Annotated in this window: 50 protein-coding genes and 2 tRNA genes (2 of these 52 running past the window's edge); 32 read left to right on the top strand and 20 right to left on the bottom strand. The window is 46.5% G+C overall.

Annotated elements, in window-relative coordinates; all coding sequences use genetic code 11:
- A protein-coding gene (locus ACZ5PW_RS08505) for an AsmA family protein (protein WP_464559856.1) crosses the window boundary here: on the bottom strand, nt 1–895 show its 5' end (the start). It extends 1,310 nt beyond the left edge of the window; only the first 895 of its 2,205 coding nucleotides appear in the window; it begins with the start codon at nt 893–895; its stop codon lies off the left edge, out of view.
- 200 nt (nt 896–1,095) lie between these two features.
- Here ACZ5PW_RS08505 and ACZ5PW_RS08500 point away from each other — a divergent pair, with 200 nt between their 5' ends.
- Nucleotides 1,096–1,884, top strand: a complete 789-nt coding sequence (locus tag ACZ5PW_RS08500) for a hypothetical protein (protein WP_464559854.1) — start codon at nt 1,096–1,098, stop codon at nt 1,882–1,884.
- Nucleotides 1,885–1,956: 72 nt separating this feature from the next.
- On the opposite strand, the gene ACZ5PW_RS08495 is transcribed toward ACZ5PW_RS08500, so the two are convergent.
- Nucleotides 1,957–2,358 (bottom strand): MerR family transcriptional regulator, encoded by a 402-nt coding sequence (locus tag ACZ5PW_RS08495; protein ID WP_464559852.1) that lies wholly within the window; start codon nt 2,356–2,358, stop codon nt 1,957–1,959.
- A gap of 243 nt (nt 2,359–2,601) precedes the next feature.
- Here ACZ5PW_RS08495 and ACZ5PW_RS08490 point away from each other — a divergent pair.
- Nucleotides 2,602–2,676, top strand: a tRNA-Val gene (locus ACZ5PW_RS08490).
- A gap of 147 nt (nt 2,677–2,823) precedes the next feature.
- Here the strand turns inward: ACZ5PW_RS08490 and ACZ5PW_RS08485 are convergent.
- Nucleotides 2,824–3,999 carry an ISL3 family transposase gene (locus ACZ5PW_RS08485; RefSeq protein ID WP_464559850.1) on the bottom strand — a complete coding sequence of 392 codons (1,176 nt, stop codon included), beginning with the start codon at nt 3,997–3,999 and terminating at the stop codon, nt 2,824–2,826.
- A 153-nt stretch (nt 4,000–4,152) separates the two neighbouring features.
- Between ACZ5PW_RS08485 and ACZ5PW_RS08480 the strand changes: the two genes are divergently transcribed.
- Both ACZ5PW_RS08480 and ACZ5PW_RS08475 read left to right on the top strand, forming a co-directional pair.
- Nucleotides 4,153–5,154 carry an RHS repeat domain-containing protein gene (locus tag ACZ5PW_RS08480; protein ID WP_464559848.1) on the top strand — a complete coding sequence of 334 codons (1,002 nt, stop codon included), beginning with the start codon at nt 4,153–4,155 and terminating at the stop codon, nt 5,152–5,154.
- Complete coding sequence (locus tag ACZ5PW_RS08475; RefSeq protein ID WP_464559846.1) at nt 5,155–5,601, top strand: hypothetical protein; 447 nt, start codon at nt 5,155–5,157, stop codon at nt 5,599–5,601.
- 271 nt (nt 5,602–5,872) lie between these two features.
- On the opposite strand, the gene ACZ5PW_RS08470 is transcribed toward ACZ5PW_RS08475, so the two are convergent.
- The 7 genes from ACZ5PW_RS08470 to ACZ5PW_RS08440 all read right to left on the bottom strand — a co-directional run bounded on the left by ACZ5PW_RS08470 (nt 5,873) and on the right by ACZ5PW_RS08440 (nt 13,629).
- Entirely contained in the window at nt 5,873–6,703 is an 831-nt protein-coding gene (locus ACZ5PW_RS08470; RefSeq protein WP_464559844.1) for a hypothetical protein, read from the bottom strand.
- A gap of 616 nt (nt 6,704–7,319) precedes the next feature.
- Entirely contained in the window at nt 7,320–7,967 is a 648-nt protein-coding gene (locus ACZ5PW_RS08465; protein ID WP_464559842.1) for a hypothetical protein, read from the bottom strand.
- Entirely contained in the window at nt 7,954–8,754 is an 801-nt protein-coding gene (locus ACZ5PW_RS08460; RefSeq protein ID WP_464559840.1) for an RHS repeat domain-containing protein, read from the bottom strand. Before ACZ5PW_RS08460 ends, ACZ5PW_RS08465 begins: the two co-directional genes overlap by 14 nt.
- Entirely contained in the window at nt 8,744–8,923 is a 180-nt protein-coding gene (locus ACZ5PW_RS08455; protein WP_464559838.1) for a hypothetical protein, read from the bottom strand. The genes ACZ5PW_RS08460 and ACZ5PW_RS08455 overlap by 11 nt, the downstream gene beginning before the upstream one ends.
- A 508-nt stretch (nt 8,924–9,431) precedes the next feature.
- Nucleotides 9,432–9,950: a hypothetical protein gene (locus ACZ5PW_RS08450; RefSeq protein WP_464559836.1), complete on the bottom strand. Its 519-nt coding sequence runs from the start codon at nt 9,948–9,950 to the stop codon at nt 9,432–9,434.
- A 103-nt stretch (nt 9,951–10,053) separates the two neighbouring features.
- The gene (locus tag ACZ5PW_RS08445; RefSeq protein WP_464559834.1) at nt 10,054–11,907 is read right to left on the bottom strand and encodes an RHS repeat-associated core domain-containing protein; all 1,854 of its coding nucleotides are present in this window, start codon (nt 11,905–11,907) and stop codon (nt 10,054–10,056) included.
- Between the two features lie 804 nt (nt 11,908–12,711).
- Nucleotides 12,712–13,629, bottom strand: coding sequence for an NAD(P)-dependent oxidoreductase (locus tag ACZ5PW_RS08440; protein ID WP_464559832.1), 918 nt, complete (start codon nt 13,627–13,629; stop codon nt 12,712–12,714).
- 222 nt (nt 13,630–13,851) lie between these two features.
- Here ACZ5PW_RS08440 and ACZ5PW_RS08435 point away from each other — a divergent pair, with 222 nt between their 5' ends.
- Complete coding sequence (locus ACZ5PW_RS08435) at nt 13,852–14,577, top strand: FadR/GntR family transcriptional regulator (RefSeq protein WP_464559830.1); 726 nt, start codon at nt 13,852–13,854, stop codon at nt 14,575–14,577.
- Nucleotides 14,578–14,689: 112 nt separating this feature from the next.
- Here ACZ5PW_RS08435 and ACZ5PW_RS08430 read toward each other — a convergent pair whose 3' ends face one another.
- Nucleotides 14,690–15,109: a PPC domain-containing DNA-binding protein gene (locus tag ACZ5PW_RS08430; protein ID WP_464559828.1), complete on the bottom strand. Its 420-nt coding sequence runs from the start codon at nt 15,107–15,109 to the stop codon at nt 14,690–14,692.
- Nucleotides 15,110–16,607: 1,498 nt separating this feature from the next.
- On the opposite strand from ACZ5PW_RS08430, the gene ACZ5PW_RS08425 reads away from it, so the two are divergent.
- Nucleotides 16,608–18,983, top strand: coding sequence for a response regulator (locus tag ACZ5PW_RS08425; RefSeq protein ID WP_464559826.1), 2,376 nt, complete (start codon nt 16,608–16,610; stop codon nt 18,981–18,983).
- 49 nt (nt 18,984–19,032) lie between these two features.
- Here the strand turns inward: ACZ5PW_RS08425 and ACZ5PW_RS08420 are convergent, their stop codons facing one another.
- Entirely contained in the window at nt 19,033–19,413 is a 381-nt protein-coding gene (locus tag ACZ5PW_RS08420) for a hypothetical protein (protein ID WP_464559824.1), read from the bottom strand.
- Between the two features lie 162 nt (nt 19,414–19,575).
- Here ACZ5PW_RS08420 and ACZ5PW_RS08415 point away from each other — a divergent pair, with 162 nt between their 5' ends.
- The 16 genes from ACZ5PW_RS08415 (at nt 19,576) to ACZ5PW_RS08340 (ending at nt 38,334) form a co-directional block, all read left to right on the top strand.
- Nucleotides 19,576–21,018 carry a DegQ family serine endoprotease gene (locus tag ACZ5PW_RS08415; protein ID WP_464559822.1) on the top strand — a complete coding sequence of 481 codons (1,443 nt, stop codon included), beginning with the start codon at nt 19,576–19,578 and terminating at the stop codon, nt 21,016–21,018.
- A gap of 146 nt (nt 21,019–21,164) precedes the next feature.
- Nucleotides 21,165–22,043, top strand: coding sequence for a 4-(cytidine 5'-diphospho)-2-C-methyl-D-erythritol kinase (ispE, locus tag ACZ5PW_RS08410; protein ID WP_464559820.1), 879 nt, complete (start codon nt 21,165–21,167; stop codon nt 22,041–22,043).
- A 31-nt stretch (nt 22,044–22,074) separates the two neighbouring features.
- Nucleotides 22,075–22,150: transfer RNA gene (locus ACZ5PW_RS08405), tRNA-Gln, on the top strand.
- Nucleotides 22,151–22,192: 42 nt separating this feature from the next.
- Nucleotides 22,193–23,134, top strand: a complete 942-nt coding sequence (locus ACZ5PW_RS08400) for a ribose-phosphate diphosphokinase (RefSeq protein ID WP_464559818.1) — start codon at nt 22,193–22,195, stop codon at nt 23,132–23,134.
- Between the two features lie 67 nt (nt 23,135–23,201).
- Entirely contained in the window at nt 23,202–23,798 is a 597-nt protein-coding gene (locus tag ACZ5PW_RS08395) for a 50S ribosomal protein L25 (protein WP_464559816.1), read from the top strand.
- A gap of 104 nt (nt 23,799–23,902) precedes the next feature.
- On the top strand, nt 23,903–24,520 hold the full coding sequence (gene pth / locus ACZ5PW_RS08390; protein ID WP_464559813.1) for an aminoacyl-tRNA hydrolase: 618 nt from the start codon (nt 23,903–23,905) through the stop codon (nt 24,518–24,520).
- A gap of 207 nt (nt 24,521–24,727) precedes the next feature.
- Nucleotides 24,728–25,243, top strand: coding sequence for a CarD family transcriptional regulator (locus tag ACZ5PW_RS08385; protein ID WP_464559811.1), 516 nt, complete (start codon nt 24,728–24,730; stop codon nt 25,241–25,243).
- Nucleotides 25,244–25,581: 338 nt separating this feature from the next.
- On the top strand, nt 25,582–26,856 hold the full coding sequence (gene rho / locus ACZ5PW_RS08380) for a transcription termination factor Rho (protein ID WP_464559809.1): 1,275 nt from the start codon (nt 25,582–25,584) through the stop codon (nt 26,854–26,856).
- Between the two features lie 320 nt (nt 26,857–27,176).
- Nucleotides 27,177–28,628 carry a M48 family metalloprotease gene (locus ACZ5PW_RS08375; RefSeq protein ID WP_464559807.1) on the top strand — a complete coding sequence of 484 codons (1,452 nt, stop codon included), beginning with the start codon at nt 27,177–27,179 and terminating at the stop codon, nt 28,626–28,628.
- 226 nt (nt 28,629–28,854) lie between these two features.
- Nucleotides 28,855–30,258 (top strand): anion permease, encoded by a 1,404-nt coding sequence (locus ACZ5PW_RS08370; RefSeq protein WP_464559805.1) that lies wholly within the window; start codon nt 28,855–28,857, stop codon nt 30,256–30,258.
- A gap of 326 nt (nt 30,259–30,584) precedes the next feature.
- Nucleotides 30,585–31,568: a bifunctional riboflavin kinase/FAD synthetase gene (locus ACZ5PW_RS08365; protein WP_464559803.1), complete on the top strand. Its 984-nt coding sequence runs from the start codon at nt 30,585–30,587 to the stop codon at nt 31,566–31,568.
- Nucleotides 31,568–33,382, top strand: coding sequence for a chloride channel protein (locus ACZ5PW_RS08360; RefSeq protein ID WP_464559800.1), 1,815 nt, complete (start codon nt 31,568–31,570; stop codon nt 33,380–33,382). Before ACZ5PW_RS08365 ends, ACZ5PW_RS08360 begins: the two co-directional genes overlap by 1 nt.
- Before the next feature lie 255 nt (nt 33,383–33,637).
- Entirely contained in the window at nt 33,638–34,186 is a 549-nt protein-coding gene (gene hslV, locus ACZ5PW_RS08355) for an ATP-dependent protease subunit HslV (protein WP_464559798.1), read from the top strand.
- 18 nt (nt 34,187–34,204) lie between these two features.
- Complete coding sequence (hslU, locus tag ACZ5PW_RS08350; RefSeq protein WP_464559796.1) at nt 34,205–35,572, top strand: ATP-dependent protease ATPase subunit HslU; 1,368 nt, start codon at nt 34,205–34,207, stop codon at nt 35,570–35,572.
- Between the two features lie 184 nt (nt 35,573–35,756).
- Nucleotides 35,757–36,503, top strand: a complete 747-nt coding sequence (locus tag ACZ5PW_RS08345) for a tetratricopeptide repeat protein (protein WP_464559794.1) — start codon at nt 35,757–35,759, stop codon at nt 36,501–36,503.
- 241 nt (nt 36,504–36,744) lie between these two features.
- Nucleotides 36,745–38,334 carry a flagellar hook protein FlgE gene (locus ACZ5PW_RS08340; protein ID WP_464559792.1) on the top strand — a complete coding sequence of 530 codons (1,590 nt, stop codon included), beginning with the start codon at nt 36,745–36,747 and terminating at the stop codon, nt 38,332–38,334.
- 97 nt (nt 38,335–38,431) lie between these two features.
- On the opposite strand, the gene ACZ5PW_RS08335 is transcribed toward ACZ5PW_RS08340, so the two are convergent.
- Nucleotides 38,432–38,908, bottom strand: a complete 477-nt coding sequence (locus tag ACZ5PW_RS08335; protein WP_464559790.1) for a ferritin-like domain-containing protein — start codon at nt 38,906–38,908, stop codon at nt 38,432–38,434.
- Nucleotides 38,909–39,254: 346 nt separating this feature from the next.
- On the opposite strand from ACZ5PW_RS08335, the gene ACZ5PW_RS08330 reads away from it, so the two are divergent.
- From ACZ5PW_RS08330 to ACZ5PW_RS08295, 8 genes are all read left to right on the top strand, one after another.
- On the top strand, nt 39,255–40,916 hold the full coding sequence (locus tag ACZ5PW_RS08330; RefSeq protein WP_464559788.1) for a pyridoxal phosphate-dependent aminotransferase: 1,662 nt from the start codon (nt 39,255–39,257) through the stop codon (nt 40,914–40,916).
- A gap of 18 nt (nt 40,917–40,934) precedes the next feature.
- Nucleotides 40,935–41,249, top strand: coding sequence for a lipoprotein (locus tag ACZ5PW_RS08325; protein ID WP_464559786.1), 315 nt, complete (start codon nt 40,935–40,937; stop codon nt 41,247–41,249).
- Between the two features lie 139 nt (nt 41,250–41,388).
- Entirely contained in the window at nt 41,389–43,455 is a 2,067-nt protein-coding gene (locus ACZ5PW_RS08320; protein ID WP_464559784.1) for a HAMP domain-containing methyl-accepting chemotaxis protein, read from the top strand.
- A gap of 709 nt (nt 43,456–44,164) precedes the next feature.
- Entirely contained in the window at nt 44,165–45,346 is a 1,182-nt protein-coding gene (locus ACZ5PW_RS08315) for an ABC transporter substrate-binding protein (RefSeq protein WP_464559782.1), read from the top strand.
- A 150-nt stretch (nt 45,347–45,496) separates the two neighbouring features.
- Nucleotides 45,497–46,405 (top strand): branched-chain amino acid ABC transporter permease, encoded by a 909-nt coding sequence (locus tag ACZ5PW_RS08310; protein ID WP_464559780.1) that lies wholly within the window; start codon nt 45,497–45,499, stop codon nt 46,403–46,405.
- 15 nt (nt 46,406–46,420) lie between these two features.
- Entirely contained in the window at nt 46,421–47,497 is a 1,077-nt protein-coding gene (locus ACZ5PW_RS08305; RefSeq protein ID WP_464559778.1) for a branched-chain amino acid ABC transporter permease, read from the top strand.
- 26 nt (nt 47,498–47,523) lie between these two features.
- Nucleotides 47,524–48,291 carry an ABC transporter ATP-binding protein gene (locus ACZ5PW_RS08300; protein ID WP_464559776.1) on the top strand — a complete coding sequence of 256 codons (768 nt, stop codon included), beginning with the start codon at nt 47,524–47,526 and terminating at the stop codon, nt 48,289–48,291.
- On the top strand, nt 48,291–49,025 hold the full coding sequence (locus tag ACZ5PW_RS08295) for an ABC transporter ATP-binding protein (RefSeq protein WP_464559774.1): 735 nt from the start codon (nt 48,291–48,293) through the stop codon (nt 49,023–49,025). Before ACZ5PW_RS08300 ends, ACZ5PW_RS08295 begins: the two co-directional genes overlap by 1 nt.
- Nucleotides 49,026–49,318: 293 nt before the next feature.
- On the opposite strand, the gene ACZ5PW_RS08290 is transcribed toward ACZ5PW_RS08295, so the two are convergent.
- The 5 genes from ACZ5PW_RS08290 to ACZ5PW_RS08270 all read right to left on the bottom strand — a co-directional run bounded on the left by ACZ5PW_RS08290 (nt 49,319) and on the right by ACZ5PW_RS08270 (nt 54,681).
- Nucleotides 49,319–50,134, bottom strand: a complete 816-nt coding sequence (locus ACZ5PW_RS08290; RefSeq protein WP_464559772.1) for an ATP-binding protein — start codon at nt 50,132–50,134, stop codon at nt 49,319–49,321.
- Nucleotides 50,135–50,520: 386 nt separating this feature from the next.
- On the bottom strand, nt 50,521–52,122 hold the full coding sequence (gene hcp, locus ACZ5PW_RS08285) for a hydroxylamine reductase (RefSeq protein ID WP_464560381.1): 1,602 nt from the start codon (nt 52,120–52,122) through the stop codon (nt 50,521–50,523).
- Between the two features lie 256 nt (nt 52,123–52,378).
- Nucleotides 52,379–52,570 carry a ferredoxin gene (locus ACZ5PW_RS08280; protein WP_464559770.1) on the bottom strand — a complete coding sequence of 64 codons (192 nt, stop codon included), beginning with the start codon at nt 52,568–52,570 and terminating at the stop codon, nt 52,379–52,381.
- 170 nt (nt 52,571–52,740) lie between these two features.
- Entirely contained in the window at nt 52,741–54,045 is a 1,305-nt protein-coding gene (locus tag ACZ5PW_RS08275; protein WP_464559768.1) for a 4Fe-4S binding protein, read from the bottom strand.
- A gap of 12 nt (nt 54,046–54,057) precedes the next feature.
- Entirely contained in the window at nt 54,058–54,681 is a 624-nt protein-coding gene (locus ACZ5PW_RS08270) for a 4Fe-4S dicluster domain-containing protein (RefSeq protein ID WP_464559766.1), read from the bottom strand.
- Nucleotides 54,682–54,800: 119 nt separating this feature from the next.
- On the opposite strand from ACZ5PW_RS08270, the gene ACZ5PW_RS08265 reads away from it, so the two are divergent.
- The gene (locus tag ACZ5PW_RS08265; RefSeq protein ID WP_464559764.1) at nt 54,801–55,481 is read left to right on the top strand and encodes a Crp/Fnr family transcriptional regulator; all 681 of its coding nucleotides are present in this window, start codon (nt 54,801–54,803) and stop codon (nt 55,479–55,481) included.
- Here the strand turns inward: ACZ5PW_RS08265 and ACZ5PW_RS08260 are convergent.
- Nucleotides 55,476–56,066: a methyltransferase domain-containing protein gene (locus tag ACZ5PW_RS08260; protein ID WP_464559762.1), complete on the bottom strand. Its 591-nt coding sequence runs from the start codon at nt 56,064–56,066 to the stop codon at nt 55,476–55,478. The genes ACZ5PW_RS08265 and ACZ5PW_RS08260 overlap by 6 nt on opposite strands.
- A gap of 96 nt (nt 56,067–56,162) precedes the next feature.
- Between ACZ5PW_RS08260 and ACZ5PW_RS08255 the strand changes: the two genes are divergently transcribed.
- Entirely contained in the window at nt 56,163–57,014 is an 852-nt protein-coding gene (locus ACZ5PW_RS08255) for a DUF3859 domain-containing protein (protein ID WP_464559760.1), read from the top strand.
- A 25-nt stretch (nt 57,015–57,039) separates the two neighbouring features.
- Here the strand turns inward: ACZ5PW_RS08255 and ACZ5PW_RS08250 are convergent, their stop codons facing one another.
- Nucleotides 57,040–57,671: the 3' portion of a chemotaxis protein gene (locus ACZ5PW_RS08250; protein WP_464559758.1), read on the bottom strand. 358 nt of this gene lie beyond the right edge of the window; only the last 632 of its 990 coding nucleotides appear in the window; its start codon lies off the right edge, out of view — the gene reads right to left on this strand; its stop codon occupies nt 57,040–57,042.

The raw sequence follows: 57,671 nt of genomic DNA, 5'->3' as shown, positions 1-57,671 counted from the left end.
CGGTAAGCCCCTCGGCCTTCAGTCCGCCCTCGGCTTTGAGGCCATAAGTCTCCAGAACAATATTATCCAGCATGGCTGAACCATTGAGCATGTCCACAGCAGCAACACCGGACAATTTAACCTGTGCCTGACCGCCGGGGACAGCCTTACCCTTGGCATCAACGATCAGTCCGAGATCTTTCACCCCTACATTTTTAAAATCGGCGGAGATCATGGCTTCTCCGGAAACATTTATGTCAGCCATGACTTCAGGCTTAGTAGAAGAGGCTGCAACATGAACAGAAAAATTAAACGGGCTGCCCGGTGCAAAACCTTCAATGCTGATATCGCAATCATCTACGGCCTGCCGGACATTCTCCATCCGGTCGTCCCAGACTATCTTGGCGTTCTCAATATTAACCCCTGCAACGGAAAGATTGAAATCCGGGCTTCCCGACCCGGAGGACTTCTCTTTCTGCTGAACGCTGCCGGACTTGTCTACTCCATTTTTCCCGGCGCTGAGATCGCTCCAGTTGGTGATCCCCTTGCTGTTACGCATCAGGTAGAGCTCAAGATCGGAAACATCAACATTGTTCAGTTCCACTTTACCGGAAATAAGCGGAAGAACCTTCAGGCTGACATCCGCAGACTTCAGACTCAGCATATTCTGCCCCTCAAATCCAGGGGCGTTGGAAAAGGTAACTCCACCGGTACTAACCCCGATCCACGGAAAAACGGAAAGTTTCAAATCACCCTGAAAAGAAAGCTCTCGTCCAGTCTTATCCCGTACAGCTTTCGTTATTTCATCTTTATAATCATTGGGATCAATCAGAACAGTAGCCAGAACCATTGCCGCCACCACGAGAACCAGCAGTCCCGCCACAACCGATAGAATAATTTTAGGCGCCTTACCCATATACAACTCCAATTATAACCGGTCAGATCCGGATAGATATTAAAAAATCATAAACAGCTCATCTACTACAATATACTCTCAGTAAAGATAAAATCAAACTATAATTCCATAATTTAATACGACTCCACTTCGGGCAGGCAAGTTCATGACCAATCCCATTTACTATTGCCTTCAGCACCAGAATCGGGCAATAAGTCAGCATGAAAAATAAGTGGTATTTACTTCTGGCGAGTTTCGCCGCATACGCGCTGTACCTCATAACCATGGTCAAACTTCCAGCCTTTCTGGACCAGCAGCTTGGTTTCTGGCCGGAAAAGCTCGGTTTCAGGTACTCAACTAAATTCAGTGACACCATTCTGCTTTATTTCTGCTTAGGACACATGGCTATTTTCGGTGCTGTTATCCCCCTCACGATTGCACGCAAATTCAATCTCAAGCCTCATCGAAAAGTACCGGGGGCTATCCTCTGGCCCAGCATAGCTGTTCTGGCGGGATCTTTCCTGTTTTACGCCCATTATCAGGGATTTTTGCCCAACATGCTCAATCCTGATCCCAACCCGCCATACATGACGGAAGCATTTTTCTATATTTTTCCCTTTTCACTGGGACTCTGCGTATATTCCTGCTTCCTGCTGCCCCGATCAATAATGTATATGCTTGAGCAGAACAGGTTTTCACCTGTCCTTGAAGCACTTATCGCAGCCGGAACCATGCTGCTTTCATGGCAGGTGTATATAACCGAACCGCACATATTACCTGAAAAGATATTCTGGACAGGTATGGCCATAGCAGCGGCCGGAGCTTTATCCCGCTCATTCTACATGTCTTTTCTGGCCTGCTTCGGAGCTCTGTACGGAGCTTCCATGGTCAATCCTGTATTTTATAAAATACCATGGGAACCAATGCTTCCCGGATTCATTGCGACATTTGTCGCCTTCTGTCTCTATCTTAGCTCCAGGGACACACGAAGTTTCCCACCAAGTAGCTAGCTTACAAAAAAATGGCGGGAAACCCCGGATAATCCGAAGTTGCCCGCCATTCATATTTTATATAACTATAAATTAATCCAGTATTTTCTTTATTTGTAACAATTCGTAATGAATATCTTCCAGAATTCCCCTATCTACACTGACGCCATAAGTTTCTGAATGGCTGAAAAGAGGAAGGCCGGAAATAGCATCATCCCCACCTTTTACGGTTTCAGGAGCAGGTTCAACCTCATCGGGGGAATCAAGACGTTTACGGGCTCCTTCTATAGTAAGCCCTTCATCATGTAGCAGAGTCTTTATCCGTCTGATCAATGAAATATGACCATCATCGTACAACCGCTGCCCCGAGGGAGTACGGATCGGCTCCAATTGCTCGAACTCCCCTTCCCAGAAACGCAGTACATAGGACTTCAAACCGACAAGTTTGGCGGCCTGACCTATCTTATATATTTTATCTTTGCTCTGCCCAGACATATGAACCTTAGTACCAGAGAGGCAAATCTTAGAAAAGCTTAAAACGACTGGCAGGTCCCTGAAAAATAAAAAATTAATTCTTCCAATATTTCTAAAAGCCTGTTCAGCCCAATGAAACAAAGCCTTTAAGGCTCTGTTTATTTTGAAAAATAAATAGAATCACATAAAAAACAAAAAACATGCTTGACAGTGACAGCCCTCTCACGTAGAACCTGCCTCGTTGACACGGAGTTGTCACCATAAAGGCGCGTAGCTCAGGGGGAGAGCACTTGCTTGACACGCAAGGGGTCAGCAGTTCAAATCTGCTCGTGCCTACCAGATAATTAGAAAGGACTTACGATAAAAATCGTGAGTCCTTTTTTGCGTTTAGGGTCAACATGTTGACCCCCGGCTACTTGGGTCTACACCGAAGAAAGGGGCGCAAGCCCGAATGATCAAATTTCCAACCGTTGATTCTCTTTTCGACTACCCACACAAAACGCGCACACGCAGCCGATAGTTTTCAAAATTTCTAAACCCGTATGCCCGCCTCTGGATAAGTTTCATCTTTCGATGAAATCCTTCAGTTGTTCCGTTGTTTTTACTGTAGCGAAACATCCGGGCCACCTCCTCTTTCCAGTTGCTCAAAGTTTTACCCAACGTCCGAAGTGGAGCAAAAGGACTTTGCTGAAGTTGCTTTATTTTATCAAGCAATTCGAAAATGTATTTTTTACAGCTACGACCATTTTGCGCCCTGATCCGCAGAAGATCGTTTAGTTCATGGCAGAAATGGTAAAGGCTTTCTATTGCCGGTTGAGCCTTAAAATATTGAGACAAAAGATCTTTCCTTTTATCGGACAAACGGTCCTGCCGACACAGCATGGCCCGCATAATTCCACCACGCCCATAAGAAATATTTTCTTCATCAATCAGCTTGCAGGTCTTGGTAAAATGATGATTTACCAACCGGATTACGTGAAAGCGATCCGAAACAATCCGCGCATTCGGAAACCAGTTTTTAACCATATGCCGATAAGCAGAATTCATATCGATGCAAACTACTTTTACCTTACTACGTCCTTTAAGAGTCCTGAGAAAAGGGAGTAATTCAGCTGCACTGCGACCTCTGGCTATGTCAAAAATTTTGTTATTTGTAAGATCGCAAAACGTGGTTGAAAAACCGACTTTGCGAGTGAAGCGGTGCTCGTCAATTCCGAGATAACTCGGGCATTTCCAGTTGCTGCGCTGTCGAGCTTTCAGATCAATGACTTGATGGTAAAATCGCTCCACACTTGAAACGCCGATCCCGTTTTCGTTGGCGATGGTCTTGTTACACGAACCGTTGTTGTACTGCCGAAAAACTTCTCGTTTCAGGACTTCAGTTGATCGACTCCATTTTTTTACACCTTCCATACGGGTGTTGAAATATCGACCGCAATCCTTACAGTGATGCTTATGACATTTCACCCGAAGAATCGATGCTCGTCCATTGTGCGGGATGCTCTTGATGAACCGCGTAAACGTATCCTTGATGCGAAAAGAAGAACTTCGACATCGTGGACAAACGGGCTTGCCTGTCCACTCCACTCCAAGAATTATCGGAAAATATGACACTACATTTTTGATTGCAAAATCGGAAAGACCGATTAAAATCCGATCCATAAATTGACCTCTTTTCTTTGGTAGGAAATTTGATCAATTTATAGGGCATATCGAGTCGGTTCGGTATGCCTTTCTTTTATCGGATTATTCTATCGCCCCTGTCTTTGAGGTAGAGCCAGTTATCGCTATCTGGAAAACGGACAGCTTTGCGGAGTGCAGCCTTCTGACGGCAGAGAGGTTGAATACCGCTTTGATGAAAACGGATTCCGTGCCGAGAAGCTCATCGATGCCAAGCTTGTTCAGCGCTTTCAATGGAATGGTCTGATAACCTTATCTGCGGTTGAGGATAAATCCGGGGTAACCCGTTTTAGTTATAATGAGGGTGGTGACGTTGTCGCTATGGTCCGCAACGGTCAGAAGCTGCTGGCAACCGACCAGTTGGGCAGCATCTTTACTGTTGCCGATTTGGCGGGAAACAGTGTACAAGACATTCTATATGATTCTTTCGTAATGATGATACAGAACAGCCATTCCGAACTCGCGCTCCCGCTCGGTTTTGCCGGAGGACTGTATGATTCCGATACCGGGCTGATCCATTTCGGCTACCGTGAATATGATCCGGCCATTGGTAAATTCATTTCTCCTGATCCCTTGGGTTATGCTGGCGGTGATGTGGATCTGTATGGTTACTGCGGAGATGATCCGATTAACTTTGTGGATCGGTTGGGGCTGAGTGACACCAGTGAGACAAGTGGTGAGGACAAGGACGAAGGAACTGATCCTGAAAAAGAAGACAAAAATTTCTTTTGGACGGTAACTCCCAAAAAAAATGCCTGCGAAAAATGTCAGGCACTCAAAGGAAAGACTTTTAAGAAGAAACCTAAAAGACCGCACCCTAACTGTAAGTGCGAGATCAAGAGACACCTTAAAGGCGTCAACATTATGGGTATTCTTCAAGGCCAAGGCAGCAGCGATAATCATAAATTCTTTGCCGGACAGAAGATTGTTGTTGAGGTGAGGAACCTCGGTCCCTTTGCCGCTGGAGCTTGGATACAGGTTGACGGCGATGGATCGAAAAACACCGGGCATTTGGCACCAGGAATGTCGGAATCCTTTGAATTTACAAACTTCTGCGAGATACCGGTACCATGGGGAGTGTCGATAACGTGCGATGGAGCCGATAACTGCAGTATTGTTTATTACATAAGAGGTTAAATGAAATTCGCAACATTCTTTCTACTCATCGCATTGTTCATACCAACGAATAGCTGGGCACAATCGATATTGCCGCTCTCTTGCGATGATGTAATCAAAATCCAAGTATGGCGCTTTCGTGGAAAACTTTCGAACTATCCGAGCAAAGAGGGTTATCACTTTTTAATCATAACCTGGCTGACGAAGGAGGCTCAGACACGCACGGCTCAAGTATATGAGACGACTGAAGCGACTCTCACTAAGGTCGATAGTCGCATGTGTGACATTAGACATGTGCAAATCAAGGCACAGGGAAAACTCATACAAAGTGATGCTCCCGGCTGGGATAACTTCCGTGGTGACGTAGCGGTCATTATAAACAAGAAAACCAAGGAAGAGGCCTTTGAAGCTGCTCGGCTGATCTGCCCAAGCAAAGCACCAACGGTCATGCTTACAGGTGGAAATTGACTCCCGGTTGAAAGAAATCAAGAAGCCCCGGCAGTACTTGCTGTGGGGCTTCCACCCCACGAGCCCCAGAATCACCCTCAAAAAACAGGGTCAACCGGGACGGTCAACCGGATGGTCAACATTTTTCAAAGATCTTATAGTGAACTTGTGTGGTTTTACAGTGATCTGTAAATACTTTGCTGACTGCTTGCCTTGCTGGCAATCTATACCACACATATTTTGAGTAAATTAGTTCAAAATATCCAAACTCCCGGGAGACTGGCGTTGAATTTTATTCTTCAACCAAAGTAGACGTAAGTTTGTTTGAACCTGGCGCTAAGCTCTCCGTATAAATTATACCTAGCCCCGAAGCCACTACATATAACTCCTCATAATGCAAATCTTTAAGATCAAACGAATATTTCACATGTACAAGTTTGCGTAACTTGCCCAGAACTACTTTTTCCTCTTCTTTCACAATAGCATAGTCAGCTTTGACATCTCCTTCCGTTGTCCAAATATACTGACTCCATTCCCTATTGTTTAAGTTAAGGATAATGTTTTCGTTGCTTTTACCTTTGTTAAAAATCAATTTTCCATTCTCAGCAGTGAGGCTGTAGCGATACATCGTCTCTTCCGGGGCATCATCCCAGTAGTAAGCTCCTTCTGGAAGCTTCGTCTTGCTTCTTTCTTCAGCTGATGATTTTTTTTTGGGCTTTGGAAGCTTTGTCCACTCTTCGATAACATAGCTTCCGTCATCATTGATCTTTGTACATATCCGCCTTGTTATTGTTCCAAAATCACTTGCTTTAATTTTTATATTTTCTCCCGGAGAAGGTCCTAAAAACATGTCTGCTTCAGAATATGCACAAACAGACTGCCCCCCAAAAACAATAAATATAATTGAAATAAAAAAACTACTTAACAGGAATTTCAATTTTTCCTCCCGTTCTTGGATGAAAGGTCCATGCCCTATCTCCCATTTCATAATTTGTATTTCCAGTTCCTCACCTGTTCTGCGGTCAACGATCTTCCAAAGATTTTCAATCTGCAACTGTGCAGGTTCGTTTTCACCGTACAATACCAGCCCGGTTGTGAGTTCACTGCGGGGTCTAAGTTCCATCCGGTAGTTGGCGAAATATTTAATTCTTTCCTCCAGTCTTTATAGTTGTGGGGGAACGCTCTGAATCACTATGACTCAAAACAATTCTATCCCTTCAACTTCTAAATTAACTGGCAAAGCGGACATAGTTTAGGTAACTCAGGTCCGCCTTTAAGAAAATAATAAACTTTTTTAAAATTGACTCACGACCACTCCACGAGCCCCAGAATCATCTCCAAAAAACAGGGGCAACCGGGACGGTCAACCGATGGTCAACCAATGAGTATAACACCCCAATAACATCACTGTAAATTTTGCCCCCCAAGAAATAAAGAGCAATTAGTCTTAACTTTTAAAAGCGTTACCTTGTGCTTGACACGCAAGGGGTCAGCAGTTCAAATCTGCTCGTGCCTACCAGAGAATTAGAAAGGACTTACGATGAAAATCGTGAGTCCTTTTTGGCATTTAGGGTCAACACAAGGTCAACATTTTTCAAAGATCTTATAGTGAACTTGTGTGGTTTTACAGTGATCTGTAAATACTTTGCTGACTGCTTGCCTTGTTGGCAATCTATACCACACATATTTTGAGTAAATTAGTTCAAAATATCCAAACTCCGGGGAGACTGGCTTTAAATTTACTCTTCGACCAGTGTGGATGAAATCTCATTTGGACCGGGTGTCAAATTCCTCCTTTGAATGATCCCTATCCCTGAAGCCATCACGTACAACTCCTTGCAATTCATTCCATCAATTTCATAGGCTAATTCTACATGAACAAGTTCACGCCTTTTTCCACGTACAACCTTCTGCTCTCTGTCAACAATTCTGTATTCAAGTAAAATTTTACCCTTGGATGATTTCCCATACTCAACCCAAGGCTTCCCACTCAAATCCAAAAAAACAGCACTTTCATTGTTAAAAGTCAGGCTTTTAAGCACTAGTTTATTGCCTTCAGCTCGAAGAGTATAATCATTCTCCAATTCTTTTGCACCTCTTATGATATTAACAGCCTCTTCTGGAATATTGTTCTTTTCAATTTCTTCCTGTGTCAATTCATGCGGTACCATTCGTGTCCTTTCATGAATGGTATATACCCCATCTTCTGAAATGGATGCACAGGTTCGTTTGATGATACTTCCATCACCATAATTTTTAAGAACTACAGTCTCACCTAAAGATGGACCGAGAAACATTTCAGGTTTGAGATCAGAACAATCAGGCCCGACTTGGCATGCTGGGAAAAGACACACTCCAGCCAGCAGTAGACTTTTAATTAATCTCAAACCAACGGGTTTCACCTGTCCATGGATTATGCGTCCAACCACGATCACCTGTTTCAATTCCATACCCCGTATTAATTACGTACGCTTTCGAATACCTATATACATCTTTCCTCTTCACACGAGATTCTATAGCTTCGGAATCTCCTTTTCTATATTTTCCGCACGATACAAAATGTCGTTTTATCCTTTGCTCTTCTGCTCTATAATATTTTCTCCACTTAACATCTGGAACAGGCATCCCCTTTATAATTATTGGAGAAAACATAGTTATGTTAATAGTTTCTAATTCTCTTGCATCTTCCCATTCCGTAAATTCATCCCACTCAGTACACTCAACCAGCTGACACTTGCAATTCGGATGCGGGCGTTCCATCGTTGGGGTTTCCGACACCTTACCATCCAATCTTTTGCACGCCTCACAGGCCCCTTCATTAGCCTTCCAGATGTACCATTTCTGAACATTATACCTACGGGGAGGAAATGGAATAGGCCCCACCCCTCCAGCCTCCAACCCCATTGCATCCTTAAAATTAATCGGATCATCCAGACAATACCCGTAAACATCCACATCACCGCCACCATATCCAAGCGGGTCTTGGGCAGTAAAACGCCCAATCTCAGGATCATATTCCCGGAAACCGAAATGAACCAACCCGGTATCTGTATCAGTAAGCCCGGATGCAAAACCCAGCGGCATATAAAAATGTTTATTTGTATCTACTAGTATATTCCCAAACGAATCATAGATAATTCGCTTTATCTCATTTCCTTGATCATCAGCAACCATAAAAACCGACTTTCGGCTCTTTCAGTTCCTCACCTGTTCTGCGGTCAACGATCTTCCAAAGATTTTCAATCTGCATCTGTGCAGGTTCGTTTTCACCGTACAGTACGAGTCCGGTTGTCAGTTCACTGCGGGGTCTAAGTTCCATCCGGTAGTTGTCGAAATATTTCATTCTTTCCTCCAGTCTTTAAAGTTGTGGGGAAACGCTCTGAATCACTATGACTCAAAACAATTCTATCCCTTCAACTTCTAAATTAACTGGCAAAGCGGACATAGTTTGGGTAAATCAAGTCCGCCTTTAAGAAAAAAATAAACTTTTTTAAAATTGACTCACGACCACTCCACGAGCCCCAGAATCATCCCCAAAAGATAGGGGCAACCGGGACGGTCAACCGATGGTCAACCAATGCCTATCCCCCCTATAACATCACTGAAAAATGTTGACCCTCAAGAAAAAATAGACCAAGAACTCCAAACTATTAAGACTGTTACCCTGTGCTTTTTCGGAGGGTCAACACAAGGGTCAACATTTTTCGGAGATCTTATGTGATTATATGTGGTTTTACAGTGATCCGTAAAAGCTTCCCTGACCGCTTGCCTTACTGGCAAGCGGTAGCCCACATATTTTAGTCAAAATTACGATCAAAAAAAGCCAGCCTCCGGGGAGACTGGCTTTAAATTTACTCTTCGATCAGTGTGGACGTAAGCTTGTTTGAACCGGGAGCTAAACTCTCCGTATAAATGATACCCAGACCAGAAGCCACTACGTACAACTCCTCACAGTGCATCCCTGCAAGATCAAAAGAGTATTTAACGTGTACAAGTTTGCGTAACTTGCCCAGAATTACTTTTTCCTTTTCCTTAACAATAGCAAAGTCAGCCTTTACCTTCCCTGATGAAGACCAAATATACTGGCTCCACTTCTTGTTTATTAAATCAAGGTAGATGATTTCATCGTTCTTGCCCTTGTTGAAAATAATTTTTCCGTTTTCAGCAGTGAGGGTATAACGGTACATAGTTTCTTCAGGAGGATCTTCCCAGTAGTGAACACCTTCAAGCAATTCTGTTTTCACTCTTTCTTCTGCTGTATTTTCATTTACCTTGGGGAGTTTGGTCCACTCCTCTATTTCATAACTCCCATCAGCATTTATTTTTGTACAAATTCGTCTTGTTACAATCCCAAAAGAATTTGTTTTCATTTTTATTATTTCTCCTTGTGCGGGACCTAAAAAAAGTTCCGCAGCAGTAGAGGCGTAAACACTATTGCAAATCATCACAAGGAGAAACGTCAATGTTGAAAGACTAATATATCGGAACCGTTTTCCCTGTCCCTGGATGGTGTGTCCATGCCCTATCCCCTTCTTTGTAGTTACCACCTTGGTGGATATTGAGTATTGGCGTCCTAACGGTATCATATTTGATAATTTCACGCGTTTCAGTCCTTGTAAGTAAAGTTTCTTCTAAAAAATCACACTCCCTAACTCTTTTAATCTCGCGTTTCTCCTCGACTAAATATTTTCTTCTCCACACTGCACATCCAACACCTCCGACAATAACAGCAGTCACCTGTTTATAGCCGAGCGTCTTAATCTCTCTTACAAATTCCCATTTCCGTAAATTCTCCCATACAATACACTCGATCAGCTGACACCTACAGTTGGGATGAGGGCGTTCAACCGCAGGAGAATCAAAATATTCCCCGTTCAATTTTTTACATTTATCACATGCACCATCACTCGCTTGCCATCTATAAAATTTACCCAAAACATTTCGCCTAGGTGGAATTGGCCCCACCCCGCCAGCCTCCAACCCCATTGCATCCTTAAAATTAATCGGATCATCCAGACAATACCCGTAAACATCCACATCACCGCCACCATATCCAAGCGGATCTTGGGCAGTAAAACGACCAATCTCAGGATCATATTCCCGGAAACCGAAATGAACCAACCCGGTATCTGTATCAGTAAGCCCGGATGCAAAACCCAGCGGCAGATAAAACTGCTCGTTTGTATCCACTAGCATATTTCCAAACGAATCATATATAATTCGCTTTATCTCATTTCCCTGAGCATCAGCAACCATAAAAACCGATCCGACCTGATCAACTGCCAGATAGAACTTCTTACCATCGGATGTTATAACTATCTGGCCGGTCTCTTCATCACGGATAAAGGTTATTTTATTCTTACCCGTTCCGTCAGTGATAGCTTCAAGAGTGCTGAAATCCTTCCACTTATATTTTTCAACAATCTTACCGTTTACTTTCTTAGCAGTACGCACTCCGTGCTTATCGCAAACGTATTCTATAATCCGACCATCGGGCAGTACAACCTTATGCAGCTGACCGTTGGCAAGGTATTCATATTTAGTAATACAGTTTTTCTCTTTCTTTTCAGACAGACTTCCATAAGCATTGTATGTGTATATGGTATCACCAGCCCGTAGAAGACGAAGCTTATCGTCATACTCATAATATCTGCGCTCAGAATGCAGTGTTTCAGAAACTAACCGTTCACCCTGCTCCCCGTACTGATACAGCTCAACAACACGATCACCCTGCCAGACCCTATTCAGCCTACCACCAGCATCGTATCCATATTGGAGGTGGAGATCATTCGGCTCAACCGCGAGCAACCTCTCAACTATGCGCCACTTTTCATCTCGTGCAGTAGCCAGAATGGTGAAGGGGCTATCCGCTCCGGAGACAGTAAAAGCGATGGAACCAACCTTTTCATCAGGATCAATTTCAATACCATCTTTGGCTAGTTCGTCCTGAATACTTTCTCCGGTTCCAGCTTGTACATATGGATGACGCGGATGTTGATAATGCTGATGATTGGAGCTTGTTGTGGCTGCGCTAAATTCTTCTACAGCTTTCCTTCCGTAGTCCGTTTCAGCCAGTCCGCGAACAACGGGCAGGTTTGGATTCTGTTCCATAAACTGAGCATGGATCATTCGCTTCAGTTTGGCAAAAATCGCTTTGGATTGCTCCTGCTCGTATAACTTCTGATCCCATCTACGTTTGGTCTCTGGCTTCATCATAAAAGGATAAAGTTTGTCTCCCATTGAAAATTCTGAAAAATCGACTTTCGGCTCTTTCATTTCCTCACCTGTTCTGCGGTCAACGATCTTCCAAAGATTTTCAATCTGCATCTGTGCAGGCTCTGTTTCACCGTACAATACCAGCCCGGTTGTCAGTTCACTGCGGGGTCTAAGTTCCATCCGGTAGTTGGCGAAATATTTAATTCTTTCCTCCAGTCTTTATAGTTGTGGGGGAACGCTCTGAATCACTATGACTCAAAACAATTCTATCCCTTCAACTTCTAAATTAACTGGCAAAGCGGACATAGTTTAGGTAACTCAGGTCCGCCTTTAAGAAAATAATAAACTTTTTTAAAATTGACTCACGACCACTCCACGAGCCCCAGAATCATCTCCAAAAAACAGGAGCAACCGGGACGGTCAACCGATGGTCAACCAATGCCTATAACACCCCAATAACATCACTGAAAATTTTGAACCCAAGAAAAATAGACCAATAAATTCAAATTATTAAGAGCATTACCCTGTACTTGCAACGCAAGGAGTCAGCAGTTCAAATCTGCTCGTGCCTACCAGATTATTAGAAAGGACTTACGATGAAAATCGTGAGTCCTTTTTTGCGTTTAGGGTCAACCGAACGGTCAACCATTGTTGACCCTATGTTGAAGAAAAATGATTGAGAAAATGTATGAATGGGTTTGTATGATCCGCTGATTCAGGGAAGTGATTACCAAAGTGTTAAAGCTTGTTTGAGCGAACAGTTTTTATCCCCTAATTACCCTGCTGCTTTGCACATTCTCCATCTGATTCCTCGAATTATCCCCGTCTCCCGCTACGGCAGCAAGTCCGATTTGATGTTTTATTTTCAATTGCTAAAAAGAAAGGGAGTATCATTTTCTGACGCCCCCTTCTACACTAGACTATGGGTAATCTTTTAATCTTACTTGCCAAGGGGGGGCTCGTATCACATTGTTCAAAAACTTTAAACAGTCCCTGAATTCCAAGATCTTCATACCCCAAATCCATTGCCAAAGTATAAACCCGATTGGCGAGAGCTAGTCCCGGCAGAGAAATATTCATCCGCTTTGCCTCATCCAAAGCAATTCCCATATCTTTGACAAAATGCTTAATATAAAATCCGGGATCAAAATCCTTGTCTGCTATACGCCTCCCCAATCCATTTATGCAGACAGAAGCAGCAGCACCTGTGCCGATAACATCAATTACTTCATTTAGATCCATGCCGGACTTATATGCATAGAACAAAGATTCAACCGACCCGACTATTGTGCCTGCGACCAGAATCTGATTACACATTTTAGTATGTTGCCCAGTCCCGGAAGCTCCTCGATATTGGACGTTCTCACCCATTATTTCAAAAAAGCTCTTTACCTTATCGAAAGTTTCTTCCGCGCCTCCAACCATAATAGCCAAAGTAGCATCACGGGCTCCGACATCACCTCCGGACACAGGAGCGTCAAGTGCTTCCACTCCTTTCGCTGCCGCTTCCCTGGCAATCCGCTCAGCAAGAGAAGGATCTGAAGTTGTCATATCTACGATAATTTTACCTTCAACCGCATGATCAAGAACACCATTTTGTCCCAAAATGGTCTCTTCCACATCAGAAGGATAACCGACTATGCTAAAAATGATGTCCGCGTTTTTCGCAACTTCTGCCGGAGATTCACACCACACAGCCCCTTCAGCTACGAGTCCATCAGCTTTCGACTCAGTTCGATTGTAAACAAATGTCTCGTTCCCGGCTTTGAGGAGATGCATACACATAGAAGCCCCCATGACCCCTGTTCCGATCCAGCCAACCTTATTGCTCATGTCCGTTACTCCTTTTGACAATCACCACTACAGGATGAATTCCGTCACAAAATTATCTGCCCTTCAAAACTTGCACTGCTCCACCAACATCATAACATCAGATGTTATGATGAATAAATATTGCCTCATTGAGGAATTGTCAATATGGTAAGCAAAAGAGATATGAGATGTTAACAATTCAATATTGCCCAGCTACTCAACTTTAACATAAAAGCAGAAACAATGAGACGTAACCAGCCACAACTTCAACGCAAAAGACTTTCAGACCAGATAATAGAAGAACTAATAGAACGTATTTCCAGCGGGGAGCTTCGCCCCGGAGATAAGCTACCACCAGAACCCCAGCTGATGAAACGTTTCGGTGTAGGCAGAAGCTCCATACGTGAAGCCATCGGTGCGCTTGAACTGTTGGGGATTCTGTCAGTTCGCCCGGGACAGGGAACAAAAATAACTGAAGCCACGGAGACCTCAAAGTCAATTGGCTTGTCCCTGATTACCATGGGACGGGAAAAAATCAGTGAATTAGTTGAGGCAAGGTCCGAAATAGAGCAAACCATTGCCCGACTGGCTGCCGAGCGGGCCACAGCTGCAGATCTTGCTGAGATAAAAAAACAACACAATAAGATCATCCATGCCAAAAAAAATGATCACGATCTTATTGAAGCTGATCTTGAATTTCACAGGGCTGTGGCAAACTCCTGTCACAACACAATATTTATAAGATTTTTTTCGGAATTAAATCGTCCCATGCGCCACTGGATGGAACAAAAGGCAAAACATGACTGGGGCTTCGCGAATGTTGTAGCTGAACACGAAGCAATAATTAATGCGATTGAATCTCAGGACTCCAAGGCTGCTCAATTGGCAATGGGAAAACACATTGAAGTAGCGGGAAAGAACCTAATATCCGCTATGCAGGAAATCGACATTAAAGCTCACAAAGAATAGATCATACCCTATGGTCTGGAAGCATTGCTTCCAGACCCTTAGTTTCCAACACTCTTACATATAAATTGTAAACCGAAGACTGAAATCAGATCTAATCACCCCACAAAGAATCTTAGAATTTAAGCAAATTCAATCCGACCTTCTCGCTTAATTGACGATCGGCTGAACCTTCCACGAGATCAATCCATATTTCCGCTGTAGCACTGACTGTAGCAGCATTCAGATGTCCTCCGAAAGCTTTATGCTCTATGTCGGCAAGCGTCGCGTGTAAATGTAGATAAACTTCGCCATTCATTTGTGAAATATTACCTGTCAGACACGTAATTTCGAAATATTTTTCCAAAGTCGCGGAAAAGTATTTTTTGGTTGCCGGGTTGAATAACCCGACAGTAGCTTTGTCGACTGCTCCAATCCCGGAAACAATACCAAGCCGGATATCTTCCTTTTCGCAGATAGAGGTCATACAGGCGATTATTTCTTCACCCGGATCAAGTCTGATCAATACTTTTGAACCATAGCGAAAAGACTCCATTTAAATACTCCTGAGTGTAAATGCTGTTAATTTTTGGGTTACTTTTCCATAAAATCAAACATCAGAACATCTGATGTTTGATTTTGAAAAAACAACATTTCGGAACAAAAGTCAAGCATGCTAAAAATTATTTTATAGCGAAGAATAAGCCACAACACTTTCTGAACAGCTACACTTTAAGCCAATTATGAAGAAATATTTTTTTTATATGGTTTGCTACTGGGTTAACGTCCGAGTTGGCGATATTTTTTTATACCCTTTCAGAACGAGCTTTTCCAAAGGAACTTTGGTCTAACTCCGCATATTTCTTCAATCCATATTATCTTCACCTACATGGGATACGAAACGTATTCCAAAAATTAGTGGATTTCATTTTCCGTAATGCATTTTGCCAGATTTGCTTGGCTGATGTTGGCCTGGATTTTTGAGTATTGATCTCAAAAGTATAAGCCCGCTAAATATGTCGCATGGGGAATGCTCGTGTTATTCTTTGTTCCGTATTTGATAGCCTTAAATAGTATGTAGTTATGCACTTCAAAGATTATCATGATTAATTTCATCGTATGTTTTATCTTTGGAAATATTGCTAAGTCTATTCTTTATTTAGTAACAGATTCCTATTGTGTATTAATAATCATGCCTGTAGTCCTGTCTTGTCTGATTATGAGACTATTATACAAAAAAGATTTGGGCATATTTGGGTTTTGTTCTGGGCTATTCTTTATATGAATATATTTTCCCATCTTTGGGCGTTCAAGGGAAGATATACTTACAGAATTTGGGTGGCATTTAGCTTGGGACTCTTTCGGATATTACCTTATATTCCAAGTCGCAATATTTTATCTGTTTGCAGTCGCTCCAAAGGTCTATTCTGGAGTGCGCAGTACAAGATAGAAGGTAAAACTATTTAAGATCGTCTTCCCCCACGAGCCCTGGAATCATCCCCAGAAACAGGGTCAACCGGGACGGTCAACCGATGGTCAACCAATGAGTATAACACCCCAATAACATCACTGAAAATTTTGAACCCAAGAATAATAGACCAATAAATTCAAATTATTAAGAGCATCACCCTGTACTTGAAACGCAAGGGGTCAGCAGTTCAAATCTGCTCGTGCCTACCAGATTATTAGAAAGGACTTACGATGAAAATCGTGAGTCCTTTTTTAATTTAAACACGCATAAACTGGAAAATCATAACCTTATAAATATTCAATAAATGGCAATTTATTACACTGAATAATTCAAGATCGAAGCCGCGAGTTAAATAACAGTTCACCGTTATCCCGCACAAAACTCTCCAACCGATTGAAAGTCAGCATCAAGCTCAGCCACAACATTCCCATAAATTTAAATCCAAGTAACAATTTCAAATTCAGCTTTCCCGTGTTATTCAATTTTAAAGTAGAAATCACACTTTTAAATACTTTTGAAAGATCTTCGGGGAAAACCTTGGACCTAGCAGTTAATCATTATTTCCGAATACAAAGGTAACTAAATGACAAAGACCAGCGATACTCAAAAAACACCCCCCAATGCCCGAGATAATGATTCAAGAGTCCTTACTCCCGATTTGGCTTTTCAGTTACTCAAAAGTCTCTGCGACCCCTTGCTGGTAACGGATGCCGAGACTGGAATTATCGTTGACTGCAACAAAGAAGCAGAAATCTTTTTTGATTACCCTCGAAAAAAACTTCTGGGTATGCTTCATAGTGATCTTTATTTTCATAAAGTCCCTGGAAGCATTCTACCCGTTGGTTTTCAAGCCGGCCTTGAGTCTCTTCAAGAATCTTCCAAAGTCAGGCTTTTAACATCTACCGGGCAGGTTCGTGAGGCTTCAGCAAGGTTTTTTAAAGTTAAAGACGCAGACCGTCTTGTATTCGTAGGAATATACTGCGAAATAACAGGACTTTCACACATGACTGAAGCTTTGCGGCAAACACAGCAGAGATACGAAGCCATGTTTTCCCATATATTGAGTGGTGTAGCGGTATACAAAGCCATCGATGACGGGGATGATTTCATATTTGTTGACTTCAATCCTGCGGCTGAAAAAATAACCGCCATGAAACGGGATCAGGTTTTGGGAAAACGGCTGCTGGATCTCTTTCCCAACATGGATAAATCCGGACTACCTGACGTACTTAAAAGAGTATGGACAACAGGGCAGGCAGAAGACATCCCTCCATTCTACTACAAAGACCAAATCCGAGAAGGCTGGAGAAAAAACCACATATACAAACTTCCATCAGGGGAAGTTGTCGCCCTCTTTCAGGACGTAACAGAAAGCATGGAAGCCCTAAAAGCCCTTGAAGAAAGTGAAGAACGCTTCCGGTTCATTCTAAGCGACGTGGATATGGTAGCAGTACAAGGATATGACAGCGAGCGCCGGGTTACATACTGGAACAAAGCCAGTGAGACCTTGTACGGGTACAAAGCCGAAGAAGCATTCGGACGAAAACTCGAAGATCTTATTATACCCGATGGGATGCGTGATGATGTCATTGCCGGAGTAACGGACTGGGTCAATGGAGGCAATCCCATTCCGCCCGGGGAACTGGACCTTTTGCGTAAGGACGGAACTCTGGTTCCCGTATACTCACACCATGTAATGCAGATTGCCAGCGATGGAAGAAAAACCATGTACTGCATCGATGTGGACCTCACGGAAATTCGCAAGACCTCAAACGAATTGCGTGAAGCCAAAAATCTGGCCGAAAGCGCCAATCAGGCTAAATCAGAATTTCTGGCCAACATGAGCCATGAAATCCGTACCCCCCTAAACGGAATACTGGGCATGCTTCAACTGCTCATGACAACCTCATTGGATAAAGAGCAGTCAGAATGCGTATCCAACGCAGTCAACGCCTCCAGACGTCTCACCACCCTTCTTTCAGACATTCTCGACCTGTCCCGGATCGAAGCGGGACGTATGCATATTGCTTCCGCGCCGTTGGACCTAAGAGAGCTAATGAGCCAAGTATACGACCTGTTTTATGCTACAGCCAGAAAGTCCGGCGTGGAATTTACCTGCACAGTTCACGACTCAATTCCACCACTAATGACCGGAGACGGAGTAAGGATACAACAGGTCTTAAACAACCTGGTCGGCAATGCATTCAAATTCACAAACGAAGGCAGCATCCATCTTGAAGCTTACCCCCTGCCTTCCGTAGACAGTGACAAGCAAAAAATACTGTTCTCCGTCTCGGATACCGGCATTGGTATTTCAGATGACAAACTGAACTACCTTTTCACTCCCTTCACTCAGGCTAATGCCGGATACACCAGAACACAACAGGGGGCCGGACTCGGACTATCCATCACTAAAGAACTTATCCGGCTCATGGGAGGCACTCTGGCAGTGGAAAGCGAGGCAGGAAATGGTACAGACATATACTTTTGCCTTACCTTTCCGGTTTCTGAGGTGGACAGCCCCGGCGCAAGACAGGAAATCCCCGGAGCAATGACTCTAAACGGGCTTGAAGGTCTTCGGATTCTTCTTGTGGAAGATGAGCGAATAAACCTGATAGCTGCAACTTCACTGCTAAGGAAAGCCGGAGCATCTGTCATCGGGGCAGAAAATGGAGAAAAGGCTCTGGAAATGCTGCGGGAGCACTCTGTAGATCTGATTCTCATGGACATACAAATGCCTGTTATGAATGGGATAGAAGCCTCAAAGGCCATACGCAGCGGCAAGGCCGGGCAAAAAAACATTTCAATTCCCATAATAGCTCTGACCGCCTATGCCATGACAAATGACCGGGAGACATTTATGGCGGCTGGTATGGACAGCTATGTTTCTAAACCAGTGGACATACAAGCCCTCAAGGAAGCTATTCAGAAGGTAGTAAACAACTACAATCATTTATAGTTTAAGAGAACATCCCCCCCTATTATTAGCAACACCTAGCAGCCCGGATTCACTCACTTCCAGATGGGAAGTGTTCTTCCATCACAGCAAGCAGCCCCTCTGTTTTTTCTATTTCCTCAACAAGTCCCATTGCCTTGAATCCCTCAAGAGATTCCCTTACCACACGCATCCCGTCCTCCGGATTACCGGATACGAACAGCAACTGTCCCAGAAGCTCCCCGGCAAAGGAATGCCCCCGGACATCTCCCAGTTGCTGGAAGCGGTTATAAGCCTCCATAAGCATCAGCATAGCTTCTTCCTGGTTTCCTTCCGAGACCTGAAGCTTTGCCATCATGAAAAGGGTTTCTGCACAACCTTTTGAATCACCAGCCTTCTTGAAACCTTCAAGCCTTTCTTCATATTCCATTTTCATCTCATCGGTTCTACTCATCATTATTCCTTTCTGGTCTTTATATGATTCCCTGACGCCGCCCCCCTCGGTGACAACTGTACAGCTTTTAACGCAACACTATTTACATTTGAAAAAAGAGGACTATACTTCATTTCATTGTCGCCTGCTCCGTTTTCCGGGCGACAGTTTGAGGAGGTTTACATGAAATTGAAACGCTACTTAGGTTTAATCACTCTCATCACTGTACTCGTACTACCGGCATTCGCCCAGGCTGAAAGTCTGCCCTCATTCGCGGAACTTGCCAAAAAATGCGGCCCGGCAGTTGTGAACATCAACACGGTAAAAATGGTTGAAGTTAACAACCCCATGGAAGATTTTTTCAGATTCCATGGCAACGGACGCGGTGGAAACAACCCTTTCGAGGAGTTTTTCAGGCAGTTCAACAACAGAGGTAAAGGCGGCCAGCCAAAACAGAAACGCAAGACCGGCTCCCTTGGTTCAGGTTTCATAATTTCTGCGGACGGCTTCATTGTGACCAACAACCACGTTGTCGCCTCTGCGGATGAGATTGAAGTCAAACTTCAGAATGACGGAAGAGACTACCCGGCGAAAATTATCGGGCGTGACAAGGAAACCGACCTTGCCCTGCTCAAGATAGAAACCGGAAAGAAACTGCCCTTCCTTGATTTCGCCGACTCTGAAAACGCACAGGTCGGCGAATGGGTCCTTGCGATAGGCAACCCCTTCGGTCTCGGCCATACCGTTACCAAAGGCATCATCAGCGCCAAAGGCCGTATAATCGGTGCAGGACCATTTGACAACTTCATCCAGACCGATGCCAGCATCAACCCCGGGAACTCCGGCGGACCGCTGATTGATCTTGAAGGACGTGTCATAGGCATCAATACCGCTATCATTGCCAGCGGACAGGGAATCGGCTTTGCCATCCCCAGCAGCATGGCAAAAAATATCATCACCCAGCTTAAAACCGATCATAAAGTCAGCCGCGGCTGGCTAGGTGTGACCATTCAGGATGCTGATGCGAAAACCGCAAAAGCACTCGGACTTGAGAAAAAGACCGGAGCACTTGTGAACTCAGTAAATCCGGGCGATCCCGCCGATAAAGGCGGCATGAAGGTCGGAGATGTTATCCTGAAAGTTGACGGACAGATGATTGATAATACCAACGACCTGCTGCGAACCGTGGCCGCGCTCCCTCCGGGCAAAAAGGTCACTATTGAAGTATGGCGTCAGGGAAGAAGCAAGAAGCTCAGTGTTACCCTCGGAGACCGCAACGGAAAGACAGTCGTGGCCAAAGCTGAGCAGATGTCTCCCAAGGCGGCAGAAGAAAACCTTGACGACCTTGGCCTGATCGTACGCAAAGTGGACCGCGAAGCCGAAGCACAGTCACTGGGTCTTGATAAACCTGAAGGCCTTCTGGTTATCGAAGTAGTTCAGGATTCCCCTGCCCAGGAAGCTGCAATAGCGGTCGGCGACGTAATTATGGAAGCAAACCAGCACAAGGTTGATTCCATCAAAGACCTTCAGAAGATCATCAATAATGAAGGCAAAAAACGCGGACTGGTCATGCTGCTCCTGAAACGTCAGGGCACAAACATTTTCCGCACCATTGAGCTAAAATAAAAAACTCCGAAAAGTTGTTGACTCTCAATAAAAAGGCCCCGCCCCGGATAACCGTGGCGGGGCCTCACACTGTCACTCTGCCCGGACCGCGCAAACAGCTCTGTAAACCCTTCCTATGGAAGTCACTTTAGGTTAATAAACTGCCCATGAACAAAAACGCTGCAATTCTTACCGCCCCGGCCAAAGTTAATCTCTACCTCAGAATCGTGCGTAAAAGAGAGGACGGCTACCATGAACTGGACACCCTGTTCATGCCGTTTCCAGCTCTGGCCGACACCCTTGAGATAACCGAAACAGAAACAGGCTGCACAATAAGCTGCTCCGACTTTGATCTCCCCGCAGAAGAAAATCTCATATATAAGGCATGGGACAGCTATGCTGAATCTACCGGATTCCGTCCGGGTCTGCATGTGGAACTTACCAAACGAACTCCCACCGGAGCAGGTCTTGGCGGCGGCAGTTCGGACGCTGCGGGCATGCTGCGTTTTCTCAATGAACACCCGGACAGTCCCGGCATGGACCACTCAGACCTCAATGCCCTTGCAGCAGGACTCGGAGCGGATGTTCCATTTTTCCTTCTGGACGGTCCGGCATGGGCAAAAGGGATAGGTGAAATTCTTTCACCCTGTGAGGTTGACCTTTCGGGCCTTACTGCGTTACTAGCCTGTCCGGACGTTCATGTTAACACCGCTTGGGCTTATAAAGCGTGGAGCAGTCGGGACAGATCAAAAAATCTGAAAAAAAATGACTCGTTTCACTTGACAACAACAGCCAGTGGTAATAACAAGACGGCCTCCCAAACGAGGGTAACTTTGTTCAACGACTTCGAAGAAGTTGTCCTCCCCGAGTTTTCCGAAATTCGGAAGACGAAGGAATTTCTGCTGAAAAACGGAGCCTGCGGGGCTGTTATGAGTGGAAGCGGAGCAAGCGTAATTTCATTTTTCAAAGATGAAAAAGCAGCTGAAAAAACCGCCTCCGAACTTGAGTCTTCCGGGACGCCCTCTGTTCTTCACACATTTTCATAATTAAAGTATATTTTTCTACATAATCTAGTGCAGGGATGTCGCCAAGTTGGTAAGGCACGTGGTTTTGGTCCACGCATTCGAGGGTTCAAGTCCTTCCATCCCTGCCAAATTCATTTCCTGTCCCCGAGTGGTCAAGGTGGAGACCGACAATGAACGGTGAACTCAAGATTATCAGCGGCTCGTCAAATCTGGCGCTTTCGGAAGCAATCTGTGACCATCTCGGCAGCAAACTGACTCCCTGTCTGCGTGAAAAATTCAGTGATGGCGAAATCCGCATTGAAATTCAGGACAATGTCCGTGGCTGTGATGTATTTGTCGTCCAGTCAACCTGCGATCCCGTAAACTTTCATTTCATGGAACTCTGTCTCATGCTGGACGCGCTCAAGAGAGCCAGCGCCCGCCGTGTGACTGCTGTTGTGCCCTATTACGGATACGCAAGGCAGGACCGCAAAGTGTCCCCCCGCGCACCCATCAGCGCGAAACTCTGTGCCGACTGTCTTACCGTAGCCGGAATGCAGCGTCTGGTAACAATTGACCTCCACGCCGGACAGATTCAGGGATTCTTCAATCTTCCCGTAGACAATATTTACGCAGCTCCCGTACTTCTCGATGAACTGCGCACCCGCGATGAAGAAATGGTCATGGTATCCCCCGATGCAGGCGGAACTGAACGCGCCAGAGCTTACGCAAAACGCCTGAACGCAGGCCTTGCCATCGTGGATAAACGCCGTGACGCGCCCAACCAGGCCAAGGCCATGCACGTTATAGGTGAAGTGAAAGACAAGACCTGCGTAGTCATGGACGACATGATTGACACCGCGGGCACCATCTGCCAGGCAGCCAAGGTCCTCATGGACCACGGCGCAAAAGACGTAATTGCCTGCGCCACCCACCCGGTCCTTTCCGGACCCGCAATGGACAGACTTTCCGCAGCACCTTTTTCCGAGGTGATCGTGACCAACACTCTGCCCATTCCGGAAGAAAAACTCGCCAAGTGTGACAAGATTAAAGTTAAATCTGTCGCCGGAATTCTCGCCAAGTGCATCCACAATGTGCACACCGAGTCCTCCGTAAGCGTGCTTTTCGTTTAAATACGCCTATTCCCACCCTCTGCCGGTCTTTTTGAGCGGCAGCAGGTTAACACATAAGGAGATAACAATGTCTGAGAAAGTAGTTCTCAAAGCGGAAGTCCGCACAGAAACCGGCAAGTCCGCCAACCGTAAACTTCGCAACCAGGGCATGGTTCCTGTTGTTTTCTATACTCAGGAAGGCGACAACAAAGTTCTGGCCGTGAACGAAATTGAATTCGTCAAGGCGTTCCGTTCTACCGGAACAACCCGCGTATTCAGCCTCGAAGTGGAAGGCAAAAGCTATGACACTCTGGTATGGAAAGTTCAGAACGATCCCGTCCGTCCCCGTGTCAACCACATCGACTTCCTCGGCGTTACCGCAGGCAAACCTATCAAGGTTGACGTTCCTGTTGTAACCACTGGAACCGCTCCCGGTGTAAAACTCGGTGGCCGCATGGCTGTATACCGCAACAAACTCACTGTTGCATGTACTGCTGAAACTCTTCCTGCAGTTATTTCTGTTGACATCAGTGGCCTCAATGTTGGCGACACTGTCTTCGTTAACGAAATTGAACTCGGTGAAGGTGCTTCCATTGTCTCTGACAGCAACTTTGCTCTCGTTCGCTGTGCCGCAGGCCGCGGTTCTTCCAAGGCGGGAGAAGAAGGCGAAGAAGGCGAAGAATAGCCTTAAAATACATAAGTGTATTCAGGCCCCGGATTTTCCGGGGCCTTTCCTGTTTCAGGGCCGAAAAAATTTTCATAAAAAGCTTTTCACGGATGGTAGCCGAGATGGAATACAAGGCACTCATAGCCGGACTGGGCAACCCCGGTCCACAATATGCCAGAACCCGCCACAATATCGGGTTCATGGCAGTTGATGCTTTGGCGGAAATGGCCTCCTCCCGCAAGAGCATGCGCTACAAAGAAATAGCTCTTTCTGGTGATTACGAACTTTATTCCGTTAACATCGCCGGAACCAAAGTCCTGGTGACCAAGCCTCTAACTTATATGAATCTCAGCGGAAAGGCTGTGGCAGCCATCTGCGGTAAATTTACTATTCCTGTAGGCAGTGTTATTGTCGTTCATGATGAACTGGACCTGCCGGCGGGAAAAATGAAATTCAAAAAAGGCGGGGGGAACAACGGACACCGTGGACTTGAGTCAATTCAGCAGACAATGGGGTCTCCGGACTTTTTCAGAGTAAGGGTGGGAATCGGGCGCCCCGAATTTTCATCCCAGGTAAAGGATTATGTTCTGGAAGAATTCTCTCCTGAAGAACTGGATATTGCAGCACAGATGTCAACAGCCACAATAAAAGGCCTGAACCTTTATTTCAGGCGCGGGCAAGGAGCGGCAACCCAGTTTATGAACTCCTTTGTTCCAGAAGTAAACGAAACGCAGCCATAGACTATTTCTTACATTTCGGTTACACTTATTCAACACAACAATTCCCCAAATTAAAATTCAGGGGTTCAAAGGAAATGGAAAAGGAATCCACTGCAACAGCACTCGTAACATCCGTTTTACCAATGCGCCAACATTAAACGGACTGTCACCCGGACCTGCACTTCCATTCTTAAAAAGCATTTCTTTTGATAATCCAAGGAGCCATGAGTGTTTGAGCTAGACCAGTTGGTTGTCTACCCTTCACAGGGAGTAGGCAAAGTAGAACGTATTGAAAGTCAGGAAATCGGCGGGGCTACCGCCGAGTTTTATATAGTCCGCATCTTGAGCAATAATGTAACGCTCATGGTTCCGGTCATGAATGCTACAAACGTTGGTTTGAGAGCAGTTTGTGACAAGGAGGCAGGACTCAAAATTTTTGAAAGCCTTAAAGACAGGTCTGACTTTACCGGATACACCGGACAGAACTGGAACAGACGCTACCGCGAATACTCGGAAAAACTCAAGAGCGGTGATCTTCAGGACGTTGCCTACGTTCTTAAGGAACTTTTTCTGATAGGTCGCGACAAAGAGCTCTCTTTCGGCGAACGCAGACTGTTGGAACAGGCTATGGGTCTGGTTTCTATGGAACTTTCCTTTGCGCTTGATCTTGATCAGGAAGAAATCAAAGAACAAATCAACGAACTCTTCAGCGATGTAATTGAAAAGCAGGAAGCTGAATCCTGAAAAACTGACTCAAACATCTTGTCATAAACGATTCTTTCAGTTAATGCCCATATAGTTGCAGCCGCAGGAATGCTCATTTCCCGATTTACCAGAATGTGACGCATGCAAATCCCGGTGATTCAACTGCCAAAGGGCAATGTGAGACTAAATAAACAAGTTGTTTTTTTATTATTCAAGCATAAACACTGCCCCTCGCTTAGGAAATAAATCCAACATAACATTTTCTTTAATTTTACGCTGAAGCAAGTATCCGCGTACTGCCTTGTCCGGCATTGCATGGAATTACTTTTGCAGTAAAAATTTGATACTTTTTAAACTTTTAACTCCGGTTATACAGTATGGGCCAAGATAAAAAGATACAAAACCTGAACCTGACCGAACTTAAACAGAAGAAAATGGCAGATCTTATGGATCTGGCAGCTAAATTCAAAGTGGAAAACCCTAACGGGATGCGTAAGCAGGAGTTGATTTTCGCACTGCTTCAAGGTTGCGCCTCTCAAAACGGGCAGATATACGGAGAAGGCGTTCTGGAAGTTCTTCCCGACGGATTCGGCTTTCTGCGCTCCCCCACTTACAGCTACATGCCCGGTCCTGACGACATTTACGTATCACCTTCACAGATCAGAAGATTCGGACTCAGAAAAGGTGATATCATTTCCGGCCAGATACGCCCCCCTAAAGAAGGTGAAAGATACTTCGCACTGCTGAGGGTGAATGAAATAGGGCTTGAATCCCCTGAACATTCCAGAAATCTGGTTCTCTTTGACAACCTTACACCTATCTATCCCGACAGCCGTTTCAAAATGGAAAACGGCAACAAAAATTTCAGTTCAAGAGTAATCGATATTCTTTCCCCTATCGGACGCGGGCAGCGTGCGCTGCTTGTTGCCCCGCCCCGTACCGGTAAGACCATGATGCTCCAGAACATCGCCAACTCAATCAACGCCAACCATCCCGATGTAGATCTCATAGTACTGCTCATTGACGAGCGTCCCGAAGAAGTTACGGATATGGCCCGCACAGTGAATGCTGAAGTGGTAAGCTCCACTTTTGACGAGCCTCCGCAGCGTCACGTGCAGGTTACTGAAATGGTGCTCGAAAAGGCTAAAAGACTGGTCGAGCGCAAACGTGATGTTGTCATCCTTCTGGACTCCATTACCCGTCTGGGCAGAGCATACAACGCAGTGACCCCATCCTCCGGCAGAGTTCTCTCCGGCGGTCTGGACGCAAACGCAATGCAGCGCCCCAAGCGCTTCTTCGGTGCAGCGCGAAACATTGAGGAAGGCGGAAGTCTGACCATCATCGCCACCGCACTCATCGATACCGGCTCCAGAATGGACGAAGTTATTTTCGAGGAATTCAAAGGCACCGGTAACATGGACCTTTATCTTGACCGCAAACTCGCTGAAAAACGAGTATTCCCCGCGATCGACATCAACCGTTCCGGAACCCGCAAGGAAGAACTGCTTCTGGATCAGGATGTTCTCAACAAAGTTTGGATTCTGCGCAAGCTTCTTGCTCCCATGAACACAATCGATTCCATGGAATTCCTGCTTGATAAGATGAAGGGAACCAAAAACAACGATGAATTCTTTGATATGATGGGTAAATAGACTCTCTGAATATCTGAAAACTGCGAGTTCCATGAGCAGGAAAGGCGCTGAACGATCGTTATTTATACATACGTGAGTTTCAGTTTTTTCTGCAGCTACAAAGCAGATGGAGCTTTATCAGCATTCTCAAGGCCTCATGATTAATCATGAGGCCTTTTTTATTCCAGTCTGCAGGCTCCGCCCTTTACAAGGCAGCATCCAAAACTTAGAGTTCAACATAGTAAGGAGCATTACTGTCTTTTCAATCAAGAATTTAACTATTTTTCATTCACTCTACTCCTTGCTGAATGTCTTCAACTGTAAATTTACACGATTAAAATATGCCCTACAGAAACAGAATATTACTCTATATTTCGACAGTTACCATGCTGTTCTTTCTTACCTTCTGGATAACACCTCAGGCAACCGCTTCATCAATTTTCGGAGAATTCACAGTCTCGGATGAAATCAAACTGGGCAAAGAGTTCGATGAAATGGTTCATAAAAGAATGCCTGTGATCCTTGATCCCCAGGTAACCGGGTATGTGCAGAAACTGGTGGCACGCGTGGCAAGACAAATGCCTCCCCAGCCTTTTCCCATAACTGCCGCGGTAATCAGGAACAACGCCATGAACGCTTTTGCGGTCCCGGGCGGCTATATTTATATTTATACCGGACTCATTCTCAATCTTAAACACGAATCCGAACTTGCTGCTGTAATCGGTCACGAGCTTGCACACGTTTCACTACGGCATGTTGCCCGCCGAATCGAACAGATGAAACTGGTTAACATTGCCAGTGCCCTCGGAACACTTGCGGGCATGCTAATCGGTATGTCCGGTGGGAAAAATGCCGGGAACCTCGGCTCCGCCATCGCGATGGGATCAATGGGAGCGGGACAAAGTGCCTACCTCTCATACACTCAGGCAAATGAACGTGAAGCCGACCATCTCGGCATGAACTATCTAATTGCAGCGGGATACAACCCGGAAGGCATGATCAACAGTTTCAAGGTAATGAAACAGAGGCAGTGGTATGTCAGCAACAGCAACATCCCCACCTATCTCTCAACCCACCCGGGCCTTGACGTACGTATCGACTATCTGAAGGAAAGGTTCCAGCGCATGCCTCCGCAATACTTCCAGCGCCGTGATGATGATGCACAGTTCCAGAAAATCAAGACCCTGATCAGGGCACGAATGACTGATCCTGCAGTTGCCCTTGCACACTACAACAATATTCCAGAAAAGAAACAGACCTGCCTTGACCATCTGGGGCATGGAATAATTCTTTCCCGCATGAAAAAAAATCAGGAAGCTGAAAAAGCTTTCGAGCAGGCGCGCAATGAGTGTCCCGGAGACACGCTCATCCTTCGTGAACAGGGCCGTTTTTATTACACTATAGGCGAAATGGAAAAGGCAGCGCCGTTACTCCGAGAGGCATATATGCGCGACCCGCGTGATGCCATGACCCTGTTTTTCATCGCCCGTGTTGACGCTGCAAGAAAAAATTATGACCAGGCCATCCTGACCATGCGCCGTGTGGCCGAAATGGTCCCCAAGGATCAGGAGATTCACTATCATCTTGGCAGGATGCTGGGAGAATCCGGTAAATATTTTGAAGCTCATGTTCAACTTGCTTATGCCGCCCTGTATGGCAACAATTCCAAACAGGCCATGTTTCACCTGAAGAAGGCAGAAGGACTGGTACGCACCCAGAAACAGAAAGAGATACTCAAGAAACTTCAAGAGACCATAACCCCACCGGAAAATGGAGAAAAGAGAACTGATTAAAACAGCATTCGTTAATTAATTTACGCAAGGCACAGGCATTCATTATCATTAAGTTTGCATCTTACCCATTTTAAGCTAAGTTATTATCAGTAGAACCATATTTGTCTTACTTCAGGCAGCTCAGGATCAGTTGCGCTCACAATCCTGCAATTTTGAGCGATCACAATCCCCTGCCAGACAGACAATTTGAATCCTCCTGTAAACTTCAACTTAAAGGGAAAGGAGAATGGACAAGCTGAAAAAATTTTCGCCTGTAATGGTAACAATACTCCTGTGCCTGATCCCCGCTCCAGAAGGACTCAAACAAGAGGCATGGTATTTCCTGAGCATCTTTATAGGTGTAGTAGTCGGACTGATTATCGAGCCAGTTCCTGCCGCTCTGGTCGGCCTGATCGGTGTTACTGTTGTCGCAATGCTTAAACTGGTTGACCCCAGTGCCTCCGCCAGTCGCAGCTGGGCTCTTTCAGGATTCTCCAACAGTGTCATATGGCTTATCTTCTCGGCCTTCATGTTTGCACTGGGCTACCAAAAAACAGGACTCGGCAAACGGATAAGCCTGCTTCTTATCAAATACCTCGGCAAGAACACTCTTGGACTGGGCTACGCCGTGGCTATCGCAGATGGAATCCTTTCCCCGTTCATGCCCTCTAACACAGCCCGCAGTGCTGGAACTATCTACCCTGTAGTCAGCAACATTCCACCCATTTTCGGTTCCACTCCCGATGAAAACCCGCGCAAAATAGGTTCATACCTGACCTGGGTAGCCCTTGCCGCAACATGTGTTACCAGTTCAATGTTCCTCACTGCTCTGGCACCCAACCTGCTGGCAATCAACCTGATTGAAGGAAGTATCGGTTACACTATCACATGGGGTGAATGGGCTTCTGTAATGGTTCCCGCAATGCTTCCCCTTTTTGTGCTCACTCCCTGGCTTGCTTATGTAATCTACCCGCCCACCCAGAAGCATTCGCCAGAAGCTCCAAACTGGGCTTCAGAAGAGCTCAAGCAAATGGGCAAGATCACCAGAAATGAACTCCTCATGCTCGGCTATGCCGGACTGGCACTTTTTTTGTGGATATTCGGCCGGAAATTCGGGGTGGACGGAACAATGGCGGCCATTTTCGTGCTGACTCTGATGGTATTGACCGGTATTATAACCTGGCAGGATGTTATTACTAACAAAGGAGCATGGAACATTCTCGTATGGTTCGCGACCCTTGTCGCCATGGCAAGCGGACTGAGCAAAACCGGAGTCCTTGACTGGCTTGGTGAGATGGTTTCAATATATCTTTCAGGCATGCCGGGAGAAACTGTCGGTATCGTTCTGGTACTGCTTTTCTTTATCCTGCACTATTTCTTTGCTTCCACCACAGCCCACACCACAGCACTGCTCCCTCTCTTTCTCGCAATCGCGGCCCCGCAGGTAAACCCGGAAATACTGCCTAAAATAGCGCTGATGCTGGCTGGTTCCCTCGGCCTGATGGGCATAATCACTCCGTATGCAACCGGGCCTTCCCCTATCTGGTACGGCTCTGGATTTATCAGTCAGGCCCGCTGGTGGACACTTGGAGCCATCTTCGGCAGTATATATCTGGCGACACTGGTAGTTGCTACCATTGTGTTAATTTAAAAAGGCTTCGCTATTTCTCAAGCCCCTTAATTGACATCAAAAAAAGTCGGCTCAAAACGGGCCGACTTTTGTTCTCATCGGATGATGATATTTTAAGAGAAAAATCCAGCGCTATCATGCCTGTTCCGACTCTTGTGGTTTGAAGCGACATAAGATAGGGTTTCGTGTTCTTCAAGGCTGCGACAGCGCAACCTTCTTACATTGAACTGATTTTAATACAGAAAAAGGCAAGAGCTCCGGCCAACAGCTCTTTATTTTATAACAACAGCATATATTTCAAGGTATAGCCAATATCGCGCCTTGGAATCGTGGACATAGCTTCAGTAATGATAATCGCAAAATCCATCGAAGAGATTACCCGGCAGGAAACCGGCACCTGCGTAACCATCGGAAATTTCGACGGGGTCCACAAAGGACACCAGAAGCTGATCTGCAACACCTGCCAGAAAGCAAAGGCAAACGGCCTTAAAAGTGTTGTGGTTACATTCGACCCCCACCCCTTGAGAGTGCTGGTCAACAGTAAGACCCCGCCATTTATAACCCTTACTTCCCAGAAGCTCGAACTGATCGCCCAGCACAAGCCTGATATAATTCTGGCACTTAATTTCACCCATGAAATCGCCGCCCTCTCCCCGGAAGAGTTCATAAAGAAATTTCTGATTACTCCTCTGAACATGAAGGAAATGGTCGTAGGATACGACTACGCCCTTGGAAAAGGACGCAGCGGGAATTTTGAAGTCCTTTCCGGACTGGGCGCCAAATACGGATACGGAATTGAACGACTCGACCCGGTCATAATAAACGATGCCGTAGTCAGTTCCTCCAGAATCCGTGACCTGGTTCAGGAAGGCAATGTATGGGATGTACGCCCTCTGCTAGGCCGATTCTATCAGGTTCGCGGCGAGGTTGTTCACGGCATGAACCGTGGTGGACGCCTGCTCGGATTTCCCACCGCCAATATCAAGCTTGAAGATGAACTTTTCCCCAAAAAAGGGGTCTACGCCATAAGAGTAGAGGTAGACGGCAAAGTGCTGCCCGGAGTGGCAAATATCGGCAAGAACCCTACTTTCGGCAACGACGCCCTTTCCGTGGAAGCGCACATTCTTGATTTTTCTCAAGACATCTACGGCAAGAGCATCCGTGTTCACTTCATCCAGCGCATACGCTCAGAACGCAAATTCAACGGACTGGATGAACTTAAGGAACGTATCAACATCGATATAGGACTTGCCAAGGAAATTCTTTCATATCCCGAATCCCAGGTGCGGCCGGGGCTGCATCTGACTGAATCCGGTTCTGGAGCCTGTTAATGAGTCCCCTTTTAAAATTTCAGACTTGGACGGATCTGGTCCGTTCCTACCGTAATGTAAGCCATTTCAGATGGCTGTTGCTCGGCATACTTGTAGGTATAATTTCCGGCGTGGTAGCTGTTTTATTCTTTGCCGCTGTTGAATTCGGAAAATTTATTTTCCTGACCAAACTGGCCGGTCTTTCTCTGCCCGCACCTGAAGGTGAAGAAATTTTCCACGGAATTCCAGGGCAGTTGCGTGAGTGGACAATCCCCATCTGCACCACCATCGTGGGACTGCTCACCGGGTGGCTGGTAAACCGCTACATCCCGGAAACAATTTCCGGTGGAACTGACGGAACTGACGCAACAATCAAGTGCTTCCATCAGGGCGGCGGACTCATGAAACCACTGGTTCCCATCATCAAGGGAGCCACTTCCGTTCTGACCATCGCCACAGGCGGCAGTGCAGGCCGTGAAGGCCCCATCACCCAGATGGGAGCAGGAATCGGTTCATGGATGGCCCAAAAGCTTAAGCTCTCTACCAAGGAAAGACGCATACTTCTGCTCTCGGGAGCAGCAGGCGGACTGGGAGCAATCTTCCGCGCGCCTCTAGGCGGCGCATTGACTGCTATTGAAGTAATTTACCGTGAGGACTTTGAATCCGAAGCGATCCTTCCTTCGGTCATTTCTTCAGTGGTATCCTACTCTCTATTTACCCTATTTTATGGATCTGAACCGATTTTCGGTATCCCCAGATTCGTATTTCACGACCCCAGAGAGCTGATCTTCTACACCGCACTGGCGCTGGTCTGCACCCTTGCCGGATGGATGTATATCCGCACTTTCCGCTTTATCAAATACTCTGTATTCTACAAGGTCAAAGACCGCGTGGGCCTCATGTGGGCAACAGGACTTGGCGGACTGCTCATGGGAACCATGGGTATGTTTTTTCCGCAGGTCCTTACCGGAGGTTACGGCTGGCTTGAAATGGCCATCCTCGGAGAACTTCCCCTCATGATGATGGTCGCAATCGTAATCGGTAAGACGATTGCAACATCAACGACCATCGGTTCCGGCATGTCCGGCGGCATGTTTGCCCCCGCACTTTTTGTGGGCGGCATGAGCGGCGGTATCGTCGGACAGATCGCAGGAAAATACTACCCGGACATAGTAACCCAGCCCGGCGGATACGTTCTGGTGGGTATGGCCGCATTCTTTGCCGGAGTAGCCAAGGCCCCCATCGGCCCGCTGATCATGGTCTGCGAACTGACACAGGGTTACGGCCTGCTGGCTCCGCTGATGCTGGCCTCGGCACTTTGTATCGTGCTTGGCAGAAACTTCTCTCTCTATGAGCATCAGGTGGAGAGCAAGTTCGACTCCCCGGCGCATATCGAGGACAAGACCATCAACATCCTCGAAGGGCTGCACGTGGATACCCACTACAAGCCGGGCCGAGTAACCACCCTTGAAGAAGGAACTACTCTCAAGGCCCTTACGGATATCATCGCCAACACCAACGAACTGTATTTTCCGGTAAAGAATGAAGAAGGCGTAATCACCGGTATTCTGACCATTCAGAATGTCAGGAACCACCTCTTCAATCCGGACCTCTTCGACCTTATACTCGCCAAGGATCTGGCTACTATGCCGGCTACCCTTAAAGAAGATGATGACCTTTACACTGCACTGCTTAAATTTGTGGACAGTGACTACGGTCAGATTCCGGTTGTAAGCGAAGATGATCCCAACAGGATTATCGGGATCATCAACAGAGAAAACGTCTTCCGGGCTTACGCCAAGGCCGTCAAAGAGCTCCGCGAGGCTGCTGAGTAGGTTTTGCCTCGCTCTTTCTGGATCTGATTGAATCCGCTTCATAAAATGATTGAAATCCCTCTTCCGACCGTTGTCAGAAGAGGGATTTTTTATATCCCCCCTTGCCAACCCACCCATAAGACTTATGTTCTGATAATTCGAAATTCATCCGGTCGGGACGGGCTATATCCCGTCCGGGTTAAAACTTGAGCTAGATAATTTGAATTCAATCTTCGAACTGAAAAAGAAGATAAATAGATGAATCAGGAGATGAAAATGGAACTCAGAGGTACTACCATTCTGGCAGTCAAAGACGACAACGGCACTGCCATGATCGGTGACGGTCAGGTGACCATGGGGCAGGCCGTTGTAATGAAACACTCCGCAGTGAAGGTGCGGACACTTTATAATGACAAAGTTATTGCCGGGTTTGCCGGTGCTACCGCCGATGCCTTCACTCTCTTCGAACGCTTTGAAAAAAAACTGCAGACATATGCGGGCAACCTTGTCCGTTCTGCTGTTGAAATGGCTACCGACTGGCGAACCGATAAATTTCTTCGCAAACTGGAAGCCATGATCATGGTTGCAGATGCCGAGCACATCCTCATTATCAGCGGTAACGGCGATGTTATCGAACCGGATGACGGGGTGGCGGCCATCGGCTCCGGCGGCTCATATGCCCTTTCCGCCGCGCGGGCTCTGCTGCGCAATACCGACATGCCTGCCAAAGAGATCGCAGAGAAATCCATGGAAATTGCCAGTGAAATATGCGTGTACACTAACGGAAACTACGTTCTCAAAACTCTTGAGAAACAAGACAAATAAATTTGCAAAGGTTTTATAATGAGCAATCTTACTCCCAGAGAAATCGTTTCGGAACTGGACAAATTCATCATTGGACAGGCTGACGCAAAGCGCATGGTCGCAATCGCGATGCGTAACCGCTGGCGCAGACAGCAACTCCCCGCAGAGCTTCGTGATGAAATCGCCCCAAAAAATATTATCATGATGGGCCCCACGGGAGTGGGTAAAACCGAGATAGCACGCCGTCTGGCCAAACTATCCGGATGCCCTTTCTTTAAAGTTGAAGCCACCAAATTCACCGAAGTCGGTTATGTTGGGCGCGATGTTGAATCCATGGTCCGCGACCTCATGGAAATCGGCATAAATCTTGTGCGCAAGGAAGAAACGGAGAAAGTGAAAGTCAAGGCGGAAAAAAACGCTGAAGACGCCCTTCTGGATCTTCTGCTTCCCAACTCCAAACCGCAGCAGCAGGGAATGGGATTTTTCAATAACGCCGAACCTCAGCAGGAAGAAAAGCCGGCTGTGGATTCCTCATCCACCCGGGAGAAATTCCGCAAGATGTGGCGAGAAGGCAGACTGAATGACCGTGAGGTTGAGATTGAAGTTACTGTGCAGGGAGGCGGAGTTGAAATAATGTCCATGCCCGGCATGGAAGATATGGGCATGCAGGTTTCCGACATGATGAGTAAAATGTTTCCCGGAAAGAAAAAGACCCGCAAGGTCAACATCAGGGAAGCATACGAAATTCTCATCCAGCAGGAATCCGAAAAACTAATCGACATGGACAACGTGGCGGAACTCGCCCGCGAAAGAGTGGAACAGAGCGGCATCCTCTTCCTTGACGAAATCGACAAGATTGCCGGGAAACAGGAAGGTGGTTCAACAGATGTTTCCCGTGAAGGTGTACAGCGTGACCTTCTACCTGTTGTTGAAGGGTGCGTGGTCAACACAAAGTACGGTATGGTCAAGACTGACCACATCCTGTTTATCTCCGCAGGTGCTTTCCACTATGCCAAGCCCTCCGATCTCATTCCCGAACTTCAGGGACGTTTTCCCTTGAGAGTAGAACTTTCCTCCCTTGGCAAAGATGAATTCTACAGAATCCTGACCGAACCTCAGAACGCACTTACTGTTCAGTATAAAGCCCTGCTGGAAACCGAACAGCTTACTATCGATTTCAGCAAGGAAGCTCTGGAGGAAGTGGCCTACCATGCCCAGAAGATTAACGAGGAAACCGAAAACATAGGGGCCAGACGTCTTTACACCATCATGGAGAAGATACTTTCCGACCTTTCCTTTGAAGCTCCGGACCGCTCCGGTGAAAGCATTGTCATCGACCGAGAATACGTGCAGGAAAAACTGAAGGACGTTGTGGAAGATCGCGACCTGTCCCGTTACATCCTGTAAATAAATCGGCCATTGACCGAATAGGATCAAAGTATACATTATCAAGCGGGGTATTGCACTGTAATACCCCGCTTTTTTTATATTTTCATAAATTGTGGGTCGGGACAAAATGTGCTAGACAAGCACCTGAACGCATAAAAGCACTTTCTGCCACGTATGATCAACAAGGAAACAGGGACCAGTCATGGCTACCGATTCTTCCATGCAGCCCAGAATCAGGGGCGCTTTCTCAACAAGGATAGTTCAGGAAATAGGGACAGGTACAACCAAGAGAAAGGTTGTTCAATCCTTTCTTTACTATGCCGAGGAAGAAGAGAATGGGGATATCTCCCTGCAGGCACTGAACGAAAATAACGTGCCTTCAGGGGAAGCACTGACAATCAGCAAGGAAGAGCTGCTTGAGTCGTTTACTCCAGAGCTGGAGCTATATACGTCAGAGGTTTTCCCGGCCATGAAAGAGTTGAGCAAAACTCTGGCAAAGGCAGACCGTCAACGTCAGCTGGGAAACACCTTCACCGCAGAAGTGGAATACGGAAAAGCCCTGAATCTTGACGAGGAAAACATCCGCGCGAACTTCGGAATAGGCTTATGCTATCTTTCCAGAAATGAAGATGAAAAGGCGGTTGATATATTCAACCGTCTGGTTAAGCTTGATGCCGCATTTGAAAAGCAGCATAAGCATCTGTTCAACGACTTCGGAATATCCCTTCGCAAAAATCATATGTTTGAAGAGGCTATAGAGTTCTATAAAAGAGCAATCGGGCTGACTGACGACGATGAGAATCTCTTTTTCAACATCGCCCGCTGCCTGTTTGAGCTGGGAAAACGCAAGGAATGCCTCATATATATTGATAAATGCCTGAATCTCAATCCCGGATCACAGCCGGCCATAAAGCTTAAAAAACATATATCAAAAAAAATATCTGTTTAACCCTTCCCTCTTCCTGCACTGAATTTTTATCCCCCCTATTCCAGTATTATCCATTTATGGGGAACTTTTTTTCCCTTTATCATCTTAATTTATCCATACAAATCCTTAAGATAAGCTAATCATAACTTTAGGCACGCCCTTTGCTTAAATACGTGTGAGCGGATTTTTATTCCCGCTTGTACGGTTTAACAGGTTTCGGCGGAGTCAACATATAATGCCGGACCCCTCAAGGAGTTTTTTCATGGCTTTCAGCTCAATGTACATAGGCTCGGCCGGCATCAAGTCGCACGGTATGCTGATGCAGCAGATCGGGGCCAACCTTGCCAACGTGAATACCACGGCCTACAAGAGCGGAGACACTTTTCTTGAAACCTTGAACAGCCAGAGCCACGTCGGTTCCATCTCAGGAGTAGTCGCCGGGGGAGGAGCAAACACAGTCGGGCAGATAGGCCTCGGTTCAAGGGTGTCTTCTACGCGAATCAATTTTAAAGAAGGCTCGTTCGAGCACACCAACAACAGCACCGACCTCGCCATCGGGGGACAGGGATTTTTCCGTGTGGCCAAATCCGATAACACCGGAAGCTACTACACCCGAGCCGGTAATTTCCATTTCGACAAAAACGGAGTTCTCGTGGATTCTCACGAGAATATCCTGCAGGGATACGCCATCGACAATGATGGAAACATCGGAACTGCTTCCCAGAATATAGCCCTGCCCATGAAAACGGAAAAAAATGCTGCAGGTCAGGATGTGCTTGTTGTTAAGTCCGACCCCAAGCCCACTGATGAAGTTTCCATCCGCACCAACCTTGACTCCGGAAGTGTGGACAATACTGAAGTGGAAGGTTCTCCTTTTTTCTCCTTGATGCAGACCTGGAACGGAAAAAATGAGATTCCCCTGACATCCGAGCAATACGCTTACAACACCTCTATCAAGATATATGATGAAAGCGGTGAAACCCATGACATGGTTGTCTATTTTGACAAAGTAACCAATGACGGTGATTCCTCGGACAAGAAGTACTGGGAATACATAGTCACAGTTCCTCCGGGAAGTGACGCAAGTGCCAACGCCGCCACATCCGCTGCCGGACTGCTCATGACAGGTACACTTACTTTTTCCGGTGACGGCACCCTGATCAATCAGAGTGCCTATACCCTGAAGGAAGGTGCCAATGACCCCAAATCCCTCAGCAACTGGACAGTGGCCGCTATGAACAGCAACGGGCTACCGGTTATGAATACGACTCTCAAAGGAGCTGATGGAACAACCAGTACTCAATCCATCTCCCTTAACATGGGAATTCAGTCCGGCAGTGACAGCTGGACCATACCGGGTGCCAACGCCTCCAGTGTAGGCAGTAATGCCTCGAACATTTCGGTCATGAATGACGGCAAGATCAACGCGCTGTCAACCACTGACTATTACGGATCATCTTCCACCATAAGCCAGTCACAGAACGGTTTCGGTGAAGGATACCTGCATAATGTAGACTTTGATTCAGACGGGATCCTGACTGCACATTTCAGTAATGGACTGAGTCAGCAACTGTATCAGGTAAATCTCTACAATTTCAAAAATGAGTATGGATTAAGGCGTGAGGGTTCCAACTATTTCAGCGCCACTCAGGACTCCGGAGACGCGATACAGGGAACCGCCGGAAAGGATGGCCTTGGTTCGGTTGTAGGAAGCAGCCTGGAAACATCGAACGTGGATCTTGCGGAAGAATTTGCCCAGATGATACTCACCCAGCGTGGATTTCAGGCAAACTCCAAGACCATCAGCACAACGGAATCGCTGATAAACACGGCTCTTGGAATCAAGAAATAAAATCTGAAATAATATTGCAGAATAAAACAAAGCCCTTTTCATGAATCATGAAAAGGGCTTTGTTACACTTTATCTCAAGGTAAGTCGCTGCAATCAACTAACCTTTAAGTTTTTCAGCAAGCATACGCAGATGCCCGCGTTCTTCTTCAATACAGTCTTCAACGATTCCGCGCTCTGATTCGGGAACCATTCTTTTCAGCTCGGTGAACAGAAGGATTGTATCTTTTTCAAAACGCATGGCTGCACGAACGGCATCCTCAAAGGTGAAATCTTCATCCTTGAAAGCCGCGGTGTAATCAAAGTTGAACACATCGTGAGAATCCACGAGAGCCATTACGTACTGGGTGTATTCTTCATAATCGCTGCCGGAAGGAATTTCGATATTGCCCAGACGGTCTCGCATATTTCTGAAAAACATCTCATGCTTGGATTCTTCTTCAGCAAAAAAGTCAAAGAATTCCTTGGCACCGGGGTCCTTTGCCTCGTCTGCTGCAAGCAGGTAGAAAGCCTGACCTTTCTGCTCAATTCGCATAGCCAGCTCAACTACTTCATTTGCATTGAAAAAAGTTACCATATTAACTCCTCATGAATTTAATCTATTTAATAGGGATTGTTCAGTCTGATTTTCAGGCAATAAAATCAGTCGAATCTCTGCAAACAGACGGTCATTGCCCACAATATTAACCACTGAAGCTAAAAGCGCAACCGGAATCAGTTATATATTTGCAAAAGACCATTTCGTTTTTTTTCGATTCAACATATAAAAAGATAATGGATTTATCGTTCTATAAACTTCAAAAGGTAATTACTTTTAATCCGGACGGCTTAGACTGCATAATTAATAGTCTGGAATATTGATTAAAATAATTGAATTGACCTGAGACGTCATTCTATTTCAAGCAGAAAAATGGGGAGAAGTTATGTCAGAAGAAATTTATGAAGATCCGGCGCTGCAACATTTTGTAGAACAGTCCATGGACAAACTGGACCAGATAGAAACAGCACTTATGCAACTTGAAAAAAGCAAAAGTCCCTCACCCGCTGTAGTTGCACAGGTTTACGGAATACTCGTCTCTCTCAAGGAAAGCGCGGCATTGCAGGAACTGCGCAAAATCAGTCAGGTAGCAGATGCTATCGGACAGGTTCTTGACCAAGTATACAAAAATAAAATTGAGCTCAGCTCTGATCTGCTCAATATAGTTATCGATTCATTTGATAAACTCAACGAGATGGTCAGCAACGCCACCCTTAGCAATGATTATGACATACGTATTGTAACCCTGCCTCTGGAAGAAATAAGCAAGCATGGCATTGTTCTTGACGAAGGACAGGAGACTTCACCGGAAAAACCACTTGAGACTCAGAAAGTGAAACCGGAGCCGGTAAAAGAAATGCCGGAAAACAAACCGCAACCTGAAACTGTGGCATCTCCGGACCCTGTGGTTCCCCCGAAGCCCGCCATTATCCCTGAGCCTGCCGCTATACCGGAACCAGCTCCAGAGCGCAGTACTTCTGAAACGGAAAACACAACGGATTCCCACAGTGTTTCGGCACGAAAGTTCCGCAAAAAATACAGAATCAAAAAAGAGATTGATCTTGCTAGCAACGCCAACCCACTTGGTGTTTCCAAAGCCGTTTCCAATACCATAAAGAACATGGCCAATAACTGCAGTGCCTTTGATATCGACACTGCGGACGGACTGAAGTTCAGCCTCGCCAAACGCCACGATGTAAGTGAAGAATCCATCGTCATAGCCAACTCTTCCGTAGAGCTTCTGGATCTAACCCTGCGTCTGAGTGTCAGTCCGGGTATCGACCATGTCCTCTCATACGAACACGGACTTACTGAGTACAGCCGTATAGCCGCCCTTAATGGTGTGGAACTCCTCCGGCTGCCGAGGGGAAGAAACTATTCTCCACCACTTGATCAGCTAGTTACTACAGCCAATGAAAATACCGCGGCGGTTATTATAACCAACCCCGATATTCCTTCCGGTTACGGTGTTCCGGCAGAAGAGCTGGCTACCATGGTCAACCTTCTTCCCGAAAAGACGCTGCTCATCGTTGATGAAAAATATGTGGAATTCGCATGGCCTGAAGATGACTATTCTATGGTCAGCTTTCTTGAAAAGGCTCCCAATCTTGTAATTCTGCGCAGTTTTTCCTGGTCATTCGGACTGCGCGGCGTTGGCCTCGGCTACGCCCTGATGAACAGAGACAGAGCTAATATTTTCGAGGAATCAAGACTTCCGATTCCTTTAAGCCCCCTGAACCTTGCCGCAGGACAGGCTGCCCTCAACCATAATGAGTTTTATTACTCCACAATAGATCTCATCATAAGAGGAAGAGAACGGGTGCAGAAGGGGCTGGAAGAACTGGGATGCACAGTTTACCACAGTCAGGGCAATTTTATAATGTTCAGCGGCCCTGTCCCGGCAAAGGAACTTTATGAATCACTTCACGAATACGGATTCAAGGTAAGTCTCCTTGACCGGTATGGACTGCCGGATATGCTGAAAGTTTCAATAGGCAACAACTCCACCAACCGGATGTTTCTTGCTGCCATGAAGAACATTCTCTAATCCATATCAGGGGGAACAATGAAAAGGATACTTCTGACTCTATCAATTAGTGCACTGCTGGCCGGGTGCTCCGGACACGCAACCACAATGCAGGATGTCCGTGCCTACTGCAGGTCCGTCACCACTAATATGGACTGCGAAGCTCAGGACTCAATATGTGCCCGGTATTCGGAGGTCACCCTCAGGGACTACAGTTCAGCCAAGGAATGCCGCCAGTCCTGTGAAAAAGTGAGACAGGAATCTGCAATGCATCAGGGACTTCAGTCCTGTCTGGATCTTTACCAGACCGTAGAAGGCAAGTGCAACGAATTCTGCAACGACAACTATAAATAAGACGCTGCAGCTCAGACGGTCCGTCTTGCCAGATTGTAAACTCTGGCGTAAAAGCAGATTGATTATTCCGGCAGTACCAGCCAGTTTCGCAGGTACTGCCGTTCTTCCGTTAAAATAAACAACCAAAGGATTTGCTGCCATGCTTAAACGGCTGACCGTAGGGCAAAAGATTTTCTGTAGTTTTCTGGTAGTGTTCATTCTTTTCGGCTTCGTCGGCATGGAGTCACTGGTGGCGCTTAAAGAGTCTTCAACAGGATTTACCGGCTACCGTGAATATGCTCAGGACTCCAACCTTCTCGGGGAAATTCAGGCCAAACTTCTGGAAGGACGAACCGATGTAAAAGACTACATCATCACCGGGGACAGCAAATACCTGGAGAAGTATACGCAGAGCCAAAGCTCAGTTATTCCACTTTTCGATTCAGCGAAGAACACTATAAATTCCGGGGAACGAAAAGCACTGCTGAATGAAGCCAGAGCTCTTCTCTCCGAATATGATGAACGCTTTGAAGATGTTGCAAAGGCTCAAGCTCAAAGAGACAAAATAGCTGATGAAACCATGATTCCAGCCGGAAATATTATGGAGCAGACCTTTGAGCAGATAATTGACGGAATCGGCAAAAAAGGAACCAACTCAGAAGCTCTCTACTGGTGCGCCAAAGGAGTTCGCAACCTTATCCTCGGAAGATTATACGCTGCTAAATATATTGAAATCAGCCTCGAGTCCCATGCAGAGCGCTCACTAAATGAGATGCAGGAACTTAAGGTCGTGACAGACAGTCTTTCAGGCCTTCTTAAAGGAAACAACTATAGACTCCTTGAATCCATCAAGCAAAACCGCGACCTGTACGTCAAAGGGATGCACGAACTAGTTTCTGTAACGGAAAAACGGGACCGACTCATAAATTCCGAACTTGATGTGATCGGCCCCAAAATGGCAACACTGATTGAACAGGCAAAGCAATCAGTAATCTCCGATCAGGACAAACTCGGCCCCACTTTACAGGCACGCAATGACCGGGCAATCACCAACACATATGTTATAGGATTTTTCGTGGTTACCCTTGGACTATGCGCTGTTTTTTTCATCGGCCGCGACATTACGGTTCCGCTGCAGAAAGTAGTGGATGCCGCCCACAGGATTGCCGAGGGCGACATGAGTTCTACTATCTCCAGTTCCGACCGTAAGGATGAACTGGGAGCTCTCGCCAGGGCCTTCAACCGGATGACAGAATCGCTCAACGAAATGGCCGGAGCAATGGAACGGGTGGCAGATTCCGACCTGACAGTTTCAGTTACGCCCAGATCGGACAAAGATACGATAGGTAAGGCACTTGCGATAATGGTGGAGAACCTCAAAAGCGACAACCGCAAAATACATGAAGCTGTCCGCACCCTCTCCACTTCTCTCAGCCAGATTTCAGCGGCTTCTGCCGAGTTGACAGCCAGTGCCGCGGAAACAGCCAGTGCGGTTGCCGAGACAAACGCCACCGTTGAAGAAGTAAAACAGACAGCTCACCTCTCCAACGAGAAATCAAGACAGGTGGCCGATGTCGCGCGCAAGGCCGTTACCACCTCGCAGCAGGGCAAGAAAGCAGCCGAGGACGCTGCCTCGGGCATGAAAAATATCCGCACCCAGATGGATACCATCGCCCAGTCCATTGTTAAGCTTTCAGAGCAGTCCCAGCACATCGGGGATATTATATATGTAGTCAACGACATTGCCGACCAATCCAATATTCTGGCTGTAAACGCGTCAATAGAAGCTTCAAAGGCCGGGGAGGAAGGACGAGGGTTCACCGTGGTGGCAAGAGAAATAAGAAACCTCTCCGACCAGTCCAAACATTCGGTATCCCAGATCCAATCCATCCTCGCGGATATACAGAAAGCAACAAGTTCAGCGGTAATGATTACCGAGGAAGGCGGCAAGGCTGTTGAGTCCGGAGCCAGACTATCATCCCAGACCGGTGAATCAATCCTGAACCTGAGTTCCGTGATAAACCAGTCAGCCCAGTCATCCGCCCAGATTGCTGCGTCCAGTCAGGAACAGTTGGCCGGAATGGATCAGGTTGCAGTGGCACTGTCTTCAATCAAACAGGCTGGAGAACAGAACCTTGAAAGCTCCCGTCAGTTGGAAGAAGCAGTTAAAGACCTTGATCAGCAGGCAAGGTCGCTGCAGAATATGATGGAGCGTTTCAAGATTTAAGCGCATTTAACGCACAATGATTATAAACTTATTGTTAAGACATAGGCTTTAACCTTCTTATTGTAGTGCCGACCCCATTTCATGGATTTCACGGCTGCCGGGTTTACCCCAAAAAAGTAATCCCCCTGACGAAAGAGATCGTCAGGGGGATTACTTTTTGCGAAGGACCGAAAACGCCTCAGTATTAAAGAACATTACATTTAAATAAATATTTTAAACAATAAAAAACAGATAGTTAAATAGCATAAAAAAGAAACACACCATATCTTCCCTTCTTATAGCTACCACAGATCTCTAGCAATTTTATTTAAACATGATAAAATTTACTCTTTGCGAAAATTACCCCCCTCAAATTACATTATATCTCATAGAACACCTAGATATTAACAAATTAACAATTTTATACTTAAACCACACAAGAATGAGCACTAGCCACAAAAAACCAAAAACTCCCCTAGTAAAAGATTTTAATAAACCCTTATTTTAATTAACTTTTTATATTAGAAGAAAAATTTATAATTATAACACAGATAACAACATACAGTAAACAAGCTTCTCAATTGTTTTTTTATATCTTAATTTTCAATACCTTATAGATTATTTCTATCATTTTTTCAAAAATGTCTTTTTAAATTCTATCTTTTGCGATAATTTTCATCATCCAATAACGAAATCGGAACTTCTTAATGAACACTTCAGGAGGTAAGGAATGAAGAAAATTATTTTCAGGTCGCTCTTGGCCCTAATGGTTCTGGGCCTTGCGGTTGTCATTATGTCTGGATGCTCCAAGCAGGAAGAAAAAATCAAAATCGGATTTAATATTCCTCTTACCGGCGACATACCCAAGGTCGGGGAGTCTTCAAAGAACGCCGCGGAGATGCTGCTGGCCGACATCAATGCACAGGGAGGACTTGAGGTAGGCGGAAAGAAAATACCTCTTGAGTTCATTTATGAAGACAACGAATCAAAAGCCGAATCAGCTGTAAACGCCGCCCTGAAGCTGATTGAGCAGGACAGTGTCGTAGCAATCATCGGTCCCAACTCATCAAAGCAGGCAGTTCCCGCCGGTGGAACCTGCAACGACAACCGCACACCAATGGTTTCCCCTTGGTCCACCAACCCCGATACCACCAAAAACCGCCCTTGGGTTTTCCGTGCGGCCTTCCTTGATCCTTTCCAGGGTCCGGTAGCCGTAAACTTCGCTTCCAAGCAGTTCAAAGCCACAAAAGCAGCAGTTCTTTTCGATATATCCAATGACTATTCAAAAGGTCTGGCTGAAATTTTCAAGAATGTTTTTGATAAAAAATTCGGTGATGGATCTGTAGTTGCTTTCGAATCCCATGGGACAAAAGATCAGGACTTCTCCGCACAGCTTACTAAAATCATCAACGCGAAACCGGATTTCATATTCCTTCCGGATAACTACAACCAGGTTGCTCTGATTGTTAAACAGGCCCGTGATCTCGGTTGGAAAGGTCCCTTCATGGGTTCTGATGCCTGGGGTTCTGCCGAACTGATGAAACTCTGCGGCGACGACTGTAAAGGTCAGTTCTTCTCCACCCACTACGCCGCAGCCGGCGCAAAAGGAGCCACCAAGGAATTCATTGACCGCTACGAAGCCAAATACGGCGAGACTCCTGACGATGTCGCAGCCCTCACATGGGACGCAACCCGTCTGGTGCTGCAGGCAATCAAGGATTCCGGCTCCTACAACTCCAATGTAAAAGACGAGCGCAAAGCTATCCGCAACGCCCTTGCCTCCATCAAGGAATTTGCAGGTATAACCGGTTCCATGAAATTCGATGAACAAGGTGATCCCATCAAATGCGCCGTTGTTGTTCGCATTGACGATAACGGTAATTTCGTTTTCGCCGAATCCGTCTGCCCTTAATCCATTCAAATTATATATTCAGATGGCGGAACAGCTGATTCCGCCGTCTGAATGCTTACACAGATGCTCCCGTTCGGAAAACAACTGCCGGACGTCATAATTTTAATCGGAAGACCTGCGGTCTTTCAATAAAGAAAAGGATGACCGACAGTGGATATCCTAATCCAGAACCTGCTCAATGCCCTGCAATGGGGTAGCTTCTACGCCCTTATCGCACTGGGTTACACCCTTGTTTACGGTGTCCTGCTGCTGATCAATTTCGCTCATGGCGATATCTTCATGGTCGGCGCATATATCGCTTTTTTCGTAGCAACTTTATTTCTCGGACTGTTTGAATTTTCTTCCTGGATGGTGCTGGCACTTACCGTGCCATTGACCATGATACTTACCGCCGGGGTCGGTGTAACTCTTGAAAGAATTGCCTACAGGCCGTTGCGAAGAAAAGGTGCACACCGTCTTTATGTTGTAATCACAGCTCTTATGTGCGGTCTGATTCTGGAAAACGGCAACCTTGCCCTTCTTGGTGCAAGCCGTAAAAAATTTCCGGAACTTCTCGACAAGGTTATTTACACTTTTGGCAATGTATCCGTTACCAACCTCAAAATCATTGTTATTCTTGCGGCCATCGCGGTTTTCATACTCTTGCAGTTCATTGTGACCAAGACCAAGATAGGTATGGCCATGCGCGGAATATCCTATGATAAATTCGCCATTCCGCTCATGGGAATTCCCATCGATAACGTGATAGTTTTCACCTTTGTGCTGGGTTCAGGAATGGCTGGTCTGGCTGGTCTTCTTTTTGCCATGTCCTACCCCATCCTTGAACCTTATATGGGAGCGCTTATCGGCTGGAAAGCCTTTATCGCCGCTGTGGTTGGAGGAATCGGTGATATCAGAGGGGCCTTTATCGGCGGATTCCTGCTCGGCTTCATTGAAGTGGGAGTTGTAGCCATGTTTCCCTCAACCTTCCGTGACCTTTTCGCCTTTTCAATCCTGCTGGTCATCCTCTGGATGAAACCGACCGGAATATTCGGCGTAGCCAAGACCACCAAGATCTAAGGCGGGATACTGACAATGCAGAAATACACCTTCAATATCGGTATCTGGACTATGGCGGCAATTGTAGTGCTGCTGTCCCAGTTCAGCGCAATAGACCTTTATATCCAGTCGGTGGTCATGTTCATCGGCATTAACATCATCCTTTCATCCAGCCTGAACGTGGTTAACGGTTATATGGGAGAATTCTCCTGCGGCCATGCGGGATTCATCTGTATCGGCGCCTATGTTTCATCCGTACTGAGCGTTATGTTTTTCGCACAGGACAAAATATTCGGCGCGCCGATCCTGCCCCCGGAACTCGCTCCGCTGGGATTCCCCATTATCGTGATCATTTCCGGACTTGTCTCAGCCGTAGCCGGGTTGATTGTGGCCATCCCCTCTTTCAAAACAAGGGGAGACTATCTGGCCATCATCACTATCGCCGCCAACTACATGGTCATCTCGGCCATTGAGAATATGGATATAATCGGCGGCCCGCGCGGATTCATGGGCATGAAGCGGGTAGTCAACGCCATGGAGGACCTCGTCGACATCCCCTGGATGATGATCTGGGTTATCCTTGGAACTTTCGCCAGTGTCTGGATGATCCGGCGCTTCGTTTCTTCCACTTACGGCAAGGGAATCATGGCTATATGTCAGGACGAAGTTGCCGCTGAAATAATGAGCGTAAACACAAACAAGATGAAAATGGCCGCCTTTATGCTGTCTTCCGGTCTGGCCGGTGTGGGCGGGGCCCTCTTCGCCCATGTTCTGGGCTACGTGAATCCACAGTCCTTCAATATCATGAAATCCACAGAGTGCATGGTCATGGTTTACCTTGGAGGCATGGGTTCCCTTGGCGGCTCGGTCATTTCTGCCATCTTCTTTACTCTGATGCTGGAAATGCTGCGCTTCATTATCCCGGCAATCGATACAGGTCTGCATTTCCTTAACCTGCTCCCGGACGGCTACCATCTGAGTCAGGTCTGGAAATGGGTTCTCATTCCCCTGACTCTGATTCTGCTTATGCAGTTCAGGCCGGAAGGAATCATGGGTAACAAGGAACTGCCCGACTTGTTCCCGCGGCTTAAGAAATTTTATAAATTCAAATAGCCGAGAGCCGTGAGCAAGGAGATAAAATGACACTTTTGAAAATAGACGGACTCACCCAGAGATTCGGAGGGCTGCAGGCTGTTTCGGATTTCAATATCGAACTTAAGGAAGGATCGCTTACCGGACTCATCGGGCCTAACGGAGCTGGTAAAACAACCATATTCAACCTTATCTCAGGTTTTTATCAACCGACAGAGGGAACCATAACCCTTGCCGATACACCGACAAAGGGACTCAAACCCCATCAGGTCACTGGTTTGGGAGTAGCCCGGACTTTTCAGAACATACGCCTCTGGCACGACATGACAGTTCTGGACAACATCCGTATCGCCCAGCATTACCGCATGGGCTACGGCTTCTTTGACGCTGTTCTGAGAACCAGGAATTATATGTTGAGGGAAAAGGAAATCAACCGCATTTCTCATGAACTGCTCGATTTCATGGACCTTGAAAGATACGCAAACGAACTGCCCACCAACCTGCCATACGGTCTTCAGAGAAGAGTCGAGATAGCCCGGGCAATGTCAATCCAGCCGAAACTGCTGCTGCTTGACGAGCCTGCCGCAGGACTGAACTCTTCAGATGTCGAAGGACTTATCAAACTGATCAAATGGATTCATGATGAATTCGATATCACGATTCTGATGATCGAACATCAGATGAAGGTGGTCATGACCTTGTGCAAATGGATAAAATGCATTGATTTCGGCGCAACTATCGCCGAAGGAACACCCGATGATATCCAGTCCAGCGAGACTGTTATCAAAGCCTACCTGGGAGATGAATCGCTTTGATGAATACACTGCTTGAAGTTAAAGATCTCCGAGTCAAATACGGTAATATCGAGGCTCTTCACGGTATATCGTTCAATGTCAATGAAGGTGAAATCGTCACCCTTATCGGAGCCAACGGCGCGGGCAAAACAACCACGCTGCTGTCAATCAGCCGTCTTCCCCCACCGGAAGCCCCCAAGGTTGTATCCGGTGACATCACATGGCAGGGCAGGTCCATACTGGATATGCCACCGCACAAAGTTATTTCCGATTTGCATCTGGCACTGGTTCCTGAGGGAAGGCATATTTTCGGCAACCTGACTGTCGAAGAGAACCTGAAACTGGCCACTTATGCCCGCAAAGATTCCATTAAGGACATTCATGGTGATTACGATCGCGTGTTCGCCCTCTTCCCGCGTCTTGCCGAGCGCCGCAAACAGCGCAGTGAATCACTGTCCGGCGGAGAGCAGCAGATGCTTGCCGTAGGGCGCGCCCTGATGTCCAAATGCAATTTCATTATGTTGGATGAACCGTCAATGGGACTGGCTCCGCTGCTGATGTATGATATGTTTCGCACACTCAAGGAACTGAATCAGCAGGGTCTGACCATTCTGTTAATTGAACAGAACGCCAACCTGGCTCTGAAATTCGCCCACAGAGGGTATGTTCTGGATACCGGTGAAATAGCTGCTCAGGGAACATCAGCACAGCTTCAGGAAGATCCGGAGGTTAAGAAAGCGTATCTCGGAGGTTGATGGCTTTGCTGATCCTTCAGGAAATTCAACGAAAACTCTGATAAGATTTACCTGTAAAATAAGGCGTCTTTCAGACGGTCCCTTCCCCTTCGTTACGCAAATAAGAAACAAAAACAGACCGCATTATCGTGATAGATAATACGGTCTGTTTTTGTTTTCAATAATTGTAAAAATTGTCTTCATACCAACTTAAAGTTAAACAGACGGTGAAACGGAGAGACGCTAGGCAAGAGCCTCTCCGCTTCTGCTTGTATAGTCCAAAGGAGGTAGATGAACCCTTCTTTTTAAAGATTTTAAAGCGGCACAGGCTGATCAAGAGCAGTTTTGGCCTTGACCTCTCCGGTGCGCTTGATAACTATTTTTTCTGCCGGAATGTCGGCGTTTGCATTTTTGAGAGCGGTGGCAACAATCCTGCTGAAATTGGAGCAGCAAGGCACTTCCATTTCAAGAACGGTAATGGACTTGATGCCGCTAACAGTAAAAATTTCAGTCAGGCGCTGCACATACAGCTGAACATCATCAAACTTGGGGCAGCCCATGAGCACCTTTTTACCGGGCAGGTAATTCTGGTGATAACCGGGCAGTGATACAGCCACACAGTCCGCGGTAAGCAGAAGGTCCGCCCCTTTGAGAAACGGCGCGTCAGCGGGGACCAGACGAATCTGGATGGGCCAGTGGGTCAAATGCGAAGGCCCGGCTTCAGCATCCGTACCGGTGGGTACATTTGCCTGCTGACAGGGTGATGCGGCAGGGGCGAAAGCTTCAATTCTTGAGCCGGCACAACCACCGGAGACAGGTTTCGCGTTGGAACCGCCGAGACGCAGACTCTCAGGCGAAGGCATATGGTCGGGAACTTCGCGGCCCTGTTCAGTCAGCAGTTCCTTTACAGCTTCGGGATCGAAATCGTCAGCTTCAACTTCGATGACCTTCAATGCCCCGGTAGGACATTCACCAAGGCACGCTCCCAGACCGTCACAATATTTCTCGGCTACAAGTCTGGCCTTGCCGTCTATTATCTGCAATGCCCCCTCTTCACATCCGGGAACACACTGTCCGCATCCGTCACACAAATCTTCATCTATACTGATCATCTTTCTTAATACTTTCATTTATCTATCCTCCTGACCGGAACGTATATGCCCCGGCCTACCCTTCGGGTTTAGGATTTAATGCGCTTTGCGCTTTATATTAATTCCTCCAGCGGTCCTGCCGGAGGGCTAAAAATCTCATCTAAAATACTTGTTTAATGGCTTTTATCTCAAAGAATCGGGCATGAATAATCGACTGGTATGCATTGAATTTAAAGCCTGTAAACCCAAAAAGAAATTTGTACTGAACTCATAACGAGTCTCTGCCGGGCATGCTGAATATTGCTCGATAAATGTGATCTTCCGGACCAGAGAACAAAGCCTGTTAAAAAGTTTTGAAATAGTGGGGTCCGGGGAGGGAAAACTTTTTCATAATTTTTCCCTCCCCGGCCGCCGGAGGCTATAAACTATCCAAGTATAGCCTTGAGATCTTCTTCAGGAGTGCTGATGGGCATAATGTTGAAATTCTCAACAAGGAAATTCAGCACATTGGGGGTTACGAATGCGGGCAGGGAAGGCCCGAGGCGGATATCCTTGATTCCGAGATGCAGCAGGGTCAGCAGGATGGAAACCGCTTTCTGCTCGTACCATGACAGAATCAGAGACAGGGGCAGGTCGTTCACTCCGCATTCGAAAGCGTCAGCAAGTGCTACTGCAATCTGGATTGCTGAATAGGCATCGTTGCACTGTCCGATATCGAGCAGACGGGGAATACCGCCGATGTCACCGAGCTTCTTGTCGAAGAAACGGAACTTGCCGCAGGCGAGAGTCAGGATAACGGTATCTTCGGGAGCCTGCTCAACGAACTCGGTATAGTAGTTACGTCCGGGCTTGGCACCGTCACATCCGCCGACCAGAAAGAAATGCTTGATAGCGCCGGCCTTGACCCCTTCGATAACCTTGTCCGCAACACCGAGAACGCTGTTACGGGCGAAACCGCAGAGGACGGAACCTTTGTCGGTATCCGCTTCGAAACCGGGCAGTTCTTTCGCCTTTTCAATAACTTCTGCAAAGTCGCCATTGGTAACATGGGTTACTCCGGGCCAGCCGACCAGACCAGTGGTGTAAATATTACCCTTGTAGCTTTCCACAGGCTTCTGAATGCAGTTGGTGGTCATGAGAATAGCACCGGGGAACTCGGCAAATTCCTTAGCCTGATTCTGCCATGCGGTTCCGTAATGCCCATAAAAATGGTCAAACTTCTTCAGCTCGGGATAACCGTGGCAGGGTAGCATTTCCCCATGGGTGTAAATATTGATTCCGGTTCCTTCGGTCTGCTCCAGAAGCTGGCGCAGATCTTTGAGATCATGACCGGAAACCAGAATGGCCTTACCGGCTTTGGCTCCAAGAGGAACTTCAGTGGGAACTGGATGGCCGTAGGCTCCGGTATTGGCGGCATCAAGAAGTTCCATTGCCTTGAGGTTCATTTCACCGCACTTCATGGCCTGTGCAACAAGCTCTTCCAGACCCAGCTGCTGAGGAACAACGGCAAGTGCTTCATGGATCTGGGCGTAAAGTTCATCATCTTCCTGGCCCAGAATCGCGGCGTGGTCAGTATAGGCGGCGACACCTTTAAGACCGTAGACAAGAATCTGCTTGAGTGAGCGCAGATCTTCATTTTCATCAAAAGAGGTAACAGGAAATTTCTCGCCCTGCCTGCTGAGTTCTGCAGCGGTTCCTGCAATACTGGTGAATTCGCCACAGTCAGCTTTCACCTTGGCGGCGAGCTCGTCACGGGCCGCGGCTACATTTTTGATAACGGGAACAAATCTTTCATCATCAAAGTTGACGTTGGTGAGGGTGGAGAAAACCGCTTCAGCGGTCAGACGGTTGACTGCGTTGGAAACTTCGATTCCTTCCTTGCGCGCCGCGGTAGCGACAGTACCGAGTTCAATAAGGACCTGTACCAGAAGATCCTGAATTGCGGACACTTCATTAGTCTTACCACAAACACCCTTTACGGTGCAGCCCTGGCCTTTTGCTGTCTGTTCACACTGGTTGCAAAACATGTTTAACTCCTTTGCGGGTGATACGTTTTCGTTTTCTTCATTACCGAATACGCCTGCCACCCTTTTAAGTATTTGACTAAGATCAAAAGCCATGAAATTTACCCTGCCTTCAAATATTTTTTAAAGTTAACCTGAGGCGGAACCTTGAAAGCTCCGCTCTCAGGACTGATTTCCCATTCGTTGAGTACAAACTAGGTAAAACATCTTTAAAAGTATTTGATTCAGGTCAAACGTATGACTTTTTCAAACCTTTTTTTTATTCCTCCCAATAAATACAGTTCACAGGACACAGATCCATTGCGGATTCAATTTGTTTTTCATCACCACCATCAGCGTTAATAACCTGCGCGATATCACCGGGCCCCATGGCAAAAACTTCAGGGGCCTCCTCCACGCAGGCTTCGCAGCCAATGCAGGCATCCATATCAATGGCAACAGAACGACTCATATTTCTTCTCCTGATAATTATAACATTAACTAGACCAAACAGGTTCCAAATTAACATATCGAAAGATACTATGAAACCGGTTTTTACAACTCAGTGGACAGCATGATCATAATAAGAATCAATGGAGAATTTGTGAAGTGTAAACAGAAGCAAAAAGGCTGTATTAATAATCAGATACGGGCCACGCCCATGAAAAGGGCATGCAGCGAGATAATAAGCACCAAAAATATTTTGCGGGATAAATTTGAGGATAAAAAAGGCAGCCTGTACCCGATACTCGCTGAAGAGCATGAAGAAATGCAATCACCGCAAAGAGTACAGGAAATCCCCGGCTTTCCGGCTTTTATATCCTTGATTGAGAGTGCACCGTAACGGCAAAACCTGCTGCACTTCATGCATTTACAACAATCCTCGGAGATTTTCATGCGCCAGGGCGAAAGACGCCCCAATAGGTTTGAAACTATCCCCATGGGGCAGAATGAGGTACAGTGGACCATGACTCCCATTTTGCGGGAAAAATACAGCATGATAAACAGACCTGCCAATCCGAAACTACCGGCCCACCATACAGCCGTTATCCCCGGGACACCTGCCTTGCGCATGGCAAACGCGAATCCAACAACAAGGACAAACAGAATCAGGCGCACCCAGATAAGTTGCGAAGGCAGCCTTGCTGGGACTTTCCTTTGCGCTGCACGACTGCTGAGGTCATCCCACGCGCCTATATAGCATAGATGGCTGCACCATGCAGGACCGACGAGTAGCACCGAAACAGTGAAAAGTATGGGCATGAATAACCCTGATCCGCGGAAAACAGGCCCCGCAGCAATCAGGGCCGGAACAGGAAGATGGAGCTTACCGGTCATTAAAAACTGTTCCACTCCGGCAAGGCCCAACCCGAGTTGCATAAAAAACACCAGCGAGAATAGGGCCCAGATATATGGACGGGTTGCACGTGCTCCTGTTGGCGTATACATTTTTCCACCGATCCATGAAGCATATAGGGCGAGAATAAATATCTCCGCCCTGCCCCATCCGGGAAAAAAACGATCCGCCATTAGTATGGGAAAAGGAACTTTACTGCGGGTGATTTCTAGAAGGAGGGCTGTCAAAAGAAACAACGATGCTTTAAACCAGCCCGAGTCCTTGTTTCTGTTGAAATTACGCCGCCCTGATTCTGAAAAGACATAAGCCGAAGCAAGTAAAGTCAACCCCAGTAGTCCACTCATAATCAAAGCCAGCCGCAACCAGTCACCGCCTAGAAAAACGCGCATTTCTATGAGATCTGCACCTTTTTCAAGCCACACCCCGGCCCCCAGTGCCAGCATGATGGCGGCAACATTTCCTGCCCAGCGCTCCCGGGGCAACGTAAGACCGGCGACTCCGGCCATGAACACAGCCAGTCCCCAGTCTCCTCCACGCACAGCATGAGCCGCCAACAGCAGGCAGGAAATTATGACAAGTACGATCCCCAAGAAAACTCCCTATCAATCCTCTAGCAGTTTCTCATACCCGATACGGTCCATGACCCAGCCGAAACGCTTGCGTTCTTCATAATTATCCATCCAGATTCTCAAGCCGTTGGCTATAATTCCAAGAGCCTCATCACTGGTATAAACTCCCGGAAGTTCTGTTCCAAGCCGTGGATGTCTGCCCAGTCGCCCTCCCGCAAGAACCCTCCAACCGCTGCGTGAACATGATATAACCTCTGCCGGACAGGAATTCGCACATACACCGCAGAGAAGACATTTCTCACGTGTTATTACTATCTTGCCTTCCACCATCTCCATTGCCTCATCCGGACACGAGCGTACGCACTCTTCACATTGAATGCAGTTTTCATGGTCTATGACAGGAACACAGGCTCTGATAAGACCTATATCGGCAATGTGTGGTCTGGAGCAGCCGTTGGGGCAGGCCGCTCCACTGACGGAAAAAGCCTTATGCCTGTTGATTTTATCGCCATAACGTTTTCTTAGAAAATCCGGCCAACCGGAGTCATTGATGGTCTTTTCCACTCGCGAAGAAAAATCCTTTTCAACAAAAAGAGAAAAACGACATTCGCCTCCGCAGGTTCCGCGACAGATGTTAATTGAGGCTATATTACACATGGTAAAGTTCTCCTGTGCATGTTACTGAGCTGTTTAACAAATGGTTATACCTAAAAAGAAATTTATTATCTGACTTAAGTCATTTAGCCAATTCATAAGTATTATAAAATAGGGCCGTAATGAAAAAGACACAAAACATAGGCAATGTGAACCTTTTCGCCAATCTCTCTGAAGAACAGTTAAAACGCCTTGAATCTGTGGCGATTCCAAGAGAGCTGGCAAAAGGGGAGCAGATTTTCATGTCGGGGGAAAAGGCCAAAGGATTCTATAGTATTCTCTCCGGAAAAGTAAAAGTTTTCCGGGAATCAATGTCCGGCAAGGAACAGATAATTCACATTTTCGGACCCGGTGATATTTTCGGTGAAGTCCCGGTTTTTCAGGGAAGCAGTTACCCGGCCAGCGCTATGACTCTTGCAAAGTCCAGCCTGCTCTATTTTTCCCGGGAACAGTTTGAAAAAATAATCCGGGAAGATCCGGAGCTGGCAATGTCCATGCTGGCAATACTTTCCGGAAGACTCAGGCAGATGGTCAACCATGTGGCGGCTTTAAGTCTTGCCGAAGTGCCCGGAAGACTGGCAAGTTATCTGCTGCTGCTCAAATCATCACAGAATTCAAACCGCTTTGACCTGGATCTGCCAAAAGGCCAGATCGCATCATACCTTGGCACCATTCAGGAAACACTGTCCCGGATTTTCAAAAAAATGAGCGAACAGGAACTGATCCGGGTTGAAGGCAAGACAATCGAAATCCTGGATGAAGACAGTCTTGAGCTCATTGCCAGCGGCGAAGAACAGCTATAGTTTACGCAGAATAAATTCAATACAGCTTTCACATACCGGAGTGCGGGTCTGGTCTATTTTCTTTTCGGCCAGACTCATCCGGAAAAAATCCCTGACCACTTCCAGTTTTTCCAGATAAACCTGCTCACCAAAGTCGGTTGCAAGATCTAAGACATTCACAGATCTAGGGGACCATGACTTAGACTTGTAAACTGTAAAGGTCCATTTGTGTTCCCGGTTATAGCGGCTGGGCCAGAAGCCCTGTTCATACATATCCTCATCTGGAACGGTTATAACCAGAAAGCCTCCCGGACGGACCACCCGTATCCAGTTTTTCAGGGCTATATTAACATCATCAAGATCTTCAAGGCAGTGACTGGAATGGAGAAAATCGTAAGTATTATCGGCAACACCATCCAGAAGCATGGCATCCCCGTCTTCCTTGTCCCATGTCCTGCATGACCGCATACGGGCAAACAGCCCAGCGTACTGACCCAGCGGGTCCGGTCCTCCTCCCACATCAATGCCTTCACCAGCAAAAAATCTGGTATGAAAAGGACCTATATTGAAACGTCTTTTTGCCGCTTTGCTCTGTTCTTTAGCCATTCTGCACCAGAATATCTCATTGATTGTATTTACAATAAATCCATAAATCCATATAAAGAAGAAAACCAGTATTAACCAGAGGAAACTTACATTCAAATGTGCAGCCCCGCAAGATTCTTAACATATGTACTGGCCATACTGCTGCTTGTTGCAGGCACGGCAGGCAACTGCATTGCGGGTGAAATCAAGGTTTCAGGAAAGGGAATTTACCAGATTATCCCGTCAAATGATGTAGAAAACGGGCAAAGGCACATCCTGACACTTAAAGATTATGCCCTTTTGGAAGAGACTGTTGATATTGAAGCGGTAAAAGGAAGTTCTTTCGGATTTGAATTCGTACTTGAAGGGAATGAAACTGAAAATACAGTCCTTAAGATCAACCACCCCAAACTTCTGACCACATCGGGTATCGGTTACACCACTATTCATTCATTTCCTGTGATCCTGAAGCCGGGGCAAAGATATTTTGCAGGATGGAACTTCTCTGAAGAGCATGAACTGCAACCGGGAAAATGGGTTTTCCGCTTTGACCTCCCGGACAGCCCGGTCTGCGAATTCAATGTTACCGAAATTGAAGAGCTGATTTATGATGGAAATGAGCTTACCTCTGCAACGGCCCCCGCTGTAACTGATGAGAGTTACGTCCTTCCAAGCACAGCCAGGGCGGACCTTCCTTACGGAGGAATCCTTACCAGATATCTTGTACGTGCAGGGATATATCCCTCACTAAAACAAGCGACGGAAGGAGAAAAGGTAGTGAAGGGAAGAGGCTACGAACCTTTCATATTCGTTCGGGAAAAATACCGTGGTAGCTATCTGTATTACCTGTTCATAAAAATGTTCGATTCAAAAGATGAAGCCACAGAATTCGCAACGTGGTACAGGCAGAACTACCGCCGCAAGGCGGTTCCCCAGAAAGTTCAAATCAGACTGGCCCCTATGGACTGATTAAAGTCAGTGAAGCCAGTCTGTTTTATTCATTTAATATAGCGGACAGATCCTCTCTTGCCTGCTTTATCAATGTCGCAATCTGCGGCTTGGAATACTGGCGGTCAGCTCCTACAGAAAGCCCCTTATGCAAAAGTTCTTCGGTAATCAAAGAAGAAAAAAGGTAGACAGTGAGCCCGTTCAGATTCGGGTCGGACTTGATCTTCCGGGTTAAGGCATGCCCGTCCATCCCGGGCATTTCTATATCAGAAACCACAAGCTGAACAAAATCTGTTACAGGGCGTCCGGAATCATGTACTTTCCGTGAGACCTGCTCCAATGCCTTCCATATTTCCAAACCATTGGAGTAGGCACTGACCTCAAATCCTCCCCTTTCCAAGGATTTCTTCACCAGATTACGCATGGAACGGGAATCATCGGCGCACATAGCGGTATACATATCGCCCTCAGACTCTTCCACTTCCAGTATGGCAGCTTTATCCTTGGCAGGACTGATATCATCCATTGCCTGCTCAAGATCTAACACTTGAAGGATGCGGTCCGGATTGGTAAGTTTCACAGTACCTATGATCGTACCTTCGGCATAGCTGGCCATATTTCCCTGCAGAGACTCCAGATCACTCCAGCTTATGCGGTGGATCCGGTTAACTCCCGAGA

The sequence above is a fragment of the Maridesulfovibrio salinus genome (assembly GCF_055394525.1).
The sequence above is the reverse complement of the archived record's forward strand: the minus strand, read 5'-3'. Positions and strand labels throughout refer to the sequence as shown.

Bases quoted from the DNA above. Each gene is read 5' to 3' on its own strand.
- ACZ5PW_RS08345 (WP_464559794.1), top strand. From the start codon at position 35,757: ATGGCTACCGATTCTTCCATGCAGCCCAGAATCAGGGGCGCTTTCTCA.
- ACZ5PW_RS08315 (WP_464559782.1), top strand. From the start codon at position 44,165: ATGAAGAAAATTATTTTCAGGTCGCTCTTGGCCCTAATGGTTCTGGGC.
- ACZ5PW_RS08300 (WP_464559776.1), top strand. From the start codon at position 47,524: ATGACACTTTTGAAAATAGACGGACTCACCCAGAGATTCGGAGGGCTG.
- ACZ5PW_RS08365 (WP_464559803.1), top strand. From the start codon at position 30,585: ATGATAATCGCAAAATCCATCGAAGAGATTACCCGGCAGGAAACCGGC.
- ACZ5PW_RS08265 (WP_464559764.1), top strand. From the start codon at position 54,801: ATGAAAAAGACACAAAACATAGGCAATGTGAACCTTTTCGCCAATCTC.
- ACZ5PW_RS08460 (WP_464559840.1), bottom strand. From the start codon at position 8,754: ATGGTTGCTGATGATCAAGGAAATGAGATAAAGCGAATTATCTATGAT.
- ACZ5PW_RS08400 (WP_464559818.1), top strand. From the start codon at position 22,193: ATGAACGGTGAACTCAAGATTATCAGCGGCTCGTCAAATCTGGCGCTT.
- ACZ5PW_RS08370 (WP_464559805.1), top strand. From the start codon at position 28,855: ATGGACAAGCTGAAAAAATTTTCGCCTGTAATGGTAACAATACTCCTG.
- ACZ5PW_RS08440 (WP_464559832.1), bottom strand. From the start codon at position 13,629: ATGAGCAATAAGGTTGGCTGGATCGGAACAGGGGTCATGGGGGCTTCT.
- ACZ5PW_RS08305 (WP_464559778.1), top strand. From the start codon at position 46,421: ATGCAGAAATACACCTTCAATATCGGTATCTGGACTATGGCGGCAATT.
- hslV (WP_464559798.1), top strand. From the start codon at position 33,638: ATGGAACTCAGAGGTACTACCATTCTGGCAGTCAAAGACGACAACGGC.
- ACZ5PW_RS08295 (WP_464559774.1), top strand. From the start codon at position 48,291: ATGAATACACTGCTTGAAGTTAAAGATCTCCGAGTCAAATACGGTAAT.
- ACZ5PW_RS08360 (WP_464559800.1), top strand. From the start codon at position 31,568: ATGAGTCCCCTTTTAAAATTTCAGACTTGGACGGATCTGGTCCGTTCC.
- pth (WP_464559813.1), top strand. From the start codon at position 23,903: ATGGAATACAAGGCACTCATAGCCGGACTGGGCAACCCCGGTCCACAA.
- rho (WP_464559809.1), top strand. From the start codon at position 25,582: ATGGGCCAAGATAAAAAGATACAAAACCTGAACCTGACCGAACTTAAA.
- ACZ5PW_RS08270 (WP_464559766.1), bottom strand. From the start codon at position 54,681: ATGTGTAATATAGCCTCAATTAACATCTGTCGCGGAACCTGCGGAGGC.
- ACZ5PW_RS08445 (WP_464559834.1), bottom strand. From the start codon at position 11,907: ATGCAGATTGAAAATCTTTGGAAGATCGTTGACCGCAGAACAGGTGAG.
- ACZ5PW_RS08420 (WP_464559824.1), bottom strand. From the start codon at position 19,413: ATGAGTAGAACCGATGAGATGAAAATGGAATATGAAGAAAGGCTTGAA.
- ACZ5PW_RS08435 (WP_464559830.1), top strand. From the start codon at position 13,852: ATGAGACGTAACCAGCCACAACTTCAACGCAAAAGACTTTCAGACCAG.
- ACZ5PW_RS08415 (WP_464559822.1), top strand. From the start codon at position 19,576: ATGAAATTGAAACGCTACTTAGGTTTAATCACTCTCATCACTGTACTC.
- ACZ5PW_RS08340 (WP_464559792.1), top strand. From the start codon at position 36,745: ATGGCTTTCAGCTCAATGTACATAGGCTCGGCCGGCATCAAGTCGCAC.
- ACZ5PW_RS08290 (WP_464559772.1), bottom strand. From the start codon at position 50,134: ATGAAAGTATTAAGAAAGATGATCAGTATAGATGAAGATTTGTGTGAC.
- ACZ5PW_RS08335 (WP_464559790.1), bottom strand. From the start codon at position 38,908: ATGGTAACTTTTTTCAATGCAAATGAAGTAGTTGAGCTGGCTATGCGA.
- ACZ5PW_RS08260 (WP_464559762.1), bottom strand. From the start codon at position 56,066: ATGGCTAAAGAACAGAGCAAAGCGGCAAAAAGACGTTTCAATATAGGT.
- ACZ5PW_RS08255 (WP_464559760.1), top strand. From the start codon at position 56,163: ATGTGCAGCCCCGCAAGATTCTTAACATATGTACTGGCCATACTGCTG.
- ACZ5PW_RS08475 (WP_464559846.1), top strand. From the start codon at position 5,155: ATGAAATTCGCAACATTCTTTCTACTCATCGCATTGTTCATACCAACG.
- ACZ5PW_RS08395 (WP_464559816.1), top strand. From the start codon at position 23,202: ATGTCTGAGAAAGTAGTTCTCAAAGCGGAAGTCCGCACAGAAACCGGC.
- ACZ5PW_RS08430 (WP_464559828.1), bottom strand. From the start codon at position 15,109: ATGGAGTCTTTTCGCTATGGTTCAAAAGTATTGATCAGACTTGATCCG.
- ACZ5PW_RS08470 (WP_464559844.1), bottom strand. From the start codon at position 6,703: ATGGAACTTAGACCCCGCAGTGAACTCACAACCGGGCTGGTATTGTAC.
- ispE (WP_464559820.1), top strand. From the start codon at position 21,165: ATGAACAAAAACGCTGCAATTCTTACCGCCCCGGCCAAAGTTAATCTC.
- ACZ5PW_RS08495 (WP_464559852.1), bottom strand. From the start codon at position 2,358: ATGTCTGGGCAGAGCAAAGATAAAATATATAAGATAGGTCAGGCCGCC.
- ACZ5PW_RS08455 (WP_464559838.1), bottom strand. From the start codon at position 8,923: ATGAAATATTTCGACAACTACCGGATGGAACTTAGACCCCGCAGTGAA.
- hslU (WP_464559796.1), top strand. From the start codon at position 34,205: ATGAGCAATCTTACTCCCAGAGAAATCGTTTCGGAACTGGACAAATTC.
- hcp (WP_464560381.1), bottom strand. From the start codon at position 52,122: ATGTTTTGCAACCAGTGTGAACAGACAGCAAAAGGCCAGGGCTGCACC.
- ACZ5PW_RS08325 (WP_464559786.1), top strand. From the start codon at position 40,935: ATGAAAAGGATACTTCTGACTCTATCAATTAGTGCACTGCTGGCCGGG.
- ACZ5PW_RS08500 (WP_464559854.1), top strand. From the start codon at position 1,096: ATGAAAAATAAGTGGTATTTACTTCTGGCGAGTTTCGCCGCATACGCG.
- ACZ5PW_RS08280 (WP_464559770.1), bottom strand. From the start codon at position 52,570: ATGAGTCGTTCTGTTGCCATTGATATGGATGCCTGCATTGGCTGCGAA.
- ACZ5PW_RS08425 (WP_464559826.1), top strand. From the start codon at position 16,608: ATGACAAAGACCAGCGATACTCAAAAAACACCCCCCAATGCCCGAGAT.
- ACZ5PW_RS08375 (WP_464559807.1), top strand. From the start codon at position 27,177: ATGCCCTACAGAAACAGAATATTACTCTATATTTCGACAGTTACCATG.
- ACZ5PW_RS08450 (WP_464559836.1), bottom strand. From the start codon at position 9,950: ATGAAAACAAATTCTTTTGGGATTGTAACAAGACGAATTTGTACAAAA.
- ACZ5PW_RS08485 (WP_464559850.1), bottom strand. From the start codon at position 3,999: ATGGATCGGATTTTAATCGGTCTTTCCGATTTTGCAATCAAAAATGTA.
- ACZ5PW_RS08330 (WP_464559788.1), top strand. From the start codon at position 39,255: ATGTCAGAAGAAATTTATGAAGATCCGGCGCTGCAACATTTTGTAGAA.
- ACZ5PW_RS08320 (WP_464559784.1), top strand. From the start codon at position 41,389: ATGCTTAAACGGCTGACCGTAGGGCAAAAGATTTTCTGTAGTTTTCTG.